The sequence below is a fragment of the Nocardioides campestrisoli genome, from assembly GCF_013624435.2.
Taxonomy (GTDB): domain Bacteria; phylum Actinomycetota; class Actinomycetes; order Propionibacteriales; family Nocardioidaceae; genus Nocardioides; species Nocardioides campestrisoli.
In genome coordinates this window covers 1545083-1602378 of record NZ_CP061768.1, presented here as the reverse complement: position 1 = coordinate 1602378, position 57296 = coordinate 1545083, and the positions used below count along the sequence as shown (strand labels likewise).

55 protein-coding genes (2 of these 55 running past the window's edge) are annotated in these 57296 nt (G+C 72.5%); 7 read left to right on the top strand and 48 right to left on the bottom strand.

What is annotated here, in order from left to right:
- From H8838_RS07685 to rimP, 7 genes are all read right to left on the bottom strand, one after another.
- Window positions 1-518: the 5' portion of a bifunctional riboflavin kinase/FAD synthetase gene (locus H8838_RS07685; RefSeq protein ID WP_185994962.1), read on the bottom strand. The gene continues 421 nt to the left of window position 1, outside the view; the window shows 518 of its 939 coding nt (coding positions 1-518); its start codon is at window positions 516-518; its stop codon lies off the left edge, out of view.
- A gap of 22 nt (window positions 519-540) precedes the next feature.
- Window positions 541-1452, bottom strand: a complete 912-nt coding sequence (gene truB, locus H8838_RS07680; RefSeq protein WP_185994963.1) for a tRNA pseudouridine(55) synthase TruB — start codon at window positions 1450-1452, stop codon at window positions 541-543.
- Entirely contained in the window at window positions 1449-1901 is a 453-nt protein-coding gene (gene rbfA, locus H8838_RS07675; RefSeq protein ID WP_181310548.1) for a 30S ribosome-binding factor RbfA, read from the bottom strand. Before rbfA ends, truB begins: the two co-directional genes overlap by 4 nt.
- A 74-nt stretch (window positions 1902-1975) precedes the next feature.
- On the bottom strand, window positions 1976-4855 hold the full coding sequence (infB, locus tag H8838_RS07670) for a translation initiation factor IF-2 (protein ID WP_181310547.1): 2880 nt from the start codon (window positions 4853-4855) through the stop codon (window positions 1976-1978).
- Window positions 4856-4948: 93 nt separating this feature from the next.
- On the bottom strand, window positions 4949-5233 hold the full coding sequence (locus H8838_RS07665) for a YlxR family protein (RefSeq protein WP_224766516.1): 285 nt from the start codon (window positions 5231-5233) through the stop codon (window positions 4949-4951).
- Between the two features lie 101 nt (window positions 5234-5334).
- A complete protein-coding gene (gene nusA, locus H8838_RS07660; protein ID WP_181310546.1) occupies window positions 5335-6324 on the bottom strand; it encodes a transcription termination factor NusA in 990 nt (329 codons plus the stop codon).
- Entirely contained in the window at window positions 6324-6812 is a 489-nt protein-coding gene (gene rimP / locus H8838_RS07655; RefSeq protein WP_181310545.1) for a ribosome maturation factor RimP, read from the bottom strand. Before rimP ends, nusA begins: the two co-directional genes overlap by 1 nt.
- A 153-nt stretch (window positions 6813-6965) precedes the next feature.
- Here rimP and H8838_RS07650 point away from each other — a divergent pair, with 153 nt between their 5' ends.
- Together H8838_RS07650 and H8838_RS07645 are read left to right on the top strand one after the other, a co-directional pair.
- Entirely contained in the window at window positions 6966-7589 is a 624-nt protein-coding gene (locus H8838_RS07650) for a hypothetical protein (RefSeq protein WP_185994964.1), read from the top strand.
- On the top strand, window positions 7586-8035 hold the full coding sequence (locus tag H8838_RS07645; RefSeq protein WP_181310543.1) for a DUF4439 domain-containing protein: 450 nt from the start codon (window positions 7586-7588) through the stop codon (window positions 8033-8035). The genes H8838_RS07650 and H8838_RS07645 overlap by 4 nt, the downstream gene beginning before the upstream one ends.
- A gap of 281 nt (window positions 8036-8316) precedes the next feature.
- Here the strand turns inward: H8838_RS07645 and H8838_RS07640 are convergent, their stop codons facing one another.
- From H8838_RS07640 to H8838_RS07610, 7 genes are all read right to left on the bottom strand, one after another.
- Complete coding sequence (locus tag H8838_RS07640; protein ID WP_181310542.1) at window positions 8317-10086, bottom strand: proline--tRNA ligase; 1770 nt, start codon at window positions 10084-10086, stop codon at window positions 8317-8319.
- A gap of 103 nt (window positions 10087-10189) precedes the next feature.
- On the bottom strand, window positions 10190-11029 hold the full coding sequence (locus tag H8838_RS07635; protein ID WP_181310541.1) for a GNAT family N-acetyltransferase: 840 nt from the start codon (window positions 11027-11029) through the stop codon (window positions 10190-10192).
- Window positions 11030-11088: 59 nt separating this feature from the next.
- Window positions 11089-12240, bottom strand: a complete 1152-nt coding sequence (ispG, locus tag H8838_RS07630; RefSeq protein WP_181310540.1) for a flavodoxin-dependent (E)-4-hydroxy-3-methylbut-2-enyl-diphosphate synthase — start codon at window positions 12238-12240, stop codon at window positions 11089-11091.
- A gap of 39 nt (window positions 12241-12279) precedes the next feature.
- Window positions 12280-13629: a M50 family metallopeptidase gene (locus tag H8838_RS07625; RefSeq protein WP_185994965.1), complete on the bottom strand. Its 1350-nt coding sequence runs from the start codon at window positions 13627-13629 to the stop codon at window positions 12280-12282.
- The gene (dxr, locus tag H8838_RS07620; RefSeq protein WP_224766451.1) at window positions 13626-14732 is read right to left on the bottom strand and encodes a 1-deoxy-D-xylulose-5-phosphate reductoisomerase; all 1107 of its coding nucleotides are present in this window, start codon (window positions 14730-14732) and stop codon (window positions 13626-13628) included. The genes H8838_RS07625 and dxr overlap by 4 nt, the downstream gene beginning before the upstream one ends.
- A 19-nt stretch (window positions 14733-14751) precedes the next feature.
- Window positions 14752-16635: a propionyl-CoA synthetase gene (locus H8838_RS07615; RefSeq protein WP_181310538.1), complete on the bottom strand. Its 1884-nt coding sequence runs from the start codon at window positions 16633-16635 to the stop codon at window positions 14752-14754.
- Window positions 16635-18077, bottom strand: a complete 1443-nt coding sequence (locus tag H8838_RS07610) for a M1 family metallopeptidase (RefSeq protein WP_185994966.1) — start codon at window positions 18075-18077, stop codon at window positions 16635-16637. The genes H8838_RS07615 and H8838_RS07610 overlap by 1 nt, the downstream gene beginning before the upstream one ends.
- A 179-nt stretch (window positions 18078-18256) precedes the next feature.
- Here H8838_RS07610 and H8838_RS07605 point away from each other — a divergent pair, with 179 nt between their 5' ends.
- Window positions 18257-19123, top strand: a complete 867-nt coding sequence (locus tag H8838_RS07605; RefSeq protein WP_185994967.1) for a serine protein kinase RIO — start codon at window positions 18257-18259, stop codon at window positions 19121-19123.
- A gap of 21 nt (window positions 19124-19144) precedes the next feature.
- Here H8838_RS07605 and rlmN read toward each other — a convergent pair whose 3' ends face one another.
- The 7 genes from rlmN to rpsB all read right to left on the bottom strand — a co-directional run bounded on the left by rlmN (window position 19145) and on the right by rpsB (window position 24958).
- Window positions 19145-20269 (bottom strand): 23S rRNA (adenine(2503)-C(2))-methyltransferase RlmN, encoded by a 1125-nt coding sequence (gene rlmN / locus H8838_RS07600; RefSeq protein WP_185994968.1) that lies wholly within the window; start codon window positions 20267-20269, stop codon window positions 19145-19147.
- A 40-nt stretch (window positions 20270-20309) separates the two neighbouring features.
- Window positions 20310-20684 carry a hypothetical protein gene (locus H8838_RS07595; RefSeq protein WP_224766450.1) on the bottom strand — a complete coding sequence of 125 codons (375 nt, stop codon included), beginning with the start codon at window positions 20682-20684 and terminating at the stop codon, window positions 20310-20312.
- A gap of 77 nt (window positions 20685-20761) precedes the next feature.
- Complete coding sequence (locus H8838_RS07590; RefSeq protein ID WP_181310534.1) at window positions 20762-21637, bottom strand: phosphatidate cytidylyltransferase; 876 nt, start codon at window positions 21635-21637, stop codon at window positions 20762-20764.
- Window positions 21638-21648: 11 nt separating this feature from the next.
- Window positions 21649-22203, bottom strand: a complete 555-nt coding sequence (frr, locus tag H8838_RS07585) for a ribosome recycling factor (RefSeq protein WP_224766515.1) — start codon at window positions 22201-22203, stop codon at window positions 21649-21651.
- 80 nt (window positions 22204-22283) lie between these two features.
- On the bottom strand, window positions 22284-23000 hold the full coding sequence (gene pyrH / locus H8838_RS07580) for a UMP kinase (protein ID WP_181310532.1): 717 nt from the start codon (window positions 22998-23000) through the stop codon (window positions 22284-22286).
- A 143-nt stretch (window positions 23001-23143) separates the two neighbouring features.
- Window positions 23144-23959, bottom strand: a complete 816-nt coding sequence (gene tsf, locus H8838_RS07575) for a translation elongation factor Ts (protein ID WP_181310531.1) — start codon at window positions 23957-23959, stop codon at window positions 23144-23146.
- A 48-nt stretch (window positions 23960-24007) separates the two neighbouring features.
- Window positions 24008-24958 (bottom strand): 30S ribosomal protein S2, encoded by a 951-nt coding sequence (gene rpsB, locus H8838_RS07570; protein ID WP_181310530.1) that lies wholly within the window; start codon window positions 24956-24958, stop codon window positions 24008-24010.
- A gap of 378 nt (window positions 24959-25336) precedes the next feature.
- Here rpsB and H8838_RS07565 point away from each other — a divergent pair, with 378 nt between their 5' ends.
- Window positions 25337-25939 (top strand): M23 family metallopeptidase, encoded by a 603-nt coding sequence (locus tag H8838_RS07565; protein WP_185994969.1) that lies wholly within the window; start codon window positions 25337-25339, stop codon window positions 25937-25939.
- A gap of 23 nt (window positions 25940-25962) precedes the next feature.
- Here H8838_RS07565 and H8838_RS07560 read toward each other — a convergent pair whose 3' ends face one another.
- The 13 genes from H8838_RS07560 to H8838_RS07500 form a co-directional block, all read right to left on the bottom strand.
- On the bottom strand, window positions 25963-26916 hold the full coding sequence (locus tag H8838_RS07560) for a tyrosine recombinase XerC (protein ID WP_185994970.1): 954 nt from the start codon (window positions 26914-26916) through the stop codon (window positions 25963-25965).
- Between the two features lie 9 nt (window positions 26917-26925).
- Window positions 26926-28164 carry a DNA-processing protein DprA gene (gene dprA / locus H8838_RS07555; protein ID WP_185994971.1) on the bottom strand — a complete coding sequence of 413 codons (1239 nt, stop codon included), beginning with the start codon at window positions 28162-28164 and terminating at the stop codon, window positions 26926-26928.
- Complete coding sequence (locus H8838_RS07550) at window positions 28161-29753, bottom strand: YifB family Mg chelatase-like AAA ATPase (protein ID WP_185994972.1); 1593 nt, start codon at window positions 29751-29753, stop codon at window positions 28161-28163. The genes dprA and H8838_RS07550 overlap by 4 nt, the downstream gene beginning before the upstream one ends.
- Window positions 29753-30214, bottom strand: coding sequence for a YraN family protein (locus tag H8838_RS07545; protein ID WP_185994973.1), 462 nt, complete (start codon window positions 30212-30214; stop codon window positions 29753-29755). The genes H8838_RS07550 and H8838_RS07545 overlap by 1 nt, the downstream gene beginning before the upstream one ends.
- 165 nt (window positions 30215-30379) lie before the next feature.
- Window positions 30380-30688 (bottom strand): DUF2469 domain-containing protein, encoded by a 309-nt coding sequence (locus H8838_RS07540; RefSeq protein WP_181310524.1) that lies wholly within the window; start codon window positions 30686-30688, stop codon window positions 30380-30382.
- A complete protein-coding gene (locus H8838_RS07535; RefSeq protein WP_185994974.1) occupies window positions 30685-31503 on the bottom strand; it encodes a ribonuclease HII in 819 nt (272 codons plus the stop codon). The genes H8838_RS07540 and H8838_RS07535 overlap by 4 nt, the downstream gene beginning before the upstream one ends.
- A gap of 4 nt (window positions 31504-31507) precedes the next feature.
- A complete protein-coding gene (lepB, locus tag H8838_RS07530) occupies window positions 31508-32293 on the bottom strand; it encodes a signal peptidase I (RefSeq protein ID WP_185994975.1) in 786 nt (261 codons plus the stop codon).
- Between the two features lie 37 nt (window positions 32294-32330).
- Entirely contained in the window at window positions 32331-32681 is a 351-nt protein-coding gene (gene rplS, locus H8838_RS07525) for a 50S ribosomal protein L19 (protein ID WP_185994976.1), read from the bottom strand.
- 204 nt (window positions 32682-32885) lie between these two features.
- On the bottom strand, window positions 32886-34046 hold the full coding sequence (gene trmD / locus H8838_RS07520; RefSeq protein WP_185994977.1) for a tRNA (guanosine(37)-N1)-methyltransferase TrmD: 1161 nt from the start codon (window positions 34044-34046) through the stop codon (window positions 32886-32888).
- A gap of 3 nt (window positions 34047-34049) precedes the next feature.
- Entirely contained in the window at window positions 34050-34598 is a 549-nt protein-coding gene (rimM, locus tag H8838_RS07515) for a ribosome maturation factor RimM (RefSeq protein ID WP_224766449.1), read from the bottom strand.
- 80 nt (window positions 34599-34678) lie between these two features.
- Window positions 34679-34921, bottom strand: a complete 243-nt coding sequence (locus H8838_RS07510) for an RNA-binding protein (RefSeq protein ID WP_181310520.1) — start codon at window positions 34919-34921, stop codon at window positions 34679-34681.
- A 2-nt stretch (window positions 34922-34923) separates the two neighbouring features.
- A complete protein-coding gene (rpsP, locus tag H8838_RS07505) occupies window positions 34924-35430 on the bottom strand; it encodes a 30S ribosomal protein S16 (protein WP_185994978.1) in 507 nt (168 codons plus the stop codon).
- A gap of 184 nt (window positions 35431-35614) precedes the next feature.
- The gene (locus tag H8838_RS07500; protein WP_185994979.1) at window positions 35615-36688 is read right to left on the bottom strand and encodes an amidohydrolase family protein; all 1074 of its coding nucleotides are present in this window, start codon (window positions 36686-36688) and stop codon (window positions 35615-35617) included.
- A 65-nt stretch (window positions 36689-36753) separates the two neighbouring features.
- Between H8838_RS07500 and H8838_RS07495 the strand changes: the two genes are divergently transcribed.
- The gene (locus H8838_RS07495) at window positions 36754-37308 is read left to right on the top strand and encodes a GtrA family protein (protein WP_181310517.1); all 555 of its coding nucleotides are present in this window, start codon (window positions 36754-36756) and stop codon (window positions 37306-37308) included.
- On the opposite strand, the gene H8838_RS07490 is transcribed toward H8838_RS07495, so the two are convergent.
- Window positions 37291-37662 (bottom strand): PIN domain-containing protein, encoded by a 372-nt coding sequence (locus H8838_RS07490; RefSeq protein ID WP_224766448.1) that lies wholly within the window; start codon window positions 37660-37662, stop codon window positions 37291-37293. The genes H8838_RS07495 and H8838_RS07490 overlap by 18 nt on opposite strands.
- Window positions 37663-37749: 87 nt before the next feature.
- Between H8838_RS07490 and H8838_RS07485 the strand changes: the two genes are divergently transcribed.
- Window positions 37750-39003, top strand: a complete 1254-nt coding sequence (locus tag H8838_RS07485) for a ScyD/ScyE family protein (RefSeq protein ID WP_185994980.1) — start codon at window positions 37750-37752, stop codon at window positions 39001-39003.
- Here the strand turns inward: H8838_RS07485 and ffh are convergent.
- The 4 genes from ffh to H8838_RS07465 all read right to left on the bottom strand — a co-directional run bounded on the left by ffh (window position 38996) and on the right by H8838_RS07465 (window position 44657).
- The gene (gene ffh, locus H8838_RS07480) at window positions 38996-40564 is read right to left on the bottom strand and encodes a signal recognition particle protein (protein ID WP_181310514.1); all 1569 of its coding nucleotides are present in this window, start codon (window positions 40562-40564) and stop codon (window positions 38996-38998) included. The genes H8838_RS07485 and ffh overlap by 8 nt on opposite strands.
- A gap of 107 nt (window positions 40565-40671) precedes the next feature.
- Window positions 40672-42891 carry a [protein-PII] uridylyltransferase gene (locus tag H8838_RS07475; protein ID WP_185994981.1) on the bottom strand — a complete coding sequence of 740 codons (2220 nt, stop codon included), beginning with the start codon at window positions 42889-42891 and terminating at the stop codon, window positions 40672-40674.
- A gap of 90 nt (window positions 42892-42981) precedes the next feature.
- Entirely contained in the window at window positions 42982-43320 is a 339-nt protein-coding gene (locus H8838_RS07470; protein ID WP_181310512.1) for a P-II family nitrogen regulator, read from the bottom strand.
- Window positions 43317-44657: an ammonium transporter gene (locus tag H8838_RS07465; protein ID WP_224766447.1), complete on the bottom strand. Its 1341-nt coding sequence runs from the start codon at window positions 44655-44657 to the stop codon at window positions 43317-43319. Before H8838_RS07465 ends, H8838_RS07470 begins: the two co-directional genes overlap by 4 nt.
- A 160-nt stretch (window positions 44658-44817) precedes the next feature.
- Here H8838_RS07465 and H8838_RS07460 point away from each other — a divergent pair, with 160 nt between their 5' ends.
- Window positions 44818-45807, top strand: a complete 990-nt coding sequence (locus tag H8838_RS07460; protein ID WP_224766446.1) for a glycosyltransferase family 2 protein — start codon at window positions 44818-44820, stop codon at window positions 45805-45807.
- A gap of 28 nt (window positions 45808-45835) precedes the next feature.
- Here H8838_RS07460 and H8838_RS07455 read toward each other — a convergent pair whose 3' ends face one another.
- The 9 genes from H8838_RS07455 to rnc all read right to left on the bottom strand — a co-directional run.
- Window positions 45836-49015 (bottom strand): glycosyltransferase, encoded by a 3180-nt coding sequence (locus H8838_RS07455; protein WP_185994982.1) that lies wholly within the window; start codon window positions 49013-49015, stop codon window positions 45836-45838.
- Between the two features lie 33 nt (window positions 49016-49048).
- Window positions 49049-50182 (bottom strand): signal recognition particle-docking protein FtsY, encoded by a 1134-nt coding sequence (gene ftsY, locus H8838_RS07450; protein ID WP_181310510.1) that lies wholly within the window; start codon window positions 50180-50182, stop codon window positions 49049-49051.
- A gap of 26 nt (window positions 50183-50208) precedes the next feature.
- Window positions 50209-50382 carry a hypothetical protein gene (locus tag H8838_RS07445; protein WP_181310509.1) on the bottom strand — a complete coding sequence of 58 codons (174 nt, stop codon included), beginning with the start codon at window positions 50380-50382 and terminating at the stop codon, window positions 50209-50211.
- Window positions 50383-50516: 134 nt separating this feature from the next.
- A complete protein-coding gene (locus H8838_RS07440) occupies window positions 50517-50978 on the bottom strand; it encodes an acyl-CoA thioesterase (RefSeq protein ID WP_185994983.1) in 462 nt (153 codons plus the stop codon).
- Complete coding sequence (smc, locus tag H8838_RS07435; protein WP_185994984.1) at window positions 50975-54538, bottom strand: chromosome segregation protein SMC; 3564 nt, start codon at window positions 54536-54538, stop codon at window positions 50975-50977. Before smc ends, H8838_RS07440 begins: the two co-directional genes overlap by 4 nt.
- Before the next feature lie 30 nt (window positions 54539-54568).
- The gene (locus H8838_RS07430; protein ID WP_181310506.1) at window positions 54569-55891 is read right to left on the bottom strand and encodes an MFS transporter; all 1323 of its coding nucleotides are present in this window, start codon (window positions 55889-55891) and stop codon (window positions 54569-54571) included.
- Complete coding sequence (locus H8838_RS07425) at window positions 55888-56091, bottom strand: hypothetical protein (protein WP_181310505.1); 204 nt, start codon at window positions 56089-56091, stop codon at window positions 55888-55890. The genes H8838_RS07430 and H8838_RS07425 overlap by 4 nt, the downstream gene beginning before the upstream one ends.
- A gap of 109 nt (window positions 56092-56200) precedes the next feature.
- Entirely contained in the window at window positions 56201-57091 is an 891-nt protein-coding gene (gene mutM / locus H8838_RS07420; protein WP_185994985.1) for a bifunctional DNA-formamidopyrimidine glycosylase/DNA-(apurinic or apyrimidinic site) lyase, read from the bottom strand.
- A gap of 2 nt (window positions 57092-57093) precedes the next feature.
- Window positions 57094-57296: the 3' end of a ribonuclease III gene (rnc, locus tag H8838_RS07415; RefSeq protein WP_224766445.1), read on the bottom strand. 508 nt of this gene lie beyond the right edge of the window; only the last 203 of its 711 coding nucleotides appear in the window; its start codon lies beyond the right edge, outside the window; its stop codon occupies window positions 57094-57096.

Sequence of the window (57296 nt, the reverse complement as noted above, 5' to 3'; positions counted from 1 at the left end):
GCGAGGCAGTGCCGCACGTAGGTGGAGCTCCACACCTGAGGGCCGCCGTCCAGGGCCACCCCCTCGGTCTCGAAACCGTGGCGTCGACCTTCCTCGGCCAACAGTGCGACGTCGCCCGCCGCCTTGTGCCCGAAGCGGAAGTTGGCGCCGACCACCACGGCCCGGGCTCCCAGCGCGTCCACGATGATCCGCTCGACGAAGGTCTCCGGGCTCCAGCCCGCGACCTCGCGGTCGAAGGGGACCACCAGCAGCCCGTCCACCCTGGACTGCGCCAGGAGGTCCGCGCGGCTGGGGATCGAGGTGAGCGTGGGCGGGGCGTGCTCGGGGCGGAGCACCGCCATCGGGTGGGGGTCGAACGTGACCGCCACGACCTGCTCGACGCCCAGCCGCTCGGCGGCGGCCCGGGCCCGCTGCAGGACGTGCTGGTGCCCGCGATGCACCCCGTCGAAGTTGCCGATGGTCACCACGGTGGGTCCCAGGTCTGCTGGGACCTCTTCGACCGAACGCCAGATCTGCACGGGTCGCATGCTACGGCGTGGCTCAGCCGACGAAGACGGCGACGGGTCGTGCCCGCCCACCGGTCCCCGCGTAGAGGGCCAGGAACTCGCCGTCGGGAGCGAAGAGCGCGTGCTCGCCCTCGGCCGGCAGCTCCAGGTCGAGGGCGCGGCCGTAGCGGACCTCCTGCGCCTGGGACTCGGTCAGGTCGACCGCGGGGAAGGACGCGCGGGCGGCCTGCGCGATCGGCACCAGCGTCGTCTCGGCCTCGAGCTCTTCGAGCGTGCGAGCCTGCGCGAGGTCGAAGGGACCGACGGCCGTGCGCCGCAGCGCCGTCAGGTGCCCGCCCACGCCCAGCGCCTGCCCGAGGTCCCGTGCGATCGCCCGTACGTAGGTGCCGCTCGAGCAGCGCATCCTGATCCGCACCTGCGGCAGCGCCACCTCGACGACGTCGAGCTCGTGCACGGTCACCCGGCGCGACTTCAGCACGACGTCCTCACCCGCCCGCACGCGCTCGTAGGCACGGCGGCCGTCGACCTTGATCGCGGAGACCGCCGTCGGCACCTGGTCGATCTCGCCGACGAAGCGGGCGAGCTCGCGACGCACCGCCTCCTCGGTGACCCCCGAGACGTCGTGGTCGGCGACCACCTCGCCCTCGGCGTCGTCGGTGGTGGTCGAGCGCCCCAGCAGGATCGTGGCGTCGTAGGCCTTCTCGGTCAGCATCAGGTGCCCCAGGAGGCGGGTCGCCCTGCCCACGCCGAGCACCAGCACGCCGGTGGCCATCGGGTCCAGCGTCCCGGCGTGACCGACCTTGCGGGTCCCCGCCAGGCGCCGTACCCGGGCCACCACGCCGTGCGAGGTCAGACCGCCGGGCTTGTCGACCACGACCAGCCCGTGCGGGGCGACCGGACCGGGTCCGGTCGCCGCCGCAGGGGCCGAAGGAGCGGAGTCGCTCACTCGTCGTCGTCCGCGTCGGGCTCCTCGTCGTCCGGACGCGGCTTGCGGTAGGGGTCCTCGTCGGAGGCGTACGTCGCGCCCGCACGCTGTGCGGCCACCGCCTCGTCGCTCGCCCGGGCCTGCGCGAGGACCTCGTCCAGGTGCCTGGCCGTCTCCGGCAGGGCGTCCCGGATGAACTCCAGGGTGGGGACCAGTCGCATCCCCAGCTGCTTGCCGACCTCGGACCGGATCAGGCCCTTGGCCGACTCGAGCGCGGCCGCCGAGCTCTCGACCTCGGTCTCCTCGCCCAGCGCGGTCCAGAAGACCGACGCGTGCTGGCTGTCGCCGGAGACCCGGACGTCGGTGACGGTCACGAACCCGAGCCGCGGGTCCTTGATCTTGCGCTCCAGCATCTCCGCCACGATCACGTGGATCCGGTCGGCGATCTTGCGCACCCGTGGGTTTGCCATGTTCCTACCTTCGTCAAAATGTCGAGTCGGCGCCAGCATGCACTGCACTGGCGCCGACCCGAACGGGGGGTGTATCAGGCGCGCGGGATCTCGCGCATCTCGAAGGACTCCACGATGTCGCCGATCTTGATGTCCTGGAAGTTCTTCAGCACCAGACCACACTCGAAGCCCTCGCGGACCTCCGAGGCGTCGTCCTTCTCGCGCTTGAGCGAGGCGAGGTCCAGGTTGTCCGCCACGACCTTGCCGTCGCGGAGCACACGAACCTTGGCGTTGCGCCGGACGGTGCCCGACGTGACCATGCAGCCCGCGATGTTGCCGGCCTTGGACGAGCGGAAGATCTCGCGGATCTCCGCCTGACCGAGGGTGGCCTCTTCGTACTCCGGCTTGAGCATGCCCTTGAGCGCCGCCTCGATCTCCTCGATCGCCTGGTAGATGACCGAGTAGTAGCGAATCTCGACACCTTCCTTCTCGGCCATCTGCGCCGCCTTGCCCTGGGGCTTGACGTTGAAGCCGATGATGATGGCGTCGGAGGCAGCGGCCAGGTCGACGTTGGTCTCGGTGATCGCACCGACACCGCGGTCGATGACCCGCAGGGTGACCTCGTCGCCGACGTCGATCTGGGCCAGCGAGTCCTCGAGCGCCTCGACCGAGCCGGACACGTCGCCCTTGAGGATGAGGTTGAGCTCCTGGCTCTCGCCCTTCTCCATGGAGGCCATGAAGTCCTCGAGGGTGCGGCGGACCCGGCGCTTGGCCTGCATCGCGGCCCGCTCGCGGGCCTCGCGCTTCTCGGCGATCTGGCGGGCCATCCGGTCGTCCTCGACCACGATGAAGTTCTGACCCGCACCCGGCACGGCGCTGAGACCCAGCACCATGGCCGGACGCGACGGGTCGGCCTCGGTGATCTCGTCGCCGAACTCGTCGAGCATGGCCCGGACCCGGCCGTGCGCCGGACCGGCGACGATCGAGTCGCCGACCCGCAGCGTGCCGCGCTGGACCAGGATCGTGGCGACCGGGCCGCGACCGCGGTCCAGGTGCGCCTCGACCACGAGGCCCTGAGCGTCCTGCCTCGGGTTGGCCCGCAGGTCGAGCGAGGCGTCCGCGGTGAGCACGACCGCCTCGAGCAGCTTGTCCAGGTTGAGCTCGGACTTGGCCGAGACGTCGACGAACATGGTGTCGCCGCCGTACTCCTCGGGGATCAGGCCGTACTCGGTCAGCTGGCCACGGACCTTGGTCGGGTCGGCGTCCGGCTTGTCGATCTTGTTGACCGCGACCACGATCGGCACGTGCGCCGCCTTGGCGTGGTTGAGCGCCTCGACCGTCTGCGGCATCACGCCGTCGTCGGCCGCGACCACCAGGATCGCGATGTCGGTCGCCTGGGCACCACGGGCACGCATGGCCGTGAAGGCCTCGTGACCCGGGGTGTCGATGAAGGTGATCCGTCGTTCCTGGCCGTCCACGTCGGTGTGCACCTGGTACGCACCGATGTGCTGGGTGATCCCGCCGGCCTCCTTGGCGCCCACGTTGGCGTTGCGCAGCGCGTCGAGCAGCTTGGTCTTTCCGTGGTCGACGTGACCCATGACGGTCACGACCGGCGGACGGACCACCAGGTCGGACTCGTCGCCCTCGTCGGAGCCGAACTCCAGGTCGAAGGACTCCAGCAGCTCGCGGTCCTCGTCCTCGGGAGAGACGACCTCGACGTTGTAGTTGAGCTCCTCGCCGAGCAGCTGCAGGGTCTCGTCGCCCACCGACTGGGTGGCCGTGACCATCTCGCCGAGCGAGAAGAGCATCTGCACCAGCGCGGCGGCGTCGACGTTGATCCGCTCCGCGAAGTCCGTCAGGGACGCCCCGCGGGGCAGCCGGACCGTCTCGCCGTCGCCCTTGCGGACCCGCACGCCCCCGATGGTGGGAGCCTGCATCGCCTCGAACTCCTGGCGACGAGCGCGCTTCGACTTGCGGCCACGACGCGACGGACCGCCGGGGCGACCGAAGGCACCCTGGGTCTGACCGCGCTGACCGGGACGGCCGCCACCGGGGCGGCCACCGCCCGAGGGGCCGAAGCCACCGGGGCGACCGGGAGCACCCGCGCCGGCACCAGCACCGGCACCGGGACGACCGGGAGCACCGCGACCCGGGCCGCCGGGGCGACCCGCGCCGGGCCCACCGGGACGGCCGGGACCGCCCGCAGGGCCTCGCCCGAAGGAGGACGGGGACTTGGGCATCATCGCCGGGTTCGGACGGGGCATCCCCGGCCGGCCCGCCGGAGCGCCACCCTCACGAGCGGCCGGCGGACGCGGCGGACGGTTGTCGTCGCCGGCTGCCGGAGCCGCGCCGGGAGCGGGCGCGGCAGGACGCCGGCCCATGCCCTGGCTGGGCGCGAACGGGTTGTTGCCCGGACGCGGGCTGCCGGGACGCCCGACCGGGCGCGGGGCCGGAGCCGACGGCTTGGCCGACGGCTTGGACGGCGTCGCGGGCTTGGGCGAGGCTGCAGCCGCGGGAGCGGCCGGGGCCTCGGGGGCGGCCGGAGCCGGCTCCGGGGCCGGCTTGGCCTTCGGGCCGGGCTTCGGGCCGGGACGGGGGGCGCTGGGCGCGTCGGCCTTCGCCGCGGCGGGCGCCTGCGGTGCCGCAGGCTCTGCCGGGGCCGCGGGAGCGGACTCGACCGGGGCCGCCGGAGCGGCCGGGGCGGACTCGGCGGGAGCCGGCGCGGGGGCGGGCTTCCTGGCCGGACCGGGCTTCGCGGACGGCGTGGGGGCGGCCGGGCTCTCGGCCGCCGGGGCAGCAGCGCCAGCAGCCTTCAGCTGGTCGCCGAACTGCTTCTTGAAGCGCATCTCGACCGGGGGCTCGACCGTCGACGATGCCGACTTGACGAACTCCCCCATCTCCTTGAGCTTCTCGAGAACGAACTTGCTCTCGACTCCGAACTCCTTGGCGAGTTCGTGGACTCGGGTCTTGGCCACGTTAGAACGTTGCTCCTTCTGGCCCGAGCCCCTGAGGGGTCTACCGGACCGTTAGTTGTGGTGCTGGCTCATCGGAAAGTACTCATCGAGTGCTCATGAGCTGCCTGCTCCAGTTTCTGGTCGGTCGATCACAGTGGGACGAGCGAGGAGGTGTTCCTCCAACGGTGCGTGGTCGAGCCCCTCCCTGACCCTGAGGGCCCGGGGGAACGCTCTCCTGCGCACCGCGAGCTGGAGACACTCCGACGTGGGGTGCAGGTGCGCCCCACGACCTGGTGCCGTGGCGGACGGATCGGGGACGACGGCCGCTCGACCGTCGGCGCCCTTGCCGGCCACCACACGCAACAACTCGCTCTTCGCGGTCCGCTGCCGACACCCCACACAGGTCCGAACCGGACCGGAGGCATGGGGAATCGACGTACGAACCACTGGGGTGAGTCTAGCGTGTCGGGCCAGCGAACTCCGAAACGACGTGCTGGGCCTCAGCCGACCCGCTCCTGGTCGGTGCCCTCTTCGTCGGAGCGGATGTCGATGCGCCACCCGGTCAGGCGCGCGGCCAGACGGGCGTTCTGCCCCTCCTTGCCGATCGCCAGCGAGAGCTGGAAGTCCGGCACGACCACGCGGCACGAACGGGTCGCCGCGTCGAGGATCTCCACCGAGGAGACCCGGGCGGGCGAGAGCGCGTGCGCCACCAGCTCGGCGGGATCCTCGGACCAGTCGACGATGTCGATCTTCTCGCCGTGCAGCTCGGCCATCACGTTGCGCACGCGCTGACCCATCGGTCCGATGCAGGCGCCCTTGGCGTTGACCCCGGGCACCTTGGTGAAGACCGCGATCTTGGTGCGGTGGCCGGCCTCGCGCGCCAGCCCGGCGATCTGCACCGTGCCGTCGGCGATCTCGGGGACCTCCAGGGCGAAGAGCTTCTTGACCAGGGTGGGGTGGGTGCGGGACAGGGTGATCTGCGGACCACGCATGCCCTTGCGGACCGAGACCACCAGGCACTTGATCCGGGTCCCGTGCGTGTAGGACTCGCCCGGCACCCGCTCGCTGACCGGGAGGAGCGCCTCCAGCTTGCCCAGGTCGACCATCACGTCGTCGGGGTTGTGACCCTGCTGGATCACGCCCGAGACGATGTCGCCCTCCTTGCCGGCGAACTCCCCGAAGCGCAGGTCGTCCTCCGCGTCGCGGAGCCGCTGCAGCATGATCTGCTTCGCGGTCGTCGCGGCGATCCGGCCGAAGCCGTCCGGGGTGTCGTCGAACTCGGCGACGAGGTTGCCCTCGGCGTCCAGCTCGGCCGCCAGCACCGCGACGTGCCCGGTCTTGCGGTCCAGGGTGACCCGCGCACGCTCCTGGGCGCCCGGGGTCTTGTGGTACGCCGTCAGCAGCGCCTGCTCGATCGCCTCGACGAGCACGTCGAAGGAGATCTCCTTCTCGCGTTCGAGCATCCTCAGGATGCTGAGATCGATGTCCATCAGTCGTCCTCGTCCTCGTTCTTGCGGTTGAACTCGACCTGCACCAGTGCCTTGGCCACCTCGGCGTACCCGAACCGACGGACCTCGCCGTCGATCTCGACGTCCACGCCGTCCTCGTCGCTGCTGCGCACGCGTCCGGTGACCTGCTCGCCCTCGACGGGGGTGATCCGGACCAGGCGGGTGACGTTGCGGCGCCAGTGCCGGGGCAGCGTGAGCGGACGGTCCACACCGCGAGAGGTGACCTCCAGCAGGTACGGCGTCTCCCCCATCACGTCGGAGTCGTCCAGGACCCGGGAGACCTCACGGGTCGCGTCGGCCACGTCGTCGAGCGTGACGCCGCCGTCCTTGTCCACCGCGACCCGCAGGACCCGACGCTTGCCGGCGGGCGAGAGCTCGACCGCCTCGACGTCGAGGCCCAGCGCGGCCAGGGGGTCCGTCAGCTCCGCCTCGATGCGGGCGCGGGTGGCATCACTTCGGGTGTTGCTCACTCACCGACCTCCTGTGTGCTGTTGTGGTCCGCCCACCATAACCGTCCGCGGCTCCGAGGCGTCAGTCGTGGGGCGCGCGGCCTCCGGGCGGGGCAGGACGGGTCCCTACCGGGAGGCGGGCCCGCCGGGGAGCGGGTCGACTACGCTCCCAGCGTGTCCGCGCCGTCCTCCTCCCCCGGACCCGAGCACGGGGCCGCACCGTCCCGCCGGATCCTGCTGCTGGGCACCCTGACCCTGGGTGGCCTGGGCGGCTCGGCCCTGCTCACCGGCTGCGACCTGTCCGAGGTCGTCGGTCGTCGCGAACCCTCCGGCGACACCTCGTCCCTGGACACCGATCCTGACGGTCCGCTGCTGGTGCGGATCGTCGCCGACGTCGGCGAGGTGGCGGCCCTGGGCGAGGCGACCGTGGTTGCCCACCCCGCGCTGGGGCCGACCCTGGACGGGCTGCGCCAGGCCCACGCCGACCACGCGGCCGTGCTCCAGGACCTGGTGGACCGGTCCCCCGCTGCGGCATCCCCCGAGCCCACGTCGCCCGAGCCCACGTCGCCCGCGACCACACCCGGTGCGGACGCCGACGCGGGGCGGGTGCCGGCCGCGCTCGACCGGGCCTGGGCCCGGGTGCGACAGGCCGAGGCGGAGCACGCGGCCGTGCTCCTGAGCGCTGCTCGCACCGCCTCCTCCGGCACCCTGGCCCGGGTCCTGGCCGCGGCGGGCGCCGGCGTGAGCACCCACCTGGCCACCCTGCCCCAGGGCGACGCACGGACGGTGTCGCCATGAGGGCGGCGTCCGGCGGTGGCCCGACGGGCACGGTCGAGGCACTGCAGACCGTCCTGGCCGCGGAGCACGCCGCCGTCCACCTGTGGGCGGCGATCGGCGCCCGGACGACGTCCGAGGCGGACCCGGGCTCGGCCGCCGAGGCCGCTTCCCGGCACGCGGTCCACCGGCAGCGGCGCGACAGCGTGAGCGAGTCACTGCGCGCACGCGGCGCCGCGCCGGTCGACGCCGCGGCCGCCTACGAGCTTCCCCCTCTCGGGGACCGGGAGGGGGCACGGGCCGCCGGCCTGCTGGTCGAGCAGCGCTGCGCGCAGGCGTACTCCGCCCTGGTCGTGAGAAGTCGAGGGCGTCTGCGCGGGTGGGCGATCGACGCCCTGGTCGACTCCTCGACCGCCACCGCCTTCTGGGGCGGTCGCCCCGAGTCCTTCCCGGGAGCTCCGGAGCTCTGAGCCCGGCGCGGCCGGCGCGCCGCACTCGGGGATGACACGGGAACATGCCACGGGAAATGACCAAGGCCCGCGGCCTCGCCGTGCTGGGGAAGTCCCGAGATCTTCCCCAGCACGGCGAGTCCGCGGGCCGGTTGGGCTGGTCAGCAACAGCCCGGTCGTGGGTCAGAACCTGGGTCGAGGATCAGTACCACTGACAGAAGTCTGCAACACGGCGGCCTGTTGCACCAACGTAGTTTTGTTGCAGGTTCTTGCACTGCGAGAACGCGCAACCCGGTCTCCGCTCAGCCGCGCACCAGGCCGACGATGTGGTCGACCGCAGAGCCGACGGGCACCTCGGTCCGCTCACCCGTGGCCCGGTCCTTCACCTCGATGTTGCCGTCGGCCAGACCGCGACCGACGGTGACGATCGTGGGCACGCCGATCAGCTCGGCGTCCTTGAACTTCACCCCGGGGCTGACCTTGCCCGCCCGGTCGTCGTAGAGCACGTCCAGACCCTGGGCAGCCAGGTCCGCGCTGAGCTGCTCCGCGGCAGCGAACAGGGCCGGGTCCTTGCCGGCGGCGACCACGTGCACGTCGGCCGGCGAGACCTCCCGGGGCCAGATCAGACCGGACTCGTCGAGGGTGTTCTCCGCGATCGCCGCCACCGCCCGCGAGGGCCCGATGCCGTAGGAGCCCATCGTCACGGTGACGAGCTTGCCGTTCTCGTCGAGCACCTTGAGGTCCAGCGCCTCGGCGTACTTGCGGCCGAGCTGGAAGATGTGGCCCATCTCGATGCCGCGGGCGGCCTCCAGGGTCCCCTCGGCGCAGCTGGGGCACTCGTCCCCGTCCCGGACGTCGGCGGCCTCGATCGTCCCGTCGGGGGTGAAGTCCCGCCCGGCGACCAGGTCGATCACGTGCTGGCCCTCGACGTTCGCACCGGTCACCCAGCGGGTTCCCTCGACCACGCGGGGGTCGACCAGGTAGCGGATCCCGGAGGCGGACTCCTCCCCCAGGACCGACGGGCCGATGTAGCCCTTGACCAGGGCGGGGTGCTTGCGCAGCTCGTCCTCGTCCATCGCCTCGACCTCGATCGGCTCCAGCTGCCCCTCGAGGCGCTTCTGGTCGACCTCGCGGTCACCGGGCAGGCCGATGGCCAGGGGCTCGCGGGTGCCGTCGGGGTGCTTGAGCACGACCAGCACGTTCTTGAGGGTGTCCCCGGCCGACCACGGACGGTCCTCGCGCGGGAACCTCTCGTTGAGGTGGTCCACCAGGGTCGCGATGGTCGGCGTCGCCGGGGTCTCCTCCGCGTGGGCGGCGGGCACGTCGTCGTAGGCCAGCGGCGCCGGCGGGCGGACCGCGACGGCCTCGACGTTGGCGGCGTAGTCGCAGTGCGTGCAGCGCACGTAGGTGTCCTCGCCCACCTCGGCTCGCGCCAGGAACTCCTCCGAGCGCGACCCGCCCATGGCCCCCGAGGTCGCCCGGACGATCACGTACTCGAAGCCGAGCCGGTCGAAGATCCGGATGTAGGCCTCCCGGTGCCGCGCGTACGAGGCGTCCAGCCCGGCGTCGTCGATGTCGAAGGAGTAGGAGTCCTTCATCACGAACTCGCGCCCGCGCAGCACGCCGGCGCGCGGCCGCGCCTCGTCGCGGTACTTCGTCTGGATCTGGTAGAGCGTGAGCGGCAGGTCCTTGTAGGAGGAGTACAGGTCCTTGACCAGGAGGGTGAACATCTCCTCGTGGGTCGGCCCGAGCAGGTAGTCACCGCCCTTGCGGTCCTTGATCCGGAAGAGGTTGTCGCCGTACTCGGTCCACCGGTTCGTCGCCTCGTAGGGCTCCTTGGGCAGCAGCGCGGGGAAGAGCACCTCCTGGCCGCCGATGGCGTCCATCTCCTCGCGGATGATGTCCTCGATGCGCCGCAGCACCTTCAGGCCCAGCGGCAGCCAGCTGTAGACGCCGGGGGCGACCCGTCGGATGTAGCCGGCGCGCACCAACAGCTTGTGGCTGGGCACCTCCGCGTCGGCGGGGTCGTCGCGCAGGGTACGGACGAAGAGCTGGGACATGCGCATGATCATGGGAGCAGGCTACTGGCGCGCCGCCGGACGCCGCACCGCGGCAACCGCCCGCTCAGCGCAGCGGCTCCGGACACGCAGGTCAGAACATGGGGCAGAACATGGGTCAGAACATGATCGTGGCGAACCGGCCGGACTCCACGAAGCCCGCCCGTTCGTACGCCGTGCGTGCCGCGTGGTTCCAGTCGTTGAGGTAGAGCGAGACCACCGGGGCGATGTCGCGGCGCACGTGCTCGATGACGGCCGCCATGCCCCGGGTGGCGAGACCCTGCCCGCGCAGGTCCTCGGGGACGTAGACACCCTGCACCTGGGCGGCCGACGGGGTCGCGCACGCCACCTCGGCCTTGAACACCACGCGTCCGTCCTCGATCCGGGCGAACGACCAGCCCCGGGAGATCAGCTGCTGGACCCGGGCGCGGTAGAGGTCCGTGCCGCCGGTGGCCTCGGGCGAGACCCCCACCTCCTCGGTGTACATGGCGACGCACGCCGGGTAGAGCACCCCGAGGTCGTCGGGCGTGGTCACCCGCACCTGCGGGTCGGGCTCGATCGCCGGCGGCCGGTCGGTCTCGAGGTGCGGCTGTCCCCAGCGCTCCTCGCGGGGCGTGCCCCAGGCACCGTCGATGCCCTCCCACAGGCAGGCCACCGCCTCGTCGGGGCCGACGACCGTGCTGGAGCGCCGGCCCAGCCGGGCCGCACGGGCGCCGAAGGCGAGGGCCGACTCCGGGTCGCACTGGACGGGGACCAGGTTGGCGCCCACGTGGCAGGCCGCCACCATCTCGTCGGCGACGAAACGTCCCCAGACCTCTCCCCCGAGCCACCGGGGGTCGAGCCGGGTCGTCCGGGCGCGGTGCTCGACGAAGACGTTGGGAACCGGGTCCCGGGCGGTCAGCTGGAGGAACTCGTGGAGGTCCAGCACGCCGAGCACCCGGATCTCGTCGCTGCTCACGCCCGCGACCCTACTCGGCGCGACCGGCACCGACGAGCGGGCCGCGCGGCGGGTACGTCTCAGGAGACGGAGACCGAGGCCTCGGCGCCCTCGACGGGCTCCATGCCCTCGGCGATCCGCATGGCCTCCTCGATCAGCGTCTCCACGATCTTCGACTCCGGCACCGTCTTGATCACCTCGCCCTTGACGAAGATCTGGCCCTTGCCGTTGCCCGAGGCGACGCCGAGGTCCGCCTCGCGGGCCTCGCCGGGCCCGTTGACGACGCAGCCCATCACGGCGACGCGCAGCGGCACCTCCAGGCCGTCGAGGCCGGCGGTGACCTGCTCGGCCAGCGTGTAGACGTCCACCTGGGCCCGGCCGCAGCTGGGGCAGGAGACGATCTCCAGCTTGCGCTCGCGGAGGTTGAGCGACTGCAGGATCTGCAGCCCGACCTTGACCTCCTCCACCGGCGGCGCGGAGAGGGAGACCCGGATCGTGTCGCCGATGCCGCGGCTGAGCAGGGCGCCGAAGGCGGTCGCGGACTTGATGGTCCCCTGGAAGGCGGGGCCGGCCTCGGTGACCCCGAGGTGCAGCGGCCAGTCGCCGGCCTCGGCGAGCAGCTCGTAGGCGCGGACCATCACCACCGGGTCGTTGTGCTTGACCGAGATCTTGAAGTCGTGGAAGTCGTGCTCCTCGAAGAGGCTCGCCTCCCACACCGCGGACTCCACCAGCGCCTCCGGCGTGGCCTTCCCGTACTTCTCCAGCAGACGCTTGTCCAGGGAGCCCGCGTTGACCCCGATCCGGATCGAGGTGCCGCGGTCCTTGGCGGCCCGGGCGATCTCCTTGACCTGGTCGTCGAACTGCCGGATGTTGCCCGGGTTGACCCGGACGGCGGCGCACCCGGCGTCGATCGCGGCGTAGACGTACTTCGGCTGGAAGTGGATGTCTGCGATCACCGGGATCTGCGAGTGCTGGGCGATCTGCGGCAGCGCGTCGGCGTCGTCCTGGCTGGGACAGGCGACCCGGACGATGTCGCACCCGGCCGCGGTCAGCTCGGCGATCTGCTGCAGCGTGCTGTTGACGTCGGAGGTCAGCGTCGTGGTCATCGACTGCACCGAGATCGGGTGCTCGCTGCCCACTCCGACGGAGCCGACCTGGATCTGCCGCGTCTGGCGACGCGGGGCGAGGACCGGAGGGGGGAGCGCGGGCATGCCCAAGCCGATGGCAGTCATGGTCGCTAGGTTACTGCGCCGTCGGAAGCGGCCGTCACGTCACCCGCGCAGGCTGACCGGCACGACCAGGTCGCCGACGATCAGCACCACGCCCATCACCAGCAGCGCCATGCCGACGACGTACGCGACCGGCAGGAGCCGCGCGACGTCGACGTGCCCGGGGTCCGGGAGCCGGCGCACCCGGGCGACCCCCCGGCGCACCCACTCGTACGCGGCACCGGCGATGTGGCCGCCGTCCAGCGGCAGCAGCGGGACGAAGTTGAACATGCCGATGAAGAAGTTGAAGCCCGCGATCAGCATCAGCATGAACGCGACCTTGTCGGTCGAGGGCGTGAGCTCGTAGGAGACCGCCTCACCGGCCAGCCGGCCGCCGCCGACGATGGAGACCGGCCCCTCCCGGTCGCGCTCCTCGAGCCCGACGATCGCCTTGGCCACCCCGAAGACCTTCTGCGGCAGCTCGACCATGGCACTGAGGGTGTTGACGGTCATCTCACCCATCTGGCCCACGGTGTAGCCCAGGCCCCCCGTGGTCAGCTCGGCCACCGGGGTCACGCCCAGGAAGCCCACCTCGGTGAGGGTCTCGTCGTCGGTCGAGGTCGGTCGGGCCGTCACCATGGTGTTGGTCACCACGGTCTGCTCCACCCCGTCGCGCCGGATCACGATCTCGGCCCGGCCGTCGTCGTTCCTGCGGATCTGCTCCTGCAGCACCTCCCAGTCGGTGACCGGGACGCCGTTGAAGGAGACGAACTCGTCCCCCGGCTCGAGCCCCGCGGCGTACGCCGGGGCCACCGGGTCGTCCTCGCGGCACACCCGCTGGTCCTCGGCGGCCGGCACGACGCAGGCCGAGACCTCGGCGACCTCCGGCACGATCCGCGGGTCGTTGGGGTTGCCGTAGGTGGCGAAGAGCGGGAGGAAGATGGCGAGCGCGATGGCGATGTTCACCGTGGGGCCGCCGGCCATCACCACGATCTTCTTCCACGGCGGGAGCCGGTAGAAGAGCCGGTCCTCGTCACCCGGCTGGACCAGCTCCCACTCCGCGGTCCGCGCGTCGGAGATCAGCTGGGTGAACATGCCGGTGTTGGACTGGCGGACCCGGAAGACCGGCTGGCCCTGCTCGTCGAAGCCGGCCGGCTCCGCGAGCTCCTCGGCGCCCGGCGGGAGCATCCCGACGATCTTCACGTAGCCGCCGAGCGGGATCGCCTTCACCCCGTACTCGGTCTCGCCGACCCGCTTGCTCCACACGGTCGGGCCGAAGCCGATGAAGTACTGGGTGACCTTGGCGCCGAACGCCTTGGCCGGGATCATGTGGCCGAGCTCGTGCAGGCCGATCGAGACCAGGATGGCCAGGACGAACAGGACGACGCCCAGCAGGTAGAGCAGCGCGGTCATGGCGAGGTCGGGTCCCCTTGGATCAGGCGGCGGGCCTCCTCGCGCGCCCAGGTGTCAGCGGCGAGGACGTCGTCCACGGTCAAGTGCTCCTTCGAGGGTACGCCGTGGCGACCAAGCACGCCCGCGATCGTCTCCACGATCTGCGCGAAGCCGAGCCGCCCCTGGTGGAAGGCCTCCACGCACTCCTCGTTGGCGGCGTTGTAGACCGCCGGGGCGGTGCCGCCGGCGATCCCGGCCGTGCGGGCCAGGGCGATGGCGGGGAAGACCTCCTCGTCGACGGGCTCGAAGCGCCAGTCCGCACCCCGGCTCCAGTCGATCGGCGTCTCCGCGTCCGGCACCCGGTCCGGCCAGCCCAGGCCGAGCGCGATCGGCACCAGCATGGTCGGCAGGCCGAGCTGGGCGACCACCGCGCCGTCGACGAACTCCACCATCGAGTGGATCATCTGCTGGGGATGGACCACCACGTCGATCCGCTCGTACGGGACGTCGAAGAGCAGGTGCGCCTCGATCACCTCCAGGCCCTTGTTGACCAGGGTGGCGGAGTTGGTGGTGATCACCTTGCCCATGGCGAAGTTGGGGTGGGCCAGCGCCTGCTGCGGCGTCACCGCCGCGAGCTCGGCCCGGGTGCGACCCCGGAACGGGCCGCCGGAGGCGGTCAGCACCAGGCGGCGTACCTCCGCCGCCGTGCCGGAGCGCAGGCTCTGGGCGATCGCGCTGTGCTCGGAGTCGACCGGCACGATCTGCCCGGGGCGGGCCAGCTCTCGCACCAGCGGACCACCGATGATCAGCGACTCCTTGTTGGCCAGCGCCAGCGTGCGACCGGCCTCGAGCGCGGCCAGCGTCGGCCGGAGTCCCACCGCACCGGTGATGCCGTTGAGCACCACGTCGCACTCCATGCCGGCGGCCTCGACCGAGGCCTCCTCCCCCGTGCCGGAGAAGGCGGGCCGGATCTCCGCGACCTGCTGCTCGAAGAGCTCGGGCTGGCTGCCGCCGGCGGTCATCCCCACGACCCGGAACCGGTCGGGGTTGGCTCGCACCAGGTCGAGGGCCTGGGTGCCGATGGAGCCGGTGCTGCCGAGGATGACGATGTCGCGCTGCTTCACCCGCACAGTCTCGCAGCCGTCAGTCGCGCCGCAGCACCGGCCGCAGGGTCTCCAGCACGGCCTCGTCCTCGATCGTGGAGGGGACCGGGCCTTCGTGGCCGTCGGCGATCTCCCGCATGGTGCGCCGCAGGATCTTGCCGCTGCGCGTCTTGGGCAGCGCGTCGACCACGGTGACCTCCTTGAAGGCGGCGACCGCGCCGATCTCCCCGCGCACCGCCGCGACCAGCTCGCCGCGGATCTGCTCGGGCGCCGTGTCGACCCCGGCCTTGAGCACCACGAACCCGCAGGGCAGTTGGCCCTTCAGGTCGTCGGCGACGCCGATCACCGCGCACTCCGCGACCGCGGGGTGGCGAGCGATCACCTCCTCCATCGCGCCCGTGGAGAGCCGGTGCCCGGCGACGTTGATCACGTCGTCGGTGCGACCCATCACGTAGAGGTAGCCGTCCTCGTCCAGGTGTCCCCCGTCCCCGGAGAGGTAGTAGCCCTCGTACGCGGAGAGGTAGGAGGAGACGTAGCGCTCGTCGTCGTGCCACAGCGTCGTCAGCGTTCCCGGGGGCAGCGGCAGGCGCAGGCAGATCGCGCCCTCGGTGCCGGCGGGCACCTGCTGGCCGTCGGGGCCGAGCACCTGCACGTCGAACCCCGGGACCGGGACCGACGGCGAGCCCGGCTTGATCGCCATCGGCTCCAGCCCGCGCAGGTTCGCCGCGATCGGCCATCCCGTCTCGGTCTGCCACCAGTTGTCGACCACCGGGACCCCGAGCTTCTCCGTGGCCCAGCGCCAGGTCTCCGGGTCGAGGCGCTCACCGGCCAGGAAGAGCACCTCGAGGCTGGACAGGTCGTGCTCGGCCAGCAGCCTGCCGTCGGGGTCCTCCTTCTTGATCGCCCGGATCGCGGTGGGCGCGGTCAGGAGCGCCTTGACCCGGTGCTCGGCCACCACGCGCCAGAACGCCCCGGCGTCCGGGGTGCCCACCGGCTTGCCCTCGTAGAGCACGGTGGTGGCGCCGTTGATCAGCGGCGCGTAGACGATGTAGGAGTGGCCGACGACCCAGCCCACGTCGGAGGCCGCCCACCACACGTCCCCCTCGCCGGCGCCGAAGACGTGCGGCAGGGACCACGCCATCGCCACCGCGTGCCCGCCGGTGTCGCGCACGATGCCCTTGGGACGTCCGGTGGTCCCCGAGGTGTAGAGGATGTAGAGCGGGTCGGTGGCTGCCACCGGCACGCACTCGGCCGGTTCGGTGCGGCCCGCGCGCATCGCCACGTCCCAGTCGACGTCACGGCCCTCGACCAGCTCGGCGCTCAGCTGGGGGCGCTGCTTGACCACCACCGCGGACGGCGCGTGCTCGGCCAGCTCCAGGGCGCGCTCCACCAGGGGCTGGTAGGCGATGGTCCGGCTGGGCTCGATCCCGCAGCTGGCGGTGACCACGACGCTGGGCGTCGCGTCGTCGATCCTCACCGCCAGCTCGTGCGGCGCGAACCCGCCGAAGACGACCGAGTGGACCGCCCCGATCCGGGCGCAGGCGAGCATCGCGACCACGGCCTCGGGGATCATCGGCATGTAGATCACCACCCGGTCGCCCTGCCGTACCCCCAGGTGCCGCAGCACCCCGCCGAAGGCCGCCACCTCGGTCAGCAGCTCGGCGTAGGTGTAGGAGCGCTTCGTCCCGGTGACCGGGGAGTCGTGCACCAGGGCCAGGCGGTCCGCGGCCCCGTGCACCACGTGCCGGTCCAGCGCGTTGTAGCAGGTGTTGAGGGTGGCGTCGGGGAACCAGCGGTAGAACGGGTCGCCCGAGCGGTCCAGGACCTGACGGGGCTTGGCGAACCAGTCGACCAGGCCGGCCCGCTCGCCCCAGTAGGCGTCCGGATCCGCGATCGACTGCTCGTGCTCCTCGGCCCACCCCATCAGCGCAGTCCGTTCTCGGGCGTCGCGGCCGGTCGGGTCGGCTCGCGCAGCCAGGCCTGGAAGAAGGCGGTGAGGTCCTGCCCGCTGACCTGGGAGGCCAGGGCCTCGAACTCCTCCGACGTGCCGTTGCCGTCCGCGCGGGACCCGAGCCAGGTGCGCAGCAGCGTCCAGAACGCGTCCTCGCCGATCCGGGTCCGCAACGCCTGGAAGGCCATCGCCCCCCGGGTGTAGATCGCGGAGTCGAAGATGTTGCGTCGACCGGGGTCGGCGATCTGCAGCTTCCAGAACTGCTGGCCGGCGCCCAGCGATCCGTGCAGCTCGGTCAGCCACTGCTGGGCCGAGCCGCCCTGGCGCTCCAGGAATCGCTGCTCCATGAAGGAGGCCGCCCCTTCGTTGAGCCAGATGTCGCGCCACCGGGAGACGGCGACCGAGTCGCCGAACCACTGGTGGGCCAGCTCGTGCACCAGCAGCCAGGTGTCGCTGCGTCCCAGCACCGGGTAGGTCGGGCGGGTCTGGTTCTCCAGCGCGAAGTCGACGTCGAGGGAGGTCACCAGGCCCCCGGTGCTTGAGAACGGGTAGGCCCCCAGGTCCTGCTCCAGGGCCCGGACGATCCGCGGGGACCGCCGCAGCATCCGCATCGAGGCGCGCTGCTCGTGCGGCATCAGCCGGCGCGAGACCGCCGCCGTCCAGGGCAGGCCCTCGGAGGTGCCGGACTCGACCTGGAACCGTCCCGCGGCGAAGAAGGCCAGGTAGGAGGCCATCGGCCTCTCCGACGCCCAGCGGACGGTCCTGGTGTCGTTCTTCGTCCTCGAGCCGACCCGGGTGCCGTTGGAGATCACCTGGTGGCCGCGGGGCACCGTCACGCTGACGTCGTACGTCGCCTTGTCGGAGGGGTGGTCGTTCGCCGGGAACCACCAGGGGGCCATGTGCGGCTGGTTCATCGTGACCACCTCATGGCGGTCCGCCAGCCAGTTGGACTCCCCCGCGTACCTCTTCCGGCCGGGATGCCCCGCGTACCGCACCTCGACCTCGACCGGGACGCCCGCGGCGAGCGCCTGCTTCGGCCGCACCACCAGCTCGTGCCCGCCGCCGGAGCGCCGGTGCCCGGCCTCGACACCGTCCACGGTCACCTTGCTGGCCGGGAGCAGGAGGTCGAGGTTGAACCGGGAGAGCTCGGCGGTGGGCACCAGGGTCAGGGTGGTGCTCCCGCGCAGGCGTGCGGCCTCGAAGTCGTAGGCGACCTTGATCCGGTAGTGCTGGACGTCGATCGACCCGTTGCCGTCGAGCGGGAAGTAGGGATCGCCCACCCCGGGCGCGCCCGGCTCCGGCGCCGCGGCGCCGCTCGGTGCCAGGAGCGCCGAGGGGACCGTCGTCCCCACCAGGGTCAGCAGGGTGGCCGCCGTCAGCATGCGGAGACGGCCAGGACGCGGTCCACGGATCATGCTCGCAAGGTACCGCGAAAATCGGTTGCCGGCGCCTGGCCCGCCGTTCGATGATGGCCACGTCCCCAGGGACCTTGCCCGGGTGGTCCGGGTCTGCGAGAGGAGGAGGTCAGCCATGACGACGACTGCTTCCCACCTGACCGCAGACACCGCGCCGATCTCACTCCCCCGGAGCACCCATGACCCTCGACCCCCGCGAGCCTGCGACTGACCCGTCCGGACGCCGGATCGACCCCTCGTTCGTCTTCTCCTACCGCCCGTACGCCGAGCCGGACGCCGGCTCCCGCTGGAGCACGTGGGGCAGCGTCGAGCCCCTGTGCCGCGGCCCCGAGCCCCGTCCGGACTGGCTCGTCACCTCCGCCGGTGCCGTGGACACCGAGCTGGGCATCCTCAAGACCGGCAAGGAGGCGGACGTCTTCCTGCTCGAACGTGCCGACCCCCACGACCCCGCGGGCGGAGTGGTGATGGCGGCCAAGCGCTACCGCAGCCCCGAGCACCGCACCTTCCACCGAGCCGCCGACTACACGGAGGGGCGGTCGGTGAAGCGCTCCCGGGACCAGCGGGCGCTCGCCCGCCGGTCCACCTGGGGCCGGACGGTCGCGGCCGGCGAGTGGGCAGTCTCGGAGTGGTCGGCGCTGACCCGGTGCTGGCAGCTCGGGCTGCCGGTCCCCTACCCCGTGCAGATCGACGGCACGGAGCTGCTGATGGAGTGGATCAGCCATGACGGCGCCAGCGCACCCCGGCTGGCGCAGACCCGTCCGGCGCCCGACCTGCTCGAGCACTACGCCGCGCAGCTGCGCGACGCGCTCGCCACCATGGTCGCCGCCGGGATGGTGCACGGCGACCTGTCGGCGTACAACATCCTCGCGGCCGGGGAGCGACTGGTGGTGATCGACCTCCCGCAGGTGGTCGACCTGTTCGGCAACCCCCGGGGCGTCGACTACCTGATGCGCGACTGCGCGAACGTGTGCCGGTGGTTCGGCTCACGCGGGCTGGCGATCGACGAGCAGGAGCTGTTCGCCGAGCTGATGGCCCACGCCTGCTGAGCGCCGGCGCTCAGGTCCTGCTCACTCCGAGGCAGCCAGCTGCCCGCAGGCGCCGTCGATCTCGCGCCCTCGGGTGTCGCGGACCGTCGTGGGGATCCCCTTGGCCTCGAGCCGGCGGACGAACTCCCGCTCGTCGCGCGGGTCCGAGGCGGTCCACTTCGAGCCCGGGGTCGGGTTGAGCGGGATCAGGTTGACGTGCACCCAGCCCCAGTCACCTCGGGCCTGCAGCACGTCGGCGAGCAGGTCCGCACGCCACGCCTGGTCGTTGATGCCGCGCATCATCGCGTACTCGATCGAGACCCGGCGCTTGGTGCGCTCGGCGTAGGACCAGGCGGCGTCCACCGTCTCGGCCACCGAGAAGCGGGTGTTGATCGGCACCAGCTCGTTGCGCAGCTCGTCGTCCGGCGCGTGCAGGGAGAGCGCCAGGGTCACCGGGATGCCCTCGTCGGCGAGCTGCTTGATCCGAGGCACCAGGCCCACCGTCGAGACGGTGATGCCGCGCGCGCTCATCCCGAGCCCGTCCGGGCTCGGATCGGTCAGGCGCCGGATCGTGCCCATCACGGCCTTGTAGTTGGCCATCGGCTCGCCCATGCCCATGAAGACCACGTTGGAGACCCGCCCGGGTCCGCCGGGGACCTCCCCCCGGTGCAGGCTGCGGGCGGCCGCGACGACCTGCTCCACGATCTCCGCGGTCGACATGTTGCGCTGCAGGCCGCCCTGGCCGGTGGCGCAGAAGGGGCAGGCCATGCCGCAGCCGGCCTGGCTGGAGACGCACACCGTCGCGCGGTCGGGGTAGCGCATGAGCACCGACTCGACCAGCGCGCCGTCGAAGAGCTTCCACAGCGTCTTGCGGGTGGTCCCGCGGTCGGCCTCGAGCGTGCGCAGCGGAGTCATCAGCGGGGGCAGGAGAGCCGCCACCAGCTCGTCGCGCTGCGAGGCCGGCAGGTCGGTCATCTCGGCCGGGTCGTCGGCCAGCCGACCGAAGTAGTGGGTGGAGAGCTGCTTGGCCCGGAACCCCGGCAGGCCGAGGGAGGTCAGCAGCTCCTTGCGGCCCTCGGGATCGAGGTCGGCGAGGTGCCGCGGGGGCTTCTTCCGGCCGCGGGGTTCGTCGAAGACCAGGGGCAGGAGCGGGGGCGTGTCGGACATCGCCACCGAGTCTCCCACTCCGGACCCCTCTGCCCCAACCTCAGGCGTCGGCCTGCACCAGGAAGTAGAGCACCGCGGACGTCACGCCCACCACGACGAGCGTGGTCAGCACCATGCCGAGGTAGACGAACAGGCCGAAGCGCCGCGTCTTGCGGCGCACCAGCAGCAGCGCGGGGAGCACCAGGCCGACCAGCACGAACGGGAAGTAGCGCTCCGCCGTCTCCTGGGAGGTCAGCAGCCGCAACCCAGCCACGAACGCCCCCGGGACCGCGATCACGTAGACCATCCCGGCGAAGAACCCGGTCAGCGCGGCGAACGTGGGGTGGCTGCTGTGCCACCAGGCGAGGGGCGACCTCTCCGTGGGCTCCGGGCCGGGCTGCACCTCCGGGTACTGGCCCGCCTGCTCTGTGGTCATGGTGGCCAATCCTAGGGCCGGGGGGCCGTTCGGGGGGCCCGACGTGCCGTACTGCTCGGCACTGCGCCGAGGAGTCCTCAGAAGACGAGCAGGTGCAGCAGCAGCCAGGTCGGCGCGATCGTGGCCAGCAGCGAGTCGAGCCGGTCCATCAGGCCGCCGTGGCCCGGGATCACGTGCGACATGTCCTTGATGCCGAGGTCGCGCTTGATCACCGACTCCACGAGATCGCCCAGCGTGGCCATCACCACCGTGATCAGACCGAGCAGGACGCCCACCCACCACTCGCCCTCGAGCAGGGTGGTGATGAGGAACCACCCGGCCGCGACACAGGCCACGGCCGAGCCGGCGAAGCCCTCCCAGGACTTCTTCGGCGAGATGACCGGGGCCATCGGGTGCTTGCCGAAGAGCACGCCGGCGGCGTACCCACCGGTGTCGGAGGCCACGGTGACCAGGATGAAGACGACGATCCCCTTCACCCCGGCGTCCCACCGGTCGAAGTCCAGCGTCCCGCCCTCGGAGAGCATCAGGCTCACGAAGGAGGCGAGGAACGGTAGGTAGACCAGGACGAACACCGAGGCGGTCGCGTTGCGGACGTAGCCCTCGACCCCGCGACGCAGCAGCCACAGCATGATCACCAGGGCGGAGACGGCGGTCGCCGTCACCAGGGCGGGTGCTCCCCAGAAGTAGGCGACCGCCACCATCACCACGCCGCCGAGCATCAGCGGCTGCTCGGGCAGGTCGATCTTCTTGGCCAGGAACCCCCGGCGCAGCTCCCAGACCCCCACCACCACGGCAGCCGCGACCAGCAGCAGGAACGCGATCTTCCAGAAGTAGAGCGTGCCGGCGACCAGCGCGAGCAGGACGACCGCGGACGCGACGGCGGCCGGCAGGTTGCGGCCGGCCCGGCCGTGGTCCTTCTTCGGCGCGTCCGCCGGCAGCGTGGAGGGAGTCATGGAGTCGTCGCTCAGACCTCGAGCAGCTCTGCTTCCTTCTTCTTGAGCATCTCGTCGATCTGGTCGGTGTGGGTCTTGGTGAGGCCGTCGAGGCGCTTCTCGGCGCCGGACACGTCGTCCTTGCCGACCTCGCCGTCCTTCTCCAGGCGCTCCAGCGCCTGCTTGGCAGTACGCCGCACGTTGCGCACCGAGACCCGCCCGTCCTCGGCCTTCGCCTTGGCCAGCTTGATGTACTCCTTGCGCCGCTCCTCGGTCAGCTCGGGGAACGCGCAGCGCAGCACCCGGCCGTCGTTGGAGGGGTTGACGCCGAGGTCGGAGTCGCGCACGGCACGCTCGATCGCGTCCATGGCGCTCTGGTCGAACGGCGCGATGAGGATGACGCGCGCGTCCTGGGAGGTGAAGGTGGCCAGGCTCTGCAGCGGCGTGGGCGACCCGTAGTAGTCGACGACGATCTTGTTGAACATGCTCGGGTTCGCCCGACCGGCGCGGATCGTGGCGAAGTCCTCGCGGGTGGCCTCGACCGACTTGGACATCTTCTGCTCTGCCTCGCGCAGGGTGTCGTTGATCACGTCTCTTACCTACTCTTCCGTGGTGCGGTCAGGCTGCTGGGGCGCCGCAGGTCGGTCCCGCGGCTGCTGGTCGGGTCTCAGGCGTGCTGGCTGACCAGCGTTCCGATCTTCTCACCCTGGACGATGCGCAGGATGGCGGAGTCGTCCTCCATCCCGAAGACGATCAGGGGCATGTCGTTCTCCATGCACAGCGCGAACGCCGTGGCGTCCGCGACCTTGAGGCCCTGCTGGAGCGCCTCGGAGAAGGTGAGCTGGTCGAGCTTGGTGGCGGTGGGGTCGGTGCGGGGGTCCGCGGTGTAGACCCCGTCGACGCCCTGCTTGGCCATCAGCACGACCTCGCAGCGGGTCTCCAGCGCACGCTGGGCCGCCACCGTGTCGGTGGAGAAGAAGGGCATCCCGGCGCCGGCACCGAAGATCACGACGCGCCCCTTCTCCAGGTGGCGGATGGCGCGGCGCGGGATGTAGGGCTCGGCGACCTGGCCCATGGCGATCGCCGTCTGCACGCGGGTCTCGATGCCCTCCTTCTCCAGGAAGTCCTGGAGGGCCAGGCAGTTCATCACCGTGCCGAGCATGCCCATGTAGTCGGCGCGGGCGCGGTCCATGCCGCGCTGCTGCATCTCGGCGCCGCGGAAGAAGTTCCCGCCGCCCACCACGATGCTGACACCGACGCCCGAGCGGACGACCTCGGCGATCTGCCGCGCCACATTCGCGACCACGTCGGGGTCCACGCCGACGCGGCCTCCGCCGAACACCTCGCCGGAGAGCTTGAGCAGGACACGGGAGTAGGCCGTCACGCGGGATCCTTTCGCCGCAGCGAGCTGGTGTGCGCACGGGCGTGCGCACGGGTGTGGGGATGCGAGAAGGCCGGCCCGATGGACGTGTGTTGATCCACCGAACCGGCCTCCTCGTCGTCGTGCTGTCTTCGAACCCTACTGGGTCAGGCGCCGACCTCGAACCGGGCGAACCGGGTGATGCTCACGCCGGCCGCGTCGAGGACCGCCTTGACGGTCTTCTTGTTCTCGGTGACCGAAGGCTGCTCGAGAAGGACGACGTCCTTGAAGAACCCGTTGAGGCGTCCCTCGGTGATCTTGGCGATCGCCTGCTCGGGCTTGCCCTCCTCGCGCGAGGTCGCCTCGGCGATCTCACGCTCCTTGGCCACGATGTCGGCCGGGACGTCGTCCCGGGTCAGGTACTGCGGACGCATCGCGGCGATCTGCATCGCGGCGCCACGGGCGGCAGCCTCGTCGTCGCCCGTGTACTCCACGAGGACGCCCACGGCGGGCGGCAGGTCGGCGGCGCGCTTGTGCATGTACGCCACCACCTTGCCGTCGAAGTGCGCGACCTGGCCGAGCTCGATCTTCTCGCCGATGGTGATCGCCAGGCCCTCGACGACCTCCCCGACCGTCTTGCCGTCCAGCGGAACGGACTTCAGCGCCTCCGCGTCGGCCGCCTTGGCCGCGTCGGCGGCCTCCGCGATCCGCTGGGCGGTGGCGACGAAGTCGTCGTTCTTGGCGACGAAGTCGGTCTCGGACTTGAGCTCGACCAGCGAGCCCCCGACCTGGGCGACCAGACCGGCGGAGGTCTCGCGCTCGGCGGCCCGGTTCGCGGCCTTGGCCGCGCCCTTGACCCGGAGCAGCTCGACGGCCTTGTCGAAGTCGCCGTCGGTCTCGGTGAGCGCCTTCTTGCAGTCCATCATGCCGGCGGACGTCGCCTCGCGGAGCTTCTTGACGTCGGCTGCGGAGAAGTTAGCCATGTTCCTTCTTCCTGGAAGAGTGGTTGGTTCGCGGGAGGGCGAGGAGGCTCAGGCCTTCTCGTCGGCGGGGACCTCGGCGGACGAGGCGATCTCCTCGTTGACCGGAGCCTCGGTGGCCTCGTCGGCGGCAGCACCCTCGACCGAGGCGCCGGTGGCCTCGGAGGCGGGGGCGTCGTCGGTGGCGGGGTCGCCACCGGTGGCCTCGACGGCGGTCTTCTCCGCGTCACCGGAGAGAAGCTCGCGCTCCCACTCGGCCAGCGGCTCGCCCGCGGCCACGGCCTCGCCGGTCGCGGCACCGCTCTTGGCGCCGGAGCGGGCGATCAGGCCCTCGGCGACCGCGTCCGCGACCACGCGGGTGAGCAGGCCGACCGCGCGGATGGCGTCGTCGTTGCCGGGGATCGGGAAGTCCACGACGTCGGGGTCGCAGTTGGAGTCCAGGATGCCGACGATCGGGATCCGCAGCTTGCGGGCCTCCTCGACGGCCAGGTGCTCCTTGTTGGTGTCGACGATCCACACCGCGGAGGGGGTGCGGGTCATCTCGCGGATACCGCCGAGCGACTTGTTGAGCTTGTCGCGCTCGCGACGCATCTGCAGCAGCTCCTTCTTGGTGCGGCTGCTGCCGGCGACGTCGTCGAAGTCGATCTCGTCGAGCTCCTTGAGGCGGTTGATCCGCTGGTGCACGGTCTGGAAGTTGGTGAGCATGCCACCGAGCCAGCGCTGGTTGACGTAGGGCATGCCCACGCGGGTCGCCTGCTCGGCGATCGCCTCCTGCGCCTGCTTCTTGGTGCCCACGAACATGATCGTGCCGCCCTTGGCGACGGTCTCCTTGATGAAGGCGAACGACCGGTCGATGTAGGCCAGCGACTGCTGGAGGTCGATGATGTAGATGCCGTTGCGCTCGGTCATGATGAAGCGCTTCATCTTGGGGTTCCAGCGACGGGTCTGGTGCCCGAAGTGGACGCCGCTCTCGAGCAGCTGGCGCATGGTCACGACTGCCATGGTTGTTCTCCTGTGTCGTGCAGGCACGCGGGCGACCACGCCCGAGGGCGTCGTGCCGGGTGCTGCGGGGGTTTTCAGTTCGTTGCCGTCGGCGGGTGCCGGTGGCCCTGACGCTCACGCGCGATCCGACCCGCCTCCGGTGAGGCGGGACCGAGGATCGGCGCCCACGGGCGGTCGGGGGCTGAAGAAGACGACCCCGTCGCGGTCTGCGAGCGTGCGAAGTCAGCCCCGGAGGGCTGCTGAGGTTCAGGATAGGTCACCGCGGACCCCTGAGCCAATCGGACCAGGAGGGGCGCACAGGCCCCGCGTAGCCGTCCCGGTCCACAGGCTCCCCCGCTCCTGAAGGCCCCCGTCCCAGGTGCGCGTCAGGCTCGGCACATGCCGCCTCCGCTCCCGCCCGACCTCCCGGGCACGCTGCTTGCCTCGCTGCTCGTCCTGGGCGGGGTCCTCGGAACCCCGGACGCCCCGGGCGCCCCTTCCGTGCGGGCAGATGCCCCGCACGCAGCCGGTCCGAGACAAGCTGGCCAGGAGGGCCAGGAGGGCCAGGAGGGCCAGGAGGGCCAGGAGCCGACGGCGGAGAGCAGGTGGCCGCTCGCCCCGCGCCCGGTCGTGGCGGCTCCGTTCGCTCCACCTGCCCAGCCCTGGGCCTCGGGTCACCGCGGTGTCGACCTGGCCGGGGCGGTCGGCCAGCCTGTCCTGGCCGCCCTGCCCGGCCGGGTCACCTTCGCCGGGCGGATCGCGGGCAAGCCCGTCGTGGTGGTGCGGCACGGAGCACTGCGCACCACCTACGAGCCGGTGGCCGGACTGCTGCCGCCCGGTGCCCGGGTCGACGCCGGGGAGCAGGTCGGGGTGCTGGCGCTGCCGTTCTCCCACTGCTATCCCGCCGCGTGCCTGCACTGGGGGCTGCGCCGGGGCGAGGAGTACCTGGATCCGCTCACCCTCGTGGCCGGCGCCAGGTCGGTGCGGCTGCTGCCCCCCTGAGCCGGGAAGCCGTCGTCCCGGGATCAGGCGCGGGGGTGTGCCTGGCGATAGGCGCTGCGCAGCCGGTCCGTGCTCACGTGGGTGTAGAGCTGCGTGGTGGACAACGAGGCGTGACCGAGCAGCTCCTGCACCGACCGAAGGTCCGCCCCGCCCTCGAGCAGGTGGGTGGCGGCCGTGTGCCGCAGCCCGTGGGGTGCCAGGTCGGGGGCGCCGGGCACCTCGGCCACCCGGCGGTGGACCACCGTACGGACCGCCCGAGGGTCTATCCGGCGACCGCGGGCTCCGAGGAACAGGGCCGGACCGGACTCCGGGACGGCGAGCCGGGGGCGTCCCAGACCCAGCCACCGCTCAAGCGCCTCGGCGGCCGGCGCCCCGTAGGGCACGACCCGCTCCTTGCGCCCCTTGCCCAGGACCCGCAGCACCCGACGCTCGCCGTCGAGGTCGTCGACGTCGAGGCCGACCAGCTCCCCCACCCGGATGCCGGTCGCGTAGAGCACCTCCAGCAGGGCGCTGTCGCGCAGGTCGACGGGCGAGTCGTCCTCGGTACGCCGCGCGGCCGCCCCCAACAGGTCGGCCGCCTCGTCGGCGCGCAGCACCGCCGGCAGGGACCGGTCGAGCTTCGGGGACAGCAGCAGGGCACCCGGGTCGCCCGGCGTCCGGCCGGTGCGGGCCAGCCAGGCGGTGAAGACCCGCACCGCGCTGGCCCGGCGCGCGATCGTGCGCCGAGAGCGACCCATCGTCTGCTGCTTGGCCAGCCAGCTGCGCAGGGTCCGCAGGTCCAGGTCGGCCAGCTGCTGGTGGCCGAGACGTCGCGCGTGCTCGAGCATCCCCGACAGGTCGGTGAGGTAGGCCCGGACGGTGTGGGGGGCCAGGTCCCGCTCGGAGACCAGATGTCGCCGGTACTCCGCCAGCACCTCGACCCACGCGGCGGGAAGGCCCCCGTCCGGGTCTGCCTCGCCGGTCGGGTCCTGTGTCATGCGCCGATCCTAGGGAGCCCCAACCCCGGGGTCCGGCAGGCTCGCGGCGTCGCGCCCCAGGCGCCAGCCTCTCGTCCCACGGACCGCCAGCCCGCGCTCCTCGAGCGTGAGCAGCGCCCGGTAGGCCTCGCGCACGCCGATGCCGGAGGCGCGAGCGATCGCGTCGGAGCCGACCTCCCTGCTCACCGGCAGGGCGTCGAGCACCTGCCGGTGGCGGGCGGTGACGCGATCCCTCGCCGTGGGCGGTTCTCGCGGGACCTCGACCAGGTGCTCGCCGGGTCGACCCACCAGCTCCAGGACGTCGTAGCCGCTGGTGACGAGCGTGGCCGCGCCCAGCCGGATCCGCTCGTGGACCCCCTGGGATGCGGCACTCGTCACCGGCCCCGGGACCGCCATCACCGGGCGGTTGACCCGCTCCGCCCAGGTGGCGGTGCTCAGGGCTCCGCTGCGGACCGCGGCCTCGACGACCACGGTGCCGGCCGACAGCGCGGCGATGACCCGGTTGCGGGCCAGGAAGCGCACCCGCATCGGGGCACAGCCCGGCGGCGCCTCGGAGACGACGGCCCCCACCTCGGCCACGTGGTCGATCAGCTGCCGGTGGGCGGCCGGGTACGCCCGGTCCACCCCGCAGGCCAGGACCGCGATCGTCGTCCCACCCGCGGCCAACGCCCCCCGGTGAGCGGCCTGGTCGATGCCGAAGGCGGCCCCCGAGACCACGCAGTACCCGGCCCGCGCCGCGACCGCGGCGACCTCGGCGGCCACCCGTTCGCCGTAGGTCGTCGCGCTGCGGGAGCCCACGACCGCCAGGCGGGGGTCCAGCTGGTCGAGCCGGAGCGCACCGCGCACCCACAGGCCCAGCGGGATCCCACCGCGCTCGTGCGCCGTGCCCGCCCCGGCGAGCGCGGCCAGGCCGGCCGGCCACTCCACATCACCGGGCACGACGAACCTGATGCCCCGCCGGTCGGCCCGGGCGAGCTCCGCCTCGGGGTCCAGGGTGATCAGCCGAGCCGCCACGTCCTCGACCACGGCCGCTCGGTCGCGCTCGGTGCGCGAGGCCTGGGCGTGGGAGCCCTCCTCGGTCTCCTGCCGGTCGTCGCCTTGCCTGCCTCCCGGCGACTCCCCCAGCAGGAGGTCCCGCACGTGGACGGCGCCGAGCTCGGCCACCAGACCGGTCAGCCGAGGGTCACCCGGCTCCCCCAGCCTGCTCAGGGCCACCCGGGCCAGGCGCTCCTCCTCCTGTCCGGTCACCGGACGCCCCCGGTCAGCGCCCGCGCGGGCAGCGGGTCCCCGGTGCGCAGGGCCAGGGCGGTCTCGACCTCGTCGAGCCCGGGAGCGTCCAGCCCCCGCAGGTCCGCCACCGTCCAGGCCAGCCGATGGATCCGCACGGCTCCGCGGCTGCTGATCGCCCCGCTGTAGAGGTGGTCGTCGAGCCGCCGCCGTCCGACCTCGGGGAGCGGCCAGTGCAGGGTCAGCTCGTGGCCAGGCACCTGGCTGTTGAGGCGCCACCCGCTGCCGGAGTACCTCGTCGCCTGGCGGGCACGAGCGGCAGCGACCCGCGTCCGCACCTGCTCGGAGCTGTCGCGCGCCTCGAACCGGTCCCCGTCGTGACCTCGCGCCGGCTCGACGTGCCGGACGATGTCGATCCGGTCGGTGACCGGGCCCGACACCTTGCGGCGGTAGTCGCGCCGCGCCACCTCGGCACAGTCGCAGCGGTTCTTCCCCGCGACCGGGTGGTACTCCCCGCAGGGACACGGGTTGGCGGCCAGCACGACCATCCCGCGCGCCGGGAAGACGGCGGCCTCCTCCCCCCGCACGACGCGGATCTCACCGCTCTCCAGCGGCTGACGCAGACCGTCGATGACGTCGGAGCGGAACAACGGGAACTCGTCGAGGAAGAGCACGCCGCAGTGCGCGCGGCTCAGCTCTCCCGGCCTGACCCGCCCACTGCCACCGCCCAGGATGCTGGCCTTGGACGCGTCGTGGTGCGGGGCCTGGAAGGGCGGCCGGGTGGTGAGCTCCCACCGCTCGTCGACGGGACCGAGCGGCCCGGCCAGCGAGCGCACGGCGGTCAGCTCGAGGGCCTCCTCTCGGGTGAGGTCGGGCAGGATCCCCGGGATCCGCTCGGCCAGGCTCGTCTTGCCCGCTCCCTTGGGTCCCGAGAGCAGGAGGTGGTGTCCACCCGCGGCGGCCACCTCCACGGCGTACTTCGCCTCCAGCATGCCGACCAGGTCACTCATGTCGAGCTCGTCTCGACGGTCCTCGCCGCGCCAGCTGAGCAGCTGCCGACCCGAGGGAGCGGTGACGGGCGCCGCCTCCGGGACCACGTCGCCGCGCAGCTGCGCCACCACCTGCGCCAGCGACCGGACGCCGAAGACCTCAACGCCGGGGACCATCGCCGCCTCACGGGCCTGCGGCTCGGGCACGAAGACCCGGCGGAAGCCTCGGCGCGCCGCCGCCATCACCATCGGCAGCACCCCACCCACCGGGCGGAGCCGGCCGTCCAGACCCAGCTCGCCCAGGAAGACCGTGCCGGCCAGCTCGTCGCGGGGCACGGCACCGTCCGCCGCCTTCACCCCGAGCGCGATGGCGAGGTCGAAGTGCGTCCCCCGCTTGGGCAGGTCGGCGGGAGCCAGCAGGATCGTCACCCGCCGGGTGGTCGGCCAGGGCGGGGCGTCGTGGGTGACCGCCATCCGCACCCGGTCGCGGGCCTCGAGCAGCGAGGCGTCCGGCCGCCCGACGATCGTGGCTCCGACCACCCCGGGCGAGATGTCGACCTGCACCTCGATCAGGTGCCCCATCGCCCCCTCCAGGACGAACGTGTGCGCGGTGGCCAGCATCAGCTCACGCCCCGGACGTGCTCGATCGTCGCCTGCCCGCGGCGGGGGCGCAGCACGGCGACGACATCGATCCGGATGTCGCCGACCCGCACCCCGTGCGCCTGCACCCACTGAGCAGCCAGCCGGCGCAGCCGGCCCAGCTTGGCCTGCGTGACCGCCTCCTGCGGCGTGCCGAAGGCGTCGCTGCTCCGGGTCTTGACCTCGCAGACGACCAGGGTGGAGCCCTCACGCAGGACCAGGTCGATCTCACCCGCCGGTCCGCGCCAGTTGCGGTCGAGCACCACCATCCCGGCCGCCACCAGATGACGAGCCGCCAGCTCCTCGCCGTAGGCACCGAGCGCCCGCTTGTGCGCCTGGCCGTGGGCCAGGTCCCGGGTCGGGTGCTGGGCCGGCTGCTGGGTCGGTTCCTGGGTCGGCTGCTGGGCTCGATGCTGGGCACCGGGACCCGGGGTCGTCGTCATGTCGTCGTCTCCATGACGACGAGCCTGCCGAGGACCACCGGCCGATGACGGCGGGCACGTCCCGGGCTGTGGAGCGCCGAGACCCACCGGGCGGCTGTGGACGCCTACCGGGCCGCTGCGCGGGTCGACCGGCTGAGGACGACCGGTCCGGGCGACCCGCTCGGGTCAGCTCTTGGGGAGGTCCATCTCCTGCGGAGCGAGCTCCTCGACGTTGACGTCCTTGAACGTCAGCACCTTCACGTTCTTGGCGAACCGCGCCGGGCGGTACATGTCCCAGACCCACGCGTCGCTCATCGAGACCTCGAAGAAGACGTCACCGTTCTCGGTCCGGGCCTTCACGTCGACCTGGTTGCACAGGTAGAAGCGACGGTCGGTCTCCACCACGTACTTGAAGATCGAGACGACGTCCCGGTACTCGCGATAGAGGGTGAGCTCCATCTCGGTCTCGTACTTCTCGAGATCCTCGGCGCTCATCGACTCTCCTCCAGCTGCGGGCTCGGCTCGAGCCTATCCGTCGCACAGCCCACCGACGATTCCTCCGGCGCGTCGGCCGCCGCCTGGGCCGGCCAGCCCTCGGGGTCGAGGACCAGGCCGTCGCCCGACCCGGCGGGCGAGTCCAGGCCGGCGCACCCCGGCAGCCGCCACGACACCCGGTGGTGCGGGCTCGGGCCCAGGGCCTCGAGCGCGGCGACGTGCTCCGGGGAGGCGTACCCCTTGTTGTCGGCCCAGCCGTACTCCGGGTGGCTCTCGGCCAGCTCGACCATGATCTCGTCCCGCGCGGTCTTGGCCAGGATGCTGGCCGCCGCCACCGCGGCGCACCGCAGGTCGGCCTTGACCATGGTGACGACCGGAGGCACCTCCTCCAGCACCCGGGGAGGCCCGAAGAGGGTCGCCTGGTCGGGCACGGTGAGGTAGTCGTGGTTGCCGTCGAGGAGGATCCGGTCGGGGAGCACGGACAGCTGGGCGATCGCCCGGTGCCCCGCGAGGCGCAGCGCGGCGATGATGCCGAACTCGTCGATCTCGGCCGGGCTCGCGTGGCCCACCCCGGACGAGGGCGCCCACCGCCTGATCCGGGGCGCCAGACGCCTGCGAGCCTCGGCGGTCAGCAGCTTGCTGTCGCGGACGCCCTGGGGGGCCGTCCTGGTGGCCTCGGTGACCAGCACCATCGCCACGGTGACGGGCCCGCTGAGGGCTCCGCGTCCGACCTCGTCGCTGCAGGCCAGCGTGGTGAGCCCGTCACGGAGCAGCCTGCGCTCCACGCGCAGGGACGGGGCGGGGACCGGGCTCATGGCCTCACTCCCCGGCGGCGTCCGCCACGTCGTCGAAGACGTCGGGCCGGGTCACCCAGCGGAAGTGGTCCCAGGGCCAGAGCACGACGAAGACCTTGCCCACGACCAGGTCCGCCGGCACGAACTCGCGGCCGGGCACGCAGTCGGTCTCGTCGGGCGTGCACATCTTGCGGGTCGAGTCGGCGGAGCGGCCGCGGTTGTCGCCCATCACGAACACGTGGCCCTCGGGGACCGGGCCGGCCTTCCAGTCGCAGGTCCCGGTCATCGGGCCGTTGCACGGGGTGCCCGCATCGTCCTTGACGTAGGCGTCCTCGTCCATCGGCTGGCCGTTGACCAGCAGCCGCCCCTCCTCGTCGCAGCACTCGATCACGTCGCCCTCGACGCCGATCACGCGCTTCACCAGGTGCCCGCCGGAGGGGTAGAGGCCCACCTTGGTCATCAGCTTGACGAGCGGGTTGTCCGACTCCTCGGCCGCGGCGCCCTCGAGCCATCCTCCCGGGTCCTTGAAGACCACGACGTCGCCCCGCTCGGGCTCGCCGCCGCCCCAGTACGAGACCTTCTGGACGAGGATCCGGTCCTGGTTGACCAGGCCCGGCTCCATCGACTCCGACGGGATGTAGAACGCCTGCACGAAGAACGTCTTCACGGCCACGGCGAGCACGAGCGCCACCACCAGGAGGAGACCGGTCTCCTGCCACAGCGGAAGTGGCTTGCGGGTCTTGGGAGAAGCAGAAGACCGCGACTCCTCGTCCCCGTCGTGGGTGGAAGGATCGCGGTCTTCGGTGCTCACGACCAGAGAGTAACCAGTGGTCGGTCGAGCGGAGTGATCAGGCCTCGCGGCGCTCCTTGATCTTCGCCTTCTTGCCGCGCAGGTTGCGCAGGTAGTAGAGCTTGGCGCGACGCACGTCACCGCGGGTGACGATCTCGATCTTCTCGAAGATCGGGGAGTTGAGCGGGAACGTGCGCTCGACGCCGACGCCGAAGGAGACCTTGCGGACGGTGAAGGTGCGGCCGATGCCCGAGCCGTGCACGCGGATCACGACGCCCTGGAAGACCTGGACACGCGAGCGGTTGCCCTCGGTGACCTTCACGTGGACCTTGATGGTGTCGCCGGCACGGAAGGCGGGGACGTCCTCCCGCTTGACGGCGTTGCCGAGCTCGGTGATGACGTTGGTCATGATGCTCCTCGCGAGTGCCACAGGTCAGCCGCGGTGTGGTGGTTCGACGGATTGGTGCGGCCAGCACGCTGCCCCGGTGGGGGCGGCACGTGGTCGAGGGCGTCGGGCTCCCCCTGTGGCAGGGGCCCGGCACAGGTCCCCCGCGTGAACTCCCGGGGCTACCTTTCGACCGACTGGCCAGCCGCCAAGTCTGCCACAGCGCCGTCAGGCCCGAGAAATCCGCTTGGCCAGGACCGCGGGACCGGACGGACCGTCACCCATCCCGACGACCCGGAACCCCGCCTTGCGGTACATACGCAGGTTGTCCGTGCTGTCCTTGCCCGTGAGCAGGCGCGCCGAACGGGCACCGTCGGGAGCCACCCGCTGGACGTGCTCGAGCAGCAGCCGACCCAGTCCCCGGCCGCGCAGGTCAGGGGCGACCATCAGCCGTCCGATCTCCCACTCATCCCCGTCCAGACGACCCCGGACCGATCCGACCAGCCGGCCCCCCTGGCGCACCAGGTAGGTGTCCCAGGACGTCAGCGACTCCTCCACGTCCGAGAGCCCCTCGTGCAACGGCGGGATCGAGAGGTCGTCGTTCGCGAGCGCCTCGCTCACCCAGCAGGCCAGCTGCAAGGTCAGGAGCTCCGGCGCGTCGCTGCGGCGGGCCGCGACGATCTCCCACCCGTCGACGACGCTGCTGGCGTGCAGCAGGTCGGGCCGTCGCTCCGCGGTGCGACGCAGCGCCTGGTCGTGCCGCCAGTCCGCGATCGCCGCGTGGTTGCCCGAGAGCAGCACGGGCGGGACCTCGTGCCCCCGCCACGCCTGAGGCTTGGTGTAGACCGGGTACTCCAGGAGACCCCCCTCGTGGGACTCCTCGGCGAGCGACTCGGGGTTGCCCATGAAGCCCGGCAGCAGCCGCACCACCGCCTCGGTGATCGCCAGTGCCGCCACCTCCCCGCCGTTGAGGACGTAGTCCCCCAGCGAGATCTCCCGGACCTGCGCCCGCTCGCCGGCGTGGTCGATCACCCGCTGGTCGATGCCCTCGTAGCGGCCGCAGGCGAAGACCAGGTGCTCGTGCGTCGCCAGCTCCCGGGCCACGTCCTGGCTGAACGGCGTGCCGCTGGGGGTGGTGAAGACCACCGTGGTCCGCGACTCCGGGGCCACCAGCTGGTCCAGCGCCTCACCCCAGGGCTCGGGCTTCATGACCATCCCCGCGCCCCCGCCGTACGGGGTGTCGTCCACGGTCCGGTGCCGGTCGTGGGCCCAGTCGCGCAGGTCGTGCACCTCGATCTGCACCAGCCCGGCGTCGCGCGCCTTGCCCGGGAGGCTCAGACCCAGGGGGCTGAGGTAGTCCGGGAAGATGGAGACGATGTCGATCCGCACGTCTCAGGCCTCGTCGGGGAAGGGGCTCACCAGACCGGGGCGGTCCGCGACCACGACCCTGCCCGCGGGTACGTCGACCTGGGGCACCAGCGCCTGGACGAACGGCACCAGGGTCTCCCGGCCGTCGGTGGCGGTGACCCGGAGCAGGTCCTGAGCGGCACCCGGGACCAGTCCGCGGACGGTGCCGATCGTGCGGCCCTCGAGGTCGACCACCTCCAGCCCGACCAGCTGGTGCTCGTAGAACTCCTCCGGGTCCTCGGGGGTGGCGTCGGCCGGGATGTCGGCATGCATCACGATGCCCCGGGCGGCCTCCGCCTCGTCGCGGCCCGAGACCTCCTCGAAGCCCAGGAGCAGCACGCCCTGGTGCCACCGGGAGGAGCGGACGGTCAGCCGCCGCAGGCGGGAGGCCGAGCCGGCGGGCGGCTCTGCCCGGAGCACGGCTCCGACCGCGAACCGGCGCTCCGGCTCGTCGGTGCGCACGTCGACGGTCACCTCACCCCGGATCCCGTGCGGCTTGCCGATCCGACCCACGACCACCTCGATGCTCTCCACGCCCACAGGTTAGAGGGCGCAGGGCGGCCGAAATGCATCGTGGGCGCCACCCTGACGGGTGACGCCCACGATGAAGACGCTCAGCGGCGCCGGTCGACGTCCACGAAGTCGACCCGCGCGCCACCACGGCCCGCGAGGGCCGAGACGACGGTGCGGAACGCGGTGGCCGTGCGGCCGTTGCGGCCGATCACCTTGCCGAGGTCGTCGGGGTGGACCCGGACCTCGAGGATCGACCCACGACGCAGCTCCTTGTCGCGCACGCTCACGTCGTCCGGGTGGTCGACGACCCCACGGACGAGGTGCTCGAGAGCGTCGGCGAGCATGCTCAGGCCTCGCTCTTGCCGGCGTCCTCGGCGGTGAGCTTCTCAGCCGCCTCGGCGCTGTCAGCCGCGACCTCGGGGGTCTCGTCGGCGGGGACGGGCTTCTGCTCGTCCTTCTTCTCGTCCTTCTTGGCGGCCTTCTTGGTGGTCGCGCCGGCCTTGGGCTCGCTGGCGGCGTCCTTGAGGGCCTCGTTGAAGATCTCGAGCTTGTCCCGCTTGGGCTCGGCCACCCGCAGGGTGCCCTCCGCGCCCGGGAGGCCCTTGAACTTCTGCCAGTCGCCGGTCACCTTGAGGATCGCCTCGACGGCCTCGGTCGGCTGCGCGCCGACGCCCAGCCAGTACTGCGCCCGGTCGGAGACGACGTCGATCAGCGACGGCTCCTCCTTGGGGTGGTACTTGCCGATCTCCTCGATGACCCGACCGTCACGCTTCTTGCGCGAGTCGACCACGACGATGCGGTACTGCGGAACCCGGACCTTGCCCAGGCGCTTCAAACGGATCTTGACGGCCACGTCTGTGGTGTCTCCTTGCGAAGTTGTGGTGGGTGAGCGCTCCGACACCAGGTGGGGACCGGGCCGAATCGCTCGGGGGGCACTGCCTCGACCGGATGAGAGGGTCCGGTCGGACAGGACACGAACAAAGATTCTGCCAGACCCGGCGCCCAGGTCACGAATCGACTCCTCGCGGGGGTCGCGGTCAGGCCACGACCCGGCCGCGCAGCACCACCCGGGCGGGCTCGTAGAGGACCGAGAGGTCCTGGCGCGGGTCCCGCTCGTAGACCACGAAGTCCGCCGGCGCACCCTCGGCGAGGGTCGGGTTCCACCCCAGCCACTCGCGTCCCTTCCAGGAGACGGCGGCCAGCACGTCGTCGACCGGCAGGCCCATCTCGGCCATCGCCAGTGCCTCCCCGGCCAGGTGGCCGTGCCGGCTGGGTCCGCCGCCGTCGCTGCCGACGTACATCTCCACGCCCGCCTCGTGCGCGGCCATCAGGACGTCGCGGCGACGCCGGTAGAGCTCGTCCATCGTCGCCGAGTACGCCGGGAACTTCTCCCGGCCGCCCGCGGAGAACTCGGGGAACTTGCCGGTCTGCATCACCGTCGGCACCAGAGCCACTCCCCCGACGGCCATCTGCTCGACCTGGTCGGCCGAGAGCCCGGTGCCGTGCTCGATGCAGTCGATGCCCGCGTCCAGCAGCCCCTGGAGCACCTCGGAGCCGAAGCAGTGGGCGGTCACCTTCGCCCCGTGCGCGTGCGCCACGCCGATCGCCTCGGCGAAGGCCTCGGCGGGGAACGAGGGGGCGAGGTCCCCCTCCTCACGGGAGATCCAGTCCCCCACGAGCTTGACCCAGCCGTCGCCGGACCTGGCTTCCTGCGCCACGAAGGCGCTCAGCCCCTCGGGCTCGACCTCGTGGCCGAAGTTGCGCAGGTAGCGCCGGGTCCGGGCGATGTGTCGGCCGGCCCGGATCAGCCGCGGCAGGTCCTCACGCTCCTGCACCCAGCGGGTGTCGGCCGGCGACCCGCAGTCACGCAGCAGCAACGCGCCGGCGTCCCGGTCGGCCAGCGCCTGGCGCTCGACCTCCTCGGCGCCCACAGCGCCGGGGTCGTCCAGTCCCAGGTGGTTGTGCGCGTCCACCAGGCCGGGGACGATCCACCCCCGCGCGACGGTCTCGGCGCCGGCCTGGGGTTCGTAGGTCACGTGCCCGTCGACCACCCAGAGGTCGGAGGTCTCCCCCGAGGGGAGGACCGGGCCGGAGAATCTCGAGGCACTCATGCCGGGACGGTAGGCCATCGCGGCGGACCGCGACGCAGGCAGGGGCGGGCCGCTAGTGTCCTGGGGTGACTTCGGAAGGACGTGCCGCCCGCGGCCGCCGCAACCTCGGGCTCTTCCTCAGGTTCGGGATCGTCGGGGTCTCCGGGGTGGCGGTCAACCTGGCCACCCTGGTGCTGGTCAACCGCGTCGGCGCCGATCCCGACCTCGCGGTCGTCGGACTTCCGCTGACCGACTTCAACGTCCGCTGGTACCACGTGTTCTCCACCATCGCGTTCCTGGTGGCGAACCTGTGGAACTTCCAGCTCAACCGGAGCTGGACGTTCCGGTCCAGCGGGCACGCCCGCTGGTTCGCGGAGTACTGGCCGTTCCTCGTGGTCGGGGCGCTCGGTCAGCTGCTGGGGCTGCTCCTGCTCACCGCGCTCATGCACCCCGGCTCCGCCCTCGCGCTGCCGACCGACGTGCTGGACGACTCCACGGGCTTCCGCACCCGCCTCTACTGGGGGCAGCTGATCGTCATCGTGGTGGTGACGCCGCTCTCGTTCGTCCTCAACAAGATCTGGACGTTCGCCTCGGTCCGGGGACCGCGCAGCGGTGCTCCGCCCTCACAGCTGGTCCCATAGCCACGCCGGGCCCATCGCCAGGGCACCGAGGCCCTCCACCTGCGCCCGGAGGAACCGGTCGGCGGTGATCACGGTGACCGTGCGACCGGCCTCGCGGGCCGCCCGGACCTGGGCCACGATCGTCGAGTCGCCGTCCTTGGGGGCATGGACCGTGCGCACGTGCGCGTCCCGGCCCGGCCGCACCCCGCCCTTCGCGGCCCCCTCGAGCACCAGCACGATCTCGTCGTACGGCGTGTCCCCGACCAGCAGCGCCTCGTGCAGTCGCCTCGCCGCGCCGGCCCGGTCCTTCCACCAGCCGTCGGGTCGCGCCCCCACGACGTTGGCTGCGTCCACCACGCACACGGTGCCTCTCACCCGCACGACGCTATCGCGGCCGGAAGCATGTACAGCAGCGGCCGGCGGTGCGACCGTGAGAGGAACCCCTTCTGAGAGGAGCCTCTCGTGCGCAGCTCGACGAAGATAGCGGCCCTCGCCGCCTCGCTCACCCTGATCACCGCGCCGACGCTGACCGGGAGCGCCCTCGCCGCAGGACCGTCCGGCCCGCCCCATCCACCGGACACCCCAGGGGTGTCGGGAAGCCCGACGGTCACCGAGGTGGCGACCGGCCTGGACAACCCACGGTTGCTCAGCCGGACCGGGGGGAGCCTCTACGTGGCCGAGGCGGGAGTCGGCGGGACCGGCCCCTGCATCGAGGGGGGTGAGGGACGCGCCTGCTACGGCCCCACCGGCGCCGTCACCCGGATCGACAGGTCCGGCCAGCGGCGGGTCCTGACCGGCCTGCCGTCCCTCGCCGGAGAGGACGGCAGCGCAGCGACCGGTCCCAGCGACGTGGCCGCGGTGGGCGGACAGTACCTCCTGTCCCTCGGGCTGGGCGCGGACCCGGTGCTGCGCTCCGACCTCGGACCCGCGGGCCGGCTGCTCGGGGTCCTGGCCACCGGCACGTTCCGCACGCACGGGCCGCGCGGCCCCGCGTTCCGGAGCCGGGACGGGCAGCGTGGCCACCACGGTCACCCCGGCCGCACGCGGGGCCCCGACGTGCTGGCCGACCTGGCGCGCTACGAGGCGCTGCAGGACCCCGACCAGGACGGGCCGGACTCCAACCCGACGGGATTCGCCCTCACCCGTGACGGCGTGGTGGTGACCGACTCCGGTGGCAACACCCTGCTGCTCGTGCGCCCCGGCGCCCGGACCCGCACGCTCGCGGTCTTCCCCGAGCGGCTGTTCCCGGCCCCCGAGGGATTCCCTCAGATCCCGGGCGTGCCGGAGGGACAGATACCCAGCGACGCAGTGCCCACCTCGGTGGTGCAGGGACCGGACGGGGCGCTCTACGTCAGCCAGCTCACCGGCTTCCCGTTCCCGGCCGGGGGCTCGACCATCTGGCGCGTGGTGCCCGGGATGCCACCCACCCAGTACGCCACCGGGCTGACCAACGTGACCGACCTGGCCTGGCACCGCGGCTCGCTCTACGCCGTCCAGCTCTCCGACGTCGGCCTGGCCGCGGAGCCCGGCCTGCCGACCGGCTCGCTCCGCCGGATCGACCGGGACGGCGGACAGACGGCGGTCGCCAGCGGCCTGCCCGCTCCGTACGGCGTGGCGCTGGACCGAGGGTCCGCGTACGTCACCACCTGCGCGGTCTGCCCCGACGCCGGCAGCGTGGTCCGGATCGACCTGCTGCCCGACGGCCGGACTACTTGAGGAACTTGGAGAAGTCCTTGGGCAGCTCGAGCGCGGCGGCCGCCTTCTCGTAGTCGATCGCCTCGCCCGGGCTGCCGAAGGGGCTGCCGCCGCCTGCGGCGGCCTTGTCCTTGCCCGCCGCCTTCTGGGCCGCCGCCTTCGCGGGGTTGCCCGAGACGCGCTTGGCCTTGCCGCCCTTGCCCTTCTTGGGCTGCTTGCCCCGCTTGCCACCGCCCAGGCCGGGCATCCCGGGGATGCCCGGCATCCCGGGCATGCCGCCCTTGGCCATCTGCTGCATCATCTTGCGCGCCTCGAAGAAGCGGTCGACGAGCTGGTTGACGTCGGAGACGGTGGTGCCCGACCCCTTGGAGATGCGGGCGCGGCGCGACCCGTCGATGATCTTCGGGTTGGCCCGCTCCGCCGGCGTCATCGAGGAGATGATCGCCTGGATCCGGTCCAGCTCGCGCTCGTCGAAGTTCTCCAGCTGCTCGCGGTACTGCCCCATCCCGGGCAGCATCCCCATGATCTTGGTCATCGAGCCGAGCTTGCGCAGCTGCTGCATCTGCTGCATGAAGTCGTCGAGGGTGAAGTCGCCCTTGCCGTGGAGCAGCTTCTCGGCCGCCTTGAGGGACTCCTCCTGGTCGAAGGCCTTCTCCGCCTGCTCGATCAGGGTGAGCATGTCGCCCATGTCGAGGATGCGGGACGCCATCCGGTCGGGGTGGAAGAGGTCGAAGTCCGTCATCTTCTCGCCCGCCGAGGCGAACATGACGGGCTTGCCGGTCACCGAGGCGATGGACAGCGCGGCACCACCACGGGCGTCGCCGTCCAGCTTGGTCAGGACCACGCCGTCGTAGCCGACGCCGTCGAGGAACATCTGCGCGGTCTGGACCGCGTCCTGGCCGATCATCGCGTCGACCACGAAGAGGACCTCGTCGGGGTTGACGGCGTCCCGGATGTCGGCGGCCTGCTTCATCAGCTCCGCGTCGACGCCGAGGCGGCCGGCGGTGTCGATGATGACCACGTCGTGCAGGGTGCGCTTGGCCTCCTCCAGCGCGGCACGCGCCACCTGGACGGGGTCGCCGACGCCGTTGCCCGGCTCGGGCGCGAAGACCGGGACGCCGACCCGTTCGCCGTTGACCTGGAGCTGGTTGACCGCGTTCGGGCGCTGCAGGTCAGCGGCGACCAGCAGCGGCGTACGGCTCTGCTCCTTGAGCCACAGCGCGAGCTTGGCCGCGAGCGTGGTCTTGCCCGCACCCTGGAGACCGGCGAGCATGATCACCGTGGGGCCGTGCTTGGCGAAGCGCAGCCGGCGGGTCTCGCCGCCCAGGATCGTCACGAGCTCCTCGTTGACGATCTTGACGATCTGCTGGGCGGGGTTCAGCGCCTGGCTGACCTCCTCGCCCCGGGCCCGCTCCTTGACCGCGGCGACGAACTCCTTGACCACGGGCAGCGAGACGTCGGCCTCGAGCAGCGCGATCCGGATCTCCCGGGCGGTGGCGTCGATGTCGGCCTCGGAGAGCCGGCCCTTCCCCCGGAGGTTCTTGAAGGTCTCGGCGAGCCGGTCGGAGAGTGTGGCGAACAAGAGCGTTCCCTCGTGGTGTCAGGCGAAGCGGTGGTGGAGGACGTCAGACAAGACTAACCGGCCGGCCGGACCCGGCGTAGCCGTGCCGGTCAGGCCAGCCGGTCCAGTCAGGCCAGCGCCGCGCGGACCGCGTGCGCGGCGGAGGCGGCCCGGTCGTCGGCCAGTCCCCCGGCGCCGAGCTCCTGGAGGTAGAAGACGTCGACCGCCTGGGGCCCCAGGGTGTCCACGTGAGCGGAGCGGACCGTCATCCCCAGCGCCGCCACCGCCGCCAGCACGTGGTGCAGGAGCCCCGGGCGGTCCGCGGCGCGGACCTCCAGGACCGTCGCCTGCCGCGACGCCTCGGGGCGGACGGCCACCGAGGGGTCCAGTCCGCGGGTGTCGGGCTTGCGGAGCCGCGCGGCCACCTCGACCCGCCCCTCCACGACCGCCTCCAGACGCTGCCGCAGCACCGTGGCGTCCAGCTCCGGGTCGCTGACCTCCCACTGGGAGACCCCCAGCTCCCCCTGGGCCCACGCCCGAGCACCCCGGACCGAGACCCGGTGCAGGGCGAGCGCCCCGGCGACGTCGGCCAGCAGCCCCACCCGGTCCGGCGCCAGCACGGTGATCCGTGAGCCGTCGTCGCTGGGCTCGACCTGCACCGCCACCGGCTCGGAGCCGTCCAGCAGCCCCGGGGGTACGGGCAGCTGCGCCGTGGTCTCCAGGGGCGCCGCGTGGCCCGGCGTGTGGTCCAAGGAGGCGGCCGCGCGGCGCACCAGCGTTCCCACCAGGCCTGCGCGCCAGCTCGACCACGCCTTCTCCGAGGCCGCCAGGGCGTCGGCCTCGGTCAGCGCGGCGAGCAGCTCCAGGGTCAGCGGGCTGGTGATCTTGGAGGTCACCTCGTCCACCGTCACCGGGTCGTCGATGTCGCGGGTGGTGGCGATGCCCGGCAGCAGCAGGTGCCAGCGCACGAGCGTGCCGATGACCTCGACGTCGCGCGGCACGAACCCCATCCGGGTCGCCACGCCCCGGGCCACGGGCTCGCCGGCCACGCTGTGCTCGACCAGCCCGCCCTTGCCGATGTCGTGCAGCAGCGCCGCCACCATCAGCAGGTCGGGCCGGGCGACCCGGCGGATCAGCCGGGAGGCCTCCACGCACGTCTCGACCACGTGCCGGTCGACGGTGAACCGGTGCACGACCGACGCGTGCGGCAGGAGCCGGACCCGGTCCCACTCGGGCAGGATCCGGTCCAGTCCCCCGGTCTCCTCCAGCGTCTCCCAGACCGCCAGCAGGCCTGGCCCGGCCGCGAGCAGCCGCACCATCAGGTGGCGCGCCTCCTCGGGCCATGGGTCCGGCAGCTCGGGCGACTCCTTCACCAGCCGGGACACCGTCGCCGGGGCCAGGACCAGGTCGCGCTCGGCCGCCTCGGTGGCGGCCCGCAGCAGCAGCAGCGGATCGGTCGCCGGTTCCACCCGCCCGTCCAGGACGACCTCGCCGGACGAGGACGCGACACCGCGGGCCAGGGGCGTCAGCTGCGGCACCCGGCCGCCGACCGCCCGGGGCCTGGCCAGGACCGCGTCCACCCGGCGCCAGGTCATCCGGGACAGGTGGGCGATCCGGCGGCCGTGCTGGCGCACGTGCCGCTGGGCGGCCTCGGCGTCCGCCAGTCCCAGCCGGCCGGCGAGCTCGGGCCAGACCTCCGGCCCCACCCGGTCGGCCGGGCGGCCGGTCGCCGCGTGCAGGTGGTCGCGGACGTCCAGCAGCGCCTGCCGCCCGCGCTCCAGCTCGACGTGCGGGACGTCGACCAGCCAGGTGGCGACCAGCGCCTTGAGCACGGACGCGTCGCGCAGTCCGCCGGCTGCCTCCTTCAGGTCCGGGACGGAGACGTGCGCCAGCTCCCCGACCAGCTCGTGCCGGTGCCGCACCATCCGCGCCAGCTCCGGCAGCCGCTCCTTGGCGCTGCGCCGCCAGGCGGCCAAGGCGGTCGCGCGCAGCCGGAGGGTGAGGTTCGGGTCGCCCGCCAGGTGGCGTACGTCGAGGAGCCCCAGCGCCACCTTGAGGTCCGCCCCGGCGGTGTCGATCATCTCGCTCACCGAGCGCACCGAGTGGTCCAGGCGCGAGCCCGAGTCCCACAGGGGGTACCAGACAGCGACGGCCAGCTCGCCGGGGTCGAGGTCGTCGTCGTGGACGAGCACCACGTCGAGGTCGGAGTACGGCGCCAGCTCGCCGCGTCCGTACCCGCCCACGGCCACCAGGGCGGTCCCCGTGTCCTTCCCGCCGGCCTTCTCGTAGGCCTCGCGGCACAGACGGTCGGCGGCGGCGGTGCGCTCGGTGCGTTCGGCGATGGTCATGGGGTCTCCTGGTTCGGGACGTGGACGAGGCCCGTCCCGGGTGGCGTGCGCCACCCGGGACGGGCCTCTGGGGCTCTGACGACCGACGGGCTAGAGAGCGGCCTCGTCCTTGTCGCCGGTGCGGACGCGGACCACGGTGTCGACCGGGCTCACCCACACCTTGCCGTCCCCGATCCGGCCGGTCTGGGCCGTCTTGACGACGATCCCGACCACGTCGTCGGCGTCGGCGTCGTCGACCACGATCTCGATCCTGATCTTGGGCACCAGGGCGATGTCGTACTCGGCTCCGCGGTAGACCTCGGTGTGGCCCTTCTGCCGGCCGTAGCCGCTGACCTCCGAGACCGTCATCCCGTTGACCCCGAAGGTCTCGAGGGCCTCACGGACGTCTTCCCACTTGTGCGGCTTGATGACCGCGGTGACCAGCTTCATGCGGAAGCCCCTTCCTTGACCTGCTCCGAGGTGGCCGAGCCACCGATGACACCGCGGCGGGTGCCGCCGGCACCGCCGAAGTCGTAGCCCGACTCGCCGTGCTCGGCGAAGTCGACACCCTCGACCTCGACCTCCTCGTCGACCCGCAGCCCGATCACGGCCTTGACCAGCAGGGCCACGACCAGGGTGGCGATCGCGGACCAGATCATCGCGAAGACCGCGACCGCGACCTGGACGACCAGGAGCTTGAGACCGTCACCGTAGAACAGGCCGCCGCTGGTGGCGAGGAACCCGATGCCCACGGTGCCGATCAGACCACCGACGAGGTGGACGCCGACCACGTCGAGCGCGTCGTCGTAGCCGAGCTTGTACTTCAGGCCGACCGCCAGCGCACAGGCGGCACCGGCGACCAGACCCAGGATGATCGCGCCGATCGGCGACAGCGCGCCACAGGCGGGGGTGATGGCGACCAGACCGGCGACGACACCCGAGGCAGCACCCAGGGAGGTGGCCTTGCCGTCGCGGATCTTCTCGATCACCAGCCAGCCGAGGATGGCCGCGGCCGCAGCCATGGTGGTGTTGAGCCAGACCAGGCTGGTCTCACTCAGGAACTGCGCGGCGTCGGCCTCGGGGCTCTCTCCCCCGGGCACGATGGAGCCGACGTTGAAGCCGAACCAGCCGAACCAGAGCAGACCGGCACCGATCATGGTGAGCGGCAGGTTGTGCGGCTTGATCGGCTCCTTGCCGAAGCCCAGGCGCTTGCCGAGCAGCAGGACCAGCACCAGGCCGGCGATACCGGCGTTGATGTGGACCACGGTGCCACCGGCGTAGTCGATCGGCGCCACCTCGGCACCACCGTCACCGGAGAAGATCAGGTCGGCGAGACCGTTGGTCGTGTGGCTGAGGAACCCGCCGCCCCAGACCATGTGGGCCAGGGGGAAGTAGGAGAGCGTCGCCCACAGCGGCAGGAAGAGCAGCCAGGCGGAGAACTTCAGCCGGTCGGCGACCGCGCCACTGATCAGCGCAGCGGTGATGACCGCGAAGGTCAGCTGGAAGCCGACGAAGATGTAGTCCTGGCCGCCCACGTCCTTGAGCCCGAAGAGCTCGAACGGGTTGGAGAAGAGCATGGCGACGTCCTGCGAGCCGTAGGACATCGACCAGCCCCACAGCACGTAGACCACGCCGATGACGCCCATTGCGGAGAACGACATCATCATCATGTTGAGCACGGACTTGGAGCGGCTCATGCCGCCGTAGAAGAGCGCCAGCGCCGGCGTCGTCATCATCAGGACCAGTGATGCCGACATCAGCATCCAGGCGTGATAGCCGTAGTCCATTGGACCTCCAGTTGCCTCGGGGAGTGATGCCAGCAACCTTCGGCGGCGCAGATTTCCAGGCGTGCGACGCCATGTTGCGTCTGGGAAACGTCTGCGGCCGTTGTGTTACGGACATGTGAACGAGGCGGCGTGCTTCCCCGGTGAACTAGGGTGCTGCCTTGTGAGGATCATCGGGACGCTGATGGTGCGCGACGAGGTGGACATCGTCGCCGCCATGGTCGAGCACCACCTGGCCCAGGGCCTGGACCGCCTGATCGTCACCGACAACGCCTCCGTCGACGGCACCCGCGAGGTGCTGGAGTCGTACGCCGAGACCGGGCTGGTCGAGCTGCACCACGACGCCGAGCACCGCAAGCAGCAACGCGACGTGGTGACCCGGATGGCCCGGCGGGCGCGGACGCAGTTCCGGGCCGACTGGGTGCTCAACCTCGACGCCGACGAGTTCCTGGTCCCCCTGGACCGGACGCTGAGCGTGCGCGACGCCCTCGAGCGCACTCCCCTGAGGCTCAACGCCTTCACCGTGCCAGTGGTCAACCTGATCGGTCCCGCCGGCTGGAGCGGCAGCGGGGTCTCCCGGCTGGTCTGGCGCGACCTGCGCAGCAACGAGACGCTCCGGGCGATCGGGCTGCACGCCCAGCCGACGCCCAACGCGGTGCACCGCGGCGAGTCCGACATCGTGATCCAGCAGGGCAACCACTTCACCTCGATGCCGAGCAACGGGCAGCCGGACCCGGAGGTGTCGATGGAGGTGCTGCACCTGCCGTGGCGCTCCTGGACGCAGTTCGAGCGCAAGGTGGTCAACGCCGGACGCGGCTACGAGGCCTCCCCCGACCTCAAGCCCAGTCCCAACCACCACGGGATGGCCGACTACCGGCGCTGGAAGGAGGGCACCCTCGAGGAGTCCTACCTGGCCCGCAGCCCGGAGCCCGAGGAGCTGCTCGCCGGCGAGCGGACCGGCGAGTTCCGGCGAGACCCGTGGCTGCACCAGCACCTGACCCGGTTGCTCGACCGGGCGCTGCGGCCCGCGCTGCTGGCCGAGGTCCTGGACTCCGAGCAGGCCTCGGAGGTCCCCGAGGGCGTCGGCGACACCGCGCTGCGCCGTCAGGTCGAGCTCGGCAGCTCCGCGAGCAACGCCAGCCGTTCCGCCTGACCCCGCCCCACCCGTCCGGGCCGGCGAGTCAGCGGTCGAAGCCTCGGGCCCGCCGAGCCTCCACGGCGATCTCCACGAGCCGGGCCGCGCGCGCCCGGAAGGAGTGCTCACGGCGGATCCGCGCCGCCACCTCGCGCCGCTCCTCGTCGGAGCCGAAGATCTCGTCGGGACGGCTGGACGAGGTCAGGTCGACCAGGTGCTCGGTGGACTCCATCACCTGGACGGAGCGGCCGAAGAGGCCGCCCAGCCCGACCACGTCGTCGGTGACCACCCGGGCCCCGCTCGCGGCGGCGTCGAAGAGCCGGTTGCTCAGGAACCCCTCCACCCGCATGTCCTCCCAGTGGTCGTTGAGCACCACGCCCGCCGAGCGGTAGGCGGCCCCAAGCCGGGAGTTGGGCAGGTAGGCGTCCTTGATCAGCCGCCCGGCCACGAACGGTCGCCACTGGCTGCCGTAGATGGAGATCGGCAGCCGGGCCTCGACCGCCGCCCGGACGATCGGCCGGTACTCCTTGCGCGACCCGCCGACGAAGAGCACCGGGTGCCCGGTGTCGGGCACGGCCAGGTCCGGGTGGAAGAGCCGGTGGTCGGTGGCCTGCAGCATGGGCTCCACCCGAATGCCCCAGTCGCGCGAGCGCCGCTGCGCCCAGGACGCGGAGGCTGCCAGGAGCCGGTCGTAGGAGACCGCCTCGGACGTCGGGAGCATCTCCGGGTGCGAGATCACCCAGCCGATGGTCACCTGCTCGAAGGAGGGCCGGTAGGGCGCGAGCCCGCGCAGGACCAGCGCGACGTCGTCGAACCTGCCGGTGTAGCGCTCGTGCTCGGGCCGGTAGTCGATGACGACCTCCTGCCCGTGCTCGCGCAGCGCGTCCGCCAGGGCGCGGGCGAAGTGGGTGTCGCCCCACCGCTCGGCCTCCGCACCGAAGGGCGCGGGGTTCTTGATCGCCCAGCGCAGCCGCGGCGGGGCCTCGCTCACCAGCAGCGGACGCTCGCGCACCAGCACCGGCTCGGGCACGCCGAGGCGCCGCTGCTTGCGGTGCCGCAGCGCCACCGCCCGGTCCACCACGCGGAACCCGCGGCTGGCCCAGAGGTCGGCGTCGTCACCCGGGAGGTCGTGCTCCCAGCGTTCGAGGAACAGCATCCGGTTGGTGTCGTAGGCGTCGAACCGTCCCGGCGTCTGGGACTCGTGATGGGTCACCCGCGAGTCCGGGCGGACGGTGAAGCGACCCGGCCGCAGCCGCGCGAGGCGCAGGCACACGTCGAGGTCCTCCATCCCGTTGCGGAAGACCGGGTCGAAGCCCCGGAGCGCGACCGCGTCCGAGGTACGCAGCGCCAGCGCAGCGCCGGTCAGCGCGTGGAAGGCGAGCTCCTCGACACCGTCGGCGTCCTCGACGGGGAACCCCTGGAGGAAGGCGTGCGGCAGGCCGCCGGTGACCGGGAAGGCCACGCCCGCGGACTGGATGACCCCCGTGGGGTACAGCAGGAGGGACTGGGCGCCCAGCACCTCGGGGTCCTCCAGGGCGGCGACCAGGGGCTCGAGCCACTCCGCGTAGACGGTGGTGTCGTTGTTGAGGAAGACCACGGTCGATCCCTGGACGTGCGGCAGCGCCAGGTTGTTGCCCAGGGCGAACCCGTGGTTCGTCGGCAGGTGCAGGACCCGCACCTGCTCGAACCGGACGGGCAGTGAGTCCAGCACGACCGACGACTCAGCGTCGCACCCGTTGTCCACCACCAGGACCTCGACCCGGGCGCCGCTCGACTCCGCCGCCGAGATGACGCTCTCCACCGCGGCCCGGGTCATCGCCCAGTCCGCATAGGTGGGGATCACCACGGAGACCAGCCCGGGGTCGCGCTCGCGCCGGGCGAGCTCGTCCCAGTCGATCATGGAGCGGTTGAGCACGACGTCGGCCCACGACTTGACGGAGGCGTGGTCCAGCACCGGCCGCTCGCCGAGGGGACGGCGACGTGCCTCGGCCGCCCACACCGCGTGCCGCGTCACTCCCTGCAGGGGCACCGGGCGCAGGCCGCACCGCGGTGCCAGGCGAGTGACCAGGTCGAACGCCCACGCGCCCGGCAGCTCCTCGTCGAAGCCGCCGACCTCCACGAGCGTCCCGCGTCGCACCAGGAGCCTGGCCAGGGCCACGTCGCCGCGCTCGGTGACCGGCCCGCGCGGCACCCCGCCGCCGACGAGCGCCGAGCTGCCGTCGCGGCGTACCCGGCGCAGCACGTCGACCAGCGCGTCGCCCTCCTCCACCTGGCCGACGGCCGTGAGCAGCCGGAGCCGGTCGGGGGTCCAGGTGTCGCCGGCCTCCAGGAACGCCACCCACTCCCCGGTCGCCTCGGCGGCCGCGCGGTTGAGTCCCGCCGCCGGCGACGGCTCGCCCGCGGGCACCCGGGTCCACCGACCGGAGGGAAGCTCGGCGTCCAGCACCTCCCCGAGCTGCGGGAGCCGACCGTCGTCGAGGACCAGCAGCTCCCACGCGGCCAGCGACTGCGTGCGCAGCGAGCGCAACGAGGTGGCCAGGTGACCGGCGTCGCCGCCAGGGCGCAGCAGCACGCTCACCAGCGGGCCGTCCGCGGGGACCGCGGGGGCCACGTGGTCGTAGCTGCGCAGCAGCTGCTCACCGCGGCGCAGCTCCTCGCGGGTGCTCGCCGGGTGCAGCACCGCAGGCCGGCGCTCCTCCCACTCCTCCCGGCGTCGCGCGACCCAGTCCAGCAGGCTCGGGGAGGAACCCGAGTCGGGTCCTCCCAACCACTGGTTGGCCGCCGCGCCCTTGGCCGCGCCCACCTCCTGGTAGTGGCCCAGCGGTCCGTGCGGGTGACTGGCGGCGCCCGGCGTCCGGCGCAGGTAGCGCCGGGTGTCGAAGAGCGGGTGGGTGGGAGTACGCCAGGCGCGCCGGCGCAGGTAGACCAGGAACACGTCGCGGTCCGTGAGGTCGGCGGGGTGGTGCTCGGCGAAGAACTCCCGGTCGAAGAGCCGGTTGGGCGAGGCCCGTCGCGGCAGCGGGGTGCGCAGGTAGTGACGCACCAGCTCGAGCCGGGAGCCCTGCTGGCCGGTGACCCGCGCGTACCACTCCTCGTCGAAGAGCGGGGAGGACATCAGCAGCGCGGCGTCCGCCCCCAGGGCCCCGCCGCCCGCGGGCGCGGGGACGCGGCCCTCGACGACGCGTCCGAGGACCCGTCGGACCCTGTCGATGCTGGGTCGCTCCACCCTGCGCGGCCTTCCTGCCCGGTCCGTCCCTGCTCAGCCGAGCAGGGCGTCGACGAACGCCTCTGCGTCGAACGGGGCCAGGTCGTCGGCGCCCTCACCCAGGCCGACGAGCTTGACCGGCACCCCGAGCTCGCGCTGCACCGCCACCACGATGCCGCCCTTCGCGGAGCCGTCGAGCTTGGTCAGCACGATGCCGGTCACGTCGACCACCTCGGAGAAGACCCGGGCCTGGATCATCCCGTTCTGTCCGGTGGTCGCGTCCAGCACCAGCAGCACCTCGGTGACCGGCGCCTGCTTCTCGATGACCCGCTTGACCTTGCCCAGCTCGTCCATCAGGCCGGCCTTGTTCTGCAGGCGCCCGGCGGTGTCGACCAGGACGGTGTCCAGGCCGCGCTCCGCGCCGGCCTTGACCGCCTCGAACGCCACGCTGGCGGGGTCGCTGCCCTCAGGGCCGCGCACCACCTCGACGCCCACGCGCTCGCCCCAGGTCGAGAGCTGCTCGACCGCGGCGGCGCGGAAGGTGTCGGCCGCGCCCATCACCACGGTGCGGTCCTGGGCCACCAGGATCCGGCCGATCTTCCCGACCGTGGTGGTCTTGCCGGCGCCGTTGACGCCGACGACCAGGACCACGCCGGGGTTGCCGTCGTCGCCGGTCACCTGGAGGCGGCGGTCCATCGTCGGGTCGACGAGGGTCAGCAGCTCCTCGCGCAGCACCGCGCGCACGTCGGGGACGTTGCCGCCCTCCACCCGCATCCTGGTGCGCAGCCGGTCCACCAGCTCCTGGGTGGGACCCACACCGATGTCGGCGGTGAGCAGCGTGTCCTCGATCGACTCCCAGGTGTCCTCGTCGAGGCGGTCCCGGGAGAGCAGGGCGAGCAGCCCACGGCCCAGGCCTCCCTGGGAGCGCGAGAGCCGCTGGCGCAGCCGGACCAGCCGCGAGGAGACGCCCTCGGGGCGCTCCAGCGTCGGGGCGGGCGGGGCCTGCTCCTCGACGGGAACCGGCTCGGCCTCCGGCGCCGGTGGCGCGGTGGTGACCGGACGCTCGATGACGTCGGTCCCCGCGGACGGCGGCGCCGACCGGCGGTTGCGCCCGCCGGCCAGCAGGCCCACCACGGCGACCACGCTCAGGACCGCGATGGCGATGATCAGATACAGCAGCTCACCCATGGGGCAATCCAATCAGACCGGGCACGTCAGCGTCGGGTCGGGAGCCACTGCTCCTGCTCCTCCTCCTCCAGCACCGGCAGCGACTCGACGCCCTTGCGGGCCAGGTGGCCGGCCTGGGGCAGCACCGGGAGGTCCTCCCCGCGGTGCGGGAAGGCCACGTAGGCCAGCACGGCAACCCCCACCAGCAAGGTGAGGAGCATGACGAGAACGATGGTCAGCACGAAGCACTACTCCTGGGATCCGGTTCCGAGACCCGTCCAGCCTGGCACGCCGAGGCTCCGGGGTCGGCGACCCCCCTGGCGTGTCGTCCGCGGCGTGGCCGTGCGCCCGTCGCTCAGCCGTCGGCGGGAGCGACCCGCAGCAGCGGCAGGACGGCCGCCCGGACCTGCTCCGGCATCGGGACCACCGGACGGTTCCCCGCACCGTGCTGGTTGTCGACGTACACGTGCACGAACCGGCCCTCGGCGGCCGCCTCCTCCCCCGGCCCCTGGAAGAGACCGATCCGGTAGACGATCGAGGAGGTGCCCACCTTGTCCACCACCAGGCCGGTCTCGATCGGCTCGGGGAAGCCGATCTCGCGGAAGTACCGGCAACCGGTCTCCGCGACCACCCCGATCGCGGTCAGCTGCCGCACGTTGCGCCCGGTGGCCTCGAACAGGTGCGCGTTGACCGCGGTGTCGAAGAGCTCGTAGTAGGTCGCGTTGTTGAGGTGGCCGTAGGCGTCGTCGTCGCGCCAGCGCGTGGTGACGGTGCGCCAGGCGACGTAGTCCGAACGGACGGGACGTGGAGTGCTCATGCGGGTTCTGCCTCTCGCAGCCGTTGGCTGATCACGGTGGAGACGCCGTCGCCGCGCATGGTCACGCCGTACAGCGCGTCGCCGACCTCCATGGTCCGTTTCTGGTGGGTGATGACCAGGAGCTGGGAGTTCTCCCGGAGCTCCTCGTAGATCTGCAGCAGCCGGCCCAGGTTGGTGTCGTCGAGAGCCGCCTCGACCTCGTCGAGGATGTAGAACGGCGAGGGTCGCGCCTTGAAGAGCGCGACCAGGAACGCGACCGCCACCAGCGAGCGCTCGCCCCCGGAGAGCAGGGAGAGCCGCTTCACCTTCTTGCCGGGCGGGCGGGCCTCCACCTCGATGCCGGTGGTGAGCATGTTGCCGGGGTCGGTGAGCACCAGACGCCCCTCGCCGCCGGGGAACAGCCGGGCGAAGGTGGCGTCGAACGCCTTCTCCACGTCGGCGTACGCCTCGGTGAAGACCTGCTCGACCCGCTGGTCGACCTCGCGGACGATGTCGAGCAGGTCCTTGCGGGTCCGCTTCAGGTCCTCCAGCTGCTCGGTGAGGAAGCGGTGCCGCTCCTCCATCGCGGAGAACTCCTCCAGCGCCAGCGGGTTCACCCGGCCCAGCTGGCTCAGGGCCCGCTCGGCGGAGCGCAGCCGCTTCTTCTGCTCGTCCCGCGAGAACGGGGCGGGCTCCGGCGGCTCCTCCCCCTCGGGAACCTCCCCGAAGAACGGCACGGGCTGGTGCGGTCCGTACTCCTCCACCAACGCCTCGGGCGCCAGTCCCAGCTCGTCGAGCGCCCGCTCCTCCAGCTGCTCGATCCGCATCCTGTGCTGGGCCCGGGCGAGCTCGTCGCGGTGCACCGAGCTGACCAGCTCGTCGTGCTCGCGGCCCAGGTCGCGGATCGTGGCGCGGACAGCCAGCAGCTCCTGCTCGCGCCCGTGCCGGGAGCGCTCGATCTCGCCGCGTTCGTGGGCGGCCCGGTTGACCGAGCTCTCCAGTGCGTGCAGGACCACCGCGACCGCGGCACCCACGGCTTCGGCCGCGCGCCCCTCACGCTGGATCCGCTCCCGGCGTGCCCTGGCCTTGGCCCGGGCCTCGCGCTCGGCTGCCGCCGTACGCCGCAGCGCGTCGGCACGGCCATGGATGGCCCGCGCCCGCTCCTCGGCGGTCCGCAGCGCCAGGCGGGCGTCCATCTCGCCCTGCCGCGCGGTCCGCGCCGCCTCGGTCAGGCGCTCGTGCTCGCCGGTGTCCGGTTCCTCGTCCGGGGCGGCCTGGGCGGTGGCCAGGCGCGTCTCCAGGTCCGCCAGCCCGGCCAGGTCCTGCTCCCGGGCCTGGGTCGCGGTGGCGATCGCCCGCTCCAGCCGCTCGGCCTCGCCGCGCGCGGCCCGCACCTGGGAGCCGTACTGGCCCAGCTCCTCGGAGACCGCGGCCAGGGTCGCGTCCGACTCGTGCAGCCGCGCCAGCGCGACGTCCACCCGCTTGAGCGCCTCCAGGCGCTCGGCCTCCAGGCCGGAGATCGCGAAGCCCGCCCGCTCCGCCTCGGCGGTGACCACCGTCAGCCTGGCCTCAGCCTCGTCGAGCGCTGCCTGCACCTCCAGCAGGCTCGGCTGGCTGGTCGAGCCACCGGCTGCGACGTGGGCGCCCAGGACGTCGCCGGCTCGGGTCACGGCCGTCACCGTGGGCTCCGCGGCCACCAGGGCGGTGGCCGCCTCGAGGTCGTCGACCACCGCGACACGCTCCAGCAGCTGCGCCACGGCCGGGGCGAGCCCGTCGGGGCACTCCACGACGTCGACGACGTACGTCGCGGTGCCCGGCAGCGCCGGCCAGTCCGAGGAGCTCCCGGACCCCTGGCCCGGGCTGCCGCCGACCAGCAGGCCGGCCCGGCCCAGGTCCTCGATCTTGAGGTGCTCGATCGCCCGGACCGCCGCCTCGGTCCCCTCGACCGCCACGGCGTCGGCCACCGAGCCCAGGGCGCCGGCGACCGCCGCCTCGTAGCCCGACCGGACGCCGAGCAGCGCCGCGACCGAACCGAGCAGCCCGGGGACCACGTCGGCGGCGGCGAGCAGCGCGCCCGCCCCGTCCTTGCGGTTGAGCCCGAGCTGGAGGGCGTCGCGGCGGGCCAGCAGCCCCGTCCGCTCGCGGTCGGCGACCTGCAGCGCCTCGCGGGCGCCGGCCAGCCGCTCGTCCACGTCGTCGAGGGCCTGGACCGCCTCCTCGTGCTCGGCGTCGAGGCCCTCCTCGCCCGCGTCGAGGCCGGCCACCTTGGTCTCCAGCGCGGTGAAGTCGCGCTGCGCCCGGTCCGCCCGCGCCAACGCCTCGCGGCGTGCGGCGTCCAGCCGGCTCAGCTCGTCGTCGGCGGCAGCCGCCCGCGACTTCAGCGCGTTCACCTGCCCCTGCAGCCGGGCCAGGCCCTCGCGCCGGTCCGCGGCGGCGCGGACCAGCCCGGCGATCCGCCGCTCCTCCTGGGTCGCGGCGTCCTCGGCCTCGCGCCGGGCGGTGACCGCCTGGTCGAGCGCGGCGCGCAGCTGCTCCACCTCGGCGGCGATCCCCTGCTCCTGCTCCCGGACCCGTTCGGCCTGCGCCTCGAGCTCCTCGGGGTCCCGGCCGGCGGGCGCCGACTCCTCAGAGGACCCCTGCGCGTTGCGCAGCCGCTCGGCGGCCAGCGACTGGGTGCCGCGCAGGCGCTCGCGCAGGCCGGAGAGGGCGAACCACGCCTCCTGGGCCGTCGCCAGGGCGGGCAGGTCCTCGCGCAGTGCCGCCTCGAGCCGGGCCTCGGCCTCGCGCGCCTGCACCAGTGCGGCCTCCACCGCCTCACGTCGCTGGAGCAGCACCGACTCGTCGGCCTTCTCCTGCTCCCACGCCTGCCGTGCGCCGACCAGCTCGTCGGCCAGCAGCCGGGCGCGCGCGTCGCGCACCTCGGCCTGCACCGTGGCGGCCCTGCGCGCCACCTCGGCCTGCCGGCCGAGCGGCTTGAGCTGACGGCGGATCTCGGTGAGCAGGTCGTTGAGCCGGGTCAGGTTGCCGTCGGTGGAGTCGAGCTTGCGCAGCGCCTTCTCCTTGCGCTTGCGGTGCTTGAGGACCCCGGCGGCCTCCTCGATGAAGCCGCGGCGGTCCTCCGGGGTGGCGTGCAGGATCGAGTCGAGCTGGCCCTGCCCGACGATCACGTGCATCTCGCGGCCGATCCCGGAGTCCGAGAGCAGGTCCTGGACGTCGAGCAGCCGGCAGGAGCTGCCGTTGATCGCGTACTCCGAGCCGCCGTTGCGGAACATCGTCCGGCTGATGGTGACCTCGGCGTAGTCGATGGGCAGCGCGCCGTCGGAGTTGTCGATGGTCAGCGCGACCTCCGCCCGCCCCAGCGGTGGGCGGCCCGAGGTGCCGGCGAAGATGACGTCCTCCATCTTGCCGCCGCGCAGGGACTTGGCGCCCTGCTCCCCCATCACCCAGGCGAGCGCGTCGACGACGTTGGACTTGCCGGAGCCGTTGGGGCCAACGATGCAGGTGATGCCCGGCTCGAGCTGGAGCGTCGTGGCCGAGGCGAAGGACTTGAATCCCTTCAGGGTCAGGCTCTTCAGGTACACCCAGGACTCCTCGCTGTGCTCGGCCGCGGGTCACACTACCTGCGAGGGTGCTCCCGGCCCCTGATGCTCACCCGTCCGCGGCGGTGCCGGCGGCGGGTCCTCGTCCCCGTGGTCGTCGGCCTCCTCCAGGTGCGCGATCAGGCTGAGCTGACGCCAGACCAGCGCCAACGTGAGCGCGGAGCCGCCGAACGCGAACCAGAACGGCGCGGCGAGGCCCCAGTGCTCCGCGATCACGCCGCCCAGCAGCTGACCGACGACGAGTCCTCCGAACACCCCCACCAGGTAGACCGAGCCGACCCGGCCCTGGAGGTGCTGGGGCACCGCGCGCTGGCGCACCGAGACCGAGACGTTGTGCCAGACGAAGGCGTAGACGCCGAAGCCGAACATGATCAGCAGCGCGAGCCAGGCCTGCGTGGTCAGCGCGAGGCCGAGGTGCATCAGCACCTCGAGCAGCAGGCAGCCCTTCATCAGCACGGCGATCGGCACGCGCTGCTCCAGCCGGCTGTACGACGCGGCGCCGAGCAGGCCGCCCACGGCGGCCGCGGAGGTGAGCAGGCCGAAGCCCACCTCGCCCATCCCGACCCTGTGCAGGGACCACAGCACCAGCACCGACCAGGCGGCGCCCCAGGTCACGTTGAACGTGGTGATCACCAGCGCGAGCGTGCGCAGCGGCGGGTGGTGCCACAGCCACCGCACCCCCTCCGCGATGTCGCGCCGCACGTGCGTGGGTTCCTCGGCCACCCGTACCCGGCCGGAGGCGCCGACGATCCGCGAGACCACGATCACCGCCAGCAGCGTGGTCGTCGCCTGCACCATGAACGGCCAGGCCATCCCGGCGGCGAACAGGAAGGCCCCCAGCGGAGGGCCGGCGAGCTGGTTGCCCACCAGGTAGCCGGCCTGGAGCCGCGAGTTGGCCCGGCCCAGGTCGCGTCGCTGGACCAGCATCGGCGTCAGGGTGCCGGTGGTGGAGTCCGAGAAGACCTCGGCGACCCCCAGGGCGAGCATGGTGGCCAGGACCAACCAGATGTCGACGTACGACGTGGCGATGGACAGGCACAGCGAGCAGAGCACCGCGACCCGCAGCAGGTTGGCCACGACCACCAGGCGCCGACGGTCCAGCCGGTCGGCCAAGGCACCGGCGTAGAACCCGAGCACCAGCCACGGAAGTCGCTGGAGCGCAGCGGCCAGGGCGACCAGCCGCGCGTCGTCGGTCTGCGAGGCGACCAGCAGCGGACCCGCGGCCAGGGCGATGCCGTCCCCGATGTTGGTGGTCCACACCGCGGTCTGGAGGCGCCGGAAGTCAGCACCCCAGCCGGGTGCCTGCCGCGGCCCCTGGCGGGACCGGGTGATCAAGCGGGCAGCATCTCCTGCATCGCGGAGTCGTCCAGCAGCGCGGCCGCCTGCAGGTCGGTCAGCCGGTCGTTCTCCTCCTGCAGCCGCCGCACCAGCGCCTCCAGGTCGGCGACCCGGGCCCGCAGACGGGCGTTCTCGGAGCTGAGCCGGGACGCGCCGCGGTGGTCGATGGCGAGATGTCCGACGAGCGCCTTGGCCATCGTCAACCTTTCAGGGTCGGGGTACGCAGGAATCTGGCCGCAATGGCCATCTACCAGAGTCGCATCGGGCGGCCGCGGCGGTCAACTCCTGCACAGCCTCCAGCGAGCCTCAGGAAACCAGCCGGCGACGGCGCGGGGGCGGCTGGCACCGGGGGCAGAAGTAGGAGGACCGGTTCATGAAGGAGACCCGCCGGATCGCGGTCCCGCACCGCTCGCAGGGCTCGTTCTCCCGGCCGTAGGCATGCAGGCTGCGGTCGAAGTAGCCCGACTCCCCGTTGACGTTGACGTAGAGGGAGTCGAAGGAGGTGCCGCCCTGCACCAGCGCCGCCTCCATCACCTCGCGGGCGTGGCCGAGCACCTCGAGCGCCTGGGACCGGGTCAGGCGGTCGCCGGGACGATCGCCGTGCAGTCGGGCCCGCCACAGCGCCTCGTCGGCGTAGATGTTGCCGATGCCCGAGACCAGGTTCTGGTCCAGCAGCTGGCGCTTGATCGCCACCGCCCGCTGGCGGATGCGCCGGGCCACGGCGTCGACGTCGAACTCCGGGTCGAGCGGGTCGCGGCCGATGTGGGCGATCTCCGGGGGCAGGACGGCCCCGCCGGCGGAGCGGGCCAACCCGCCGAACATCCGCTGGTCGACGAAGCGCATCTCCCACGCCCCGGACCCGAGGGCGTCCACGCCGGACCGGGCGTCGGTGAGCAGGAAGCGCACCCGGAGGTGGCGCTCGTCGGGTGCACCCGGCCGCTGCACCAGCATCTGGCCGCTCATGCCCAGGTGGCCCAGGATCGCGTTCTCGTCGTCCAGCGCCAGCCAGAAGTACTTGCCGCGCCGGCGTACCGCCGTGATCGTGCGGCCGGTGAGACCGTGGGCGAAGCCCGTCGCGCCTCCCGGGTCCCGGCGGACCGGACGCGGGTGCAGAACGTCGACGGCAATCACCGTCCGACCGACCACGTGACGCTCGAGACCGCGGCGTACGACCTCGACCTCGGGGAGCTCGGGCACCCTCAGGACCCGCTCGGGACCCCGCCGGCCGAGTCGTCGGTCTCGAGACGGGCGGCGAGGATCTCGCCGTAGGCGGTCTGCGCGGCCGCCTGCTCGGCCTCCTTCTTCGACCGACCGGTGCCGTGGCCGTAGAGGGAGTCCCCCACCCGGACCTGGGCGGTGAAGGTCTTCATGTGGTCCGGACCCTCGTCCTGGATCACGTAGT

Coding starts and splice junctions, on each gene's coding strand:
- tsf (WP_181310531.1), bottom strand. CDS start 23,959: ATGGCTAACTTCTCCGCAGCCGACGTCAAGAAGCTCCGCGAGGCGACG.
- rplS (WP_185994976.1), bottom strand. CDS start 32,681: ATGACCAACGTCATCACCGAGCTCGGCAACGCCGTCAAGCGGGAGGAC.
- H8838_RS07535 (WP_185994974.1), bottom strand. CDS start 31,503: ATGAGCCCGGTCCCCGCCCCGTCCCTGCGCGTGGAGCGCAGGCTGCTC.
- rbfA (WP_181310548.1), bottom strand. CDS start 1,901: ATGGCAAACCCACGGGTGCGCAAGATCGCCGACCGGATCCACGTGATC.
- H8838_RS07545 (WP_185994973.1), bottom strand. CDS start 30,214: ATGACGACGACCCCGGGTCCCGGTGCCCAGCATCGAGCCCAGCAGCCG.
- rlmN (WP_185994968.1), bottom strand. CDS start 20,269: ATGTCCGACACGCCCCCGCTCCTGCCCCTGGTCTTCGACGAACCCCGC.
- H8838_RS07440 (WP_185994983.1), bottom strand. CDS start 50,978: ATGAGCACTCCACGTCCCGTCCGTTCGGACTACGTCGCCTGGCGCACC.
- H8838_RS07510 (WP_181310520.1), bottom strand. CDS start 34,921: ATGCTCGCCGACGCTCTCGAGCACCTCGTCCGTGGGGTCGTCGACCAC.
- H8838_RS07645 (WP_181310543.1), top strand. CDS start 7,586: ATGAGGGCGGCGTCCGGCGGTGGCCCGACGGGCACGGTCGAGGCACTG.
- ispG (WP_181310540.1), bottom strand. CDS start 12,240: ATGACTGCCATCGGCTTGGGCATGCCCGCGCTCCCCCCTCCGGTCCTC.
- H8838_RS07560 (WP_185994970.1), bottom strand. CDS start 26,916: ATGACACAGGACCCGACCGGCGAGGCAGACCCGGACGGGGGCCTTCCC.
- H8838_RS07445 (WP_181310509.1), bottom strand. CDS start 50,382: ATGCTCCTCACCTTGCTGGTGGGGGTTGCCGTGCTGGCCTACGTGGCC.
- H8838_RS07540 (WP_181310524.1), bottom strand. CDS start 30,688: ATGAGCGCCGAGGATCTCGAGAAGTACGAGACCGAGATGGAGCTCACC.
- H8838_RS07465 (WP_224766447.1), bottom strand. CDS start 44,657: ATGGACTACGGCTATCACGCCTGGATGCTGATGTCGGCATCACTGGTC.
- H8838_RS07470 (WP_181310512.1), bottom strand. CDS start 43,320: ATGAAGCTGGTCACCGCGGTCATCAAGCCGCACAAGTGGGAAGACGTC.
- H8838_RS07500 (WP_185994979.1), bottom strand. CDS start 36,688: ATGAGTGCCTCGAGATTCTCCGGCCCGGTCCTCCCCTCGGGGGAGACC.
- H8838_RS07640 (WP_181310542.1), bottom strand. CDS start 10,086: ATGATCATGCGCATGTCCCAGCTCTTCGTCCGTACCCTGCGCGACGAC.
- rpsB (WP_181310530.1), bottom strand. CDS start 24,958: ATGGCAGTCGTGACCATGCGCCAGCTGCTCGAGAGCGGCGTCCACTTC.
- H8838_RS07615 (WP_181310538.1), bottom strand. CDS start 16,635: ATGGGGTGGGCCGAGGAGCACGAGCAGTCGATCGCGGATCCGGACGCC.
- H8838_RS07425 (WP_181310505.1), bottom strand. CDS start 56,091: ATGGCCAAGGCGCTCGTCGGACATCTCGCCATCGACCACCGCGGCGCG.
- H8838_RS07625 (WP_185994965.1), bottom strand. CDS start 13,629: ATGACCGCGCTGCTCTACCTGCTGGGCGTCGTCCTGTTCGTCCTGGCC.
- H8838_RS07590 (WP_181310534.1), bottom strand. CDS start 21,637: ATGACTCCCTCCACGCTGCCGGCGGACGCGCCGAAGAAGGACCACGGC.
- H8838_RS07610 (WP_185994966.1), bottom strand. CDS start 18,077: ATGATCCGTGGACCGCGTCCTGGCCGTCTCCGCATGCTGACGGCGGCC.
- nusA (WP_181310546.1), bottom strand. CDS start 6,324: ATGGACATCGATCTCAGCATCCTGAGGATGCTCGAACGCGAGAAGGAG.
- ftsY (WP_181310510.1), bottom strand. CDS start 50,182: ATGGGTGAGCTGCTGTATCTGATCATCGCCATCGCGGTCCTGAGCGTG.
- H8838_RS07565 (WP_185994969.1), top strand. CDS start 25,337: ATGCCGCCTCCGCTCCCGCCCGACCTCCCGGGCACGCTGCTTGCCTCG.
- H8838_RS07550 (WP_185994972.1), bottom strand. CDS start 29,753: ATGCTGGCCACCGCGCACACGTTCGTCCTGGAGGGGGCGATGGGGCAC.
- H8838_RS07475 (WP_185994981.1), bottom strand. CDS start 42,891: ATGACCATCGCCGAACGCACCGAGCGCACCGCCGCCGCCGACCGTCTG.
- H8838_RS07605 (WP_185994967.1), top strand. CDS start 18,257: ATGACCCTCGACCCCCGCGAGCCTGCGACTGACCCGTCCGGACGCCGG.
- H8838_RS07595 (WP_224766450.1), bottom strand. CDS start 20,684: ATGACCACAGAGCAGGCGGGCCAGTACCCGGAGGTGCAGCCCGGCCCG.